At 60.0% G+C, this 51,191-nt stretch carries 52 protein-coding genes and 1 pseudogene; 15 read left to right on the top strand and 38 right to left on the bottom strand.

Annotated elements, in window-relative coordinates; genetic code table 11:
* The first annotated feature begins 144 nt into the window (after window positions 1–144).
* Entirely contained in the window at window positions 145–573 is a 429-nt protein-coding gene (locus ACP7AP_RS18510; RefSeq protein ID WP_426036482.1) for a VOC family protein, read from the top strand.
* A 78-nt stretch (window positions 574–651) separates the two neighbouring features.
* On the opposite strand, the gene ribD is transcribed toward ACP7AP_RS18510, so the two are convergent.
* The 3 genes from ribD to ACP7AP_RS18495 all read right to left on the bottom strand — a co-directional run bounded on the left by ribD (window position 652) and on the right by ACP7AP_RS18495 (window position 2,795).
* Window positions 652–1,719, bottom strand: coding sequence for a bifunctional diaminohydroxyphosphoribosylaminopyrimidine deaminase/5-amino-6-(5-phosphoribosylamino)uracil reductase RibD (gene ribD / locus ACP7AP_RS18505; protein ID WP_426036488.1), 1,068 nt, complete (start codon window positions 1,717–1,719; stop codon window positions 652–654).
* Between the two features lie 14 nt (window positions 1,720–1,733).
* A complete protein-coding gene (gene nrdR / locus ACP7AP_RS18500) occupies window positions 1,734–2,201 on the bottom strand; it encodes a transcriptional regulator NrdR (RefSeq protein ID WP_054008026.1) in 468 nt (155 codons plus the stop codon).
* Window positions 2,202–2,348: 147 nt separating this feature from the next.
* A complete protein-coding gene (locus ACP7AP_RS18495) occupies window positions 2,349–2,795 on the bottom strand; it encodes a thiol-disulfide oxidoreductase DCC family protein (protein ID WP_426036480.1) in 447 nt (148 codons plus the stop codon).
* 225 nt (window positions 2,796–3,020) lie between these two features.
* Here ACP7AP_RS18495 and yghX point away from each other — a divergent pair, with 225 nt between their 5' ends.
* Entirely contained in the window at window positions 3,021–3,908 is an 888-nt protein-coding gene (gene yghX, locus ACP7AP_RS18490; protein ID WP_426036478.1) for a YghX family hydrolase, read from the top strand.
* 11 nt (window positions 3,909–3,919) lie between these two features.
* Here the strand turns inward: yghX and ACP7AP_RS18485 are convergent, their stop codons facing one another.
* Window positions 3,920–5,305 carry an NAD(P)/FAD-dependent oxidoreductase gene (locus ACP7AP_RS18485; RefSeq protein WP_426036476.1) on the bottom strand — a complete coding sequence of 462 codons (1,386 nt, stop codon included), beginning with the start codon at window positions 5,303–5,305 and terminating at the stop codon, window positions 3,920–3,922.
* 132 nt (window positions 5,306–5,437) lie between these two features.
* On the bottom strand, window positions 5,438–6,322 hold the full coding sequence (locus tag ACP7AP_RS18480; RefSeq protein WP_426036474.1) for a LysR substrate-binding domain-containing protein: 885 nt from the start codon (window positions 6,320–6,322) through the stop codon (window positions 5,438–5,440).
* A 91-nt stretch (window positions 6,323–6,413) separates the two neighbouring features.
* Between ACP7AP_RS18480 and ACP7AP_RS18475 the strand changes: the two genes are divergently transcribed.
* A complete protein-coding gene (locus tag ACP7AP_RS18475; RefSeq protein ID WP_426036472.1) occupies window positions 6,414–7,634 on the top strand; it encodes an acyl-CoA dehydrogenase in 1,221 nt (406 codons plus the stop codon).
* Window positions 7,635–7,850: 216 nt separating this feature from the next.
* On the opposite strand, the gene ACP7AP_RS18470 is transcribed toward ACP7AP_RS18475, so the two are convergent.
* From ACP7AP_RS18470 to ACP7AP_RS18455, 4 genes are all read right to left on the bottom strand, one after another.
* Window positions 7,851–8,723 carry an ABC transporter permease gene (locus ACP7AP_RS18470; protein ID WP_426036470.1) on the bottom strand — a complete coding sequence of 291 codons (873 nt, stop codon included), beginning with the start codon at window positions 8,721–8,723 and terminating at the stop codon, window positions 7,851–7,853.
* A gap of 12 nt (window positions 8,724–8,735) precedes the next feature.
* Window positions 8,736–9,659: an ABC transporter permease gene (locus ACP7AP_RS18465; protein ID WP_426036468.1), complete on the bottom strand. Its 924-nt coding sequence runs from the start codon at window positions 9,657–9,659 to the stop codon at window positions 8,736–8,738.
* On the bottom strand, window positions 9,660–10,742 hold the full coding sequence (locus ACP7AP_RS18460; RefSeq protein WP_426036466.1) for an ABC transporter ATP-binding protein: 1,083 nt from the start codon (window positions 10,740–10,742) through the stop codon (window positions 9,660–9,662).
* 114 nt (window positions 10,743–10,856) lie between these two features.
* Window positions 10,857–11,981, bottom strand: a complete 1,125-nt coding sequence (locus tag ACP7AP_RS18455) for an extracellular solute-binding protein (RefSeq protein WP_426036464.1) — start codon at window positions 11,979–11,981, stop codon at window positions 10,857–10,859.
* Window positions 11,982–12,441: 460 nt separating this feature from the next.
* Between ACP7AP_RS18455 and ACP7AP_RS18450 the strand changes: the two genes are divergently transcribed.
* Window positions 12,442–13,698, top strand: coding sequence for a D-amino acid dehydrogenase (locus tag ACP7AP_RS18450; RefSeq protein ID WP_426036462.1), 1,257 nt, complete (start codon window positions 12,442–12,444; stop codon window positions 13,696–13,698).
* A 74-nt stretch (window positions 13,699–13,772) separates the two neighbouring features.
* On the opposite strand, the gene ACP7AP_RS18445 is transcribed toward ACP7AP_RS18450, so the two are convergent.
* The 7 genes from ACP7AP_RS18445 to ACP7AP_RS18415 are packed head-to-tail and all read right to left on the bottom strand — an operon-like array spanning window position 13,773 to window position 21,041.
* Entirely contained in the window at window positions 13,773–14,498 is a 726-nt protein-coding gene (locus ACP7AP_RS18445; RefSeq protein WP_426036460.1) for a FadR/GntR family transcriptional regulator, read from the bottom strand.
* 29 nt (window positions 14,499–14,527) lie between these two features.
* On the bottom strand, window positions 14,528–15,718 hold the full coding sequence (locus ACP7AP_RS18440; RefSeq protein ID WP_426036458.1) for an aminotransferase class V-fold PLP-dependent enzyme: 1,191 nt from the start codon (window positions 15,716–15,718) through the stop codon (window positions 14,528–14,530).
* 1 nt (window position 15,719) lies between these two features.
* Entirely contained in the window at window positions 15,720–16,583 is an 864-nt protein-coding gene (locus ACP7AP_RS18435; protein ID WP_426036456.1) for an ABC transporter permease, read from the bottom strand.
* Window positions 16,580–17,509 (bottom strand): ABC transporter permease, encoded by a 930-nt coding sequence (locus ACP7AP_RS18430; RefSeq protein WP_426036454.1) that lies wholly within the window; start codon window positions 17,507–17,509, stop codon window positions 16,580–16,582. The genes ACP7AP_RS18435 and ACP7AP_RS18430 overlap by 4 nt, the downstream gene beginning before the upstream one ends.
* Window positions 17,506–18,429 carry an ATP-binding cassette domain-containing protein gene (locus ACP7AP_RS18425; protein ID WP_426036452.1) on the bottom strand — a complete coding sequence of 308 codons (924 nt, stop codon included), beginning with the start codon at window positions 18,427–18,429 and terminating at the stop codon, window positions 17,506–17,508. Before ACP7AP_RS18425 ends, ACP7AP_RS18430 begins: the two co-directional genes overlap by 4 nt.
* Window positions 18,426–19,388, bottom strand: coding sequence for an ABC transporter ATP-binding protein (locus ACP7AP_RS18420; RefSeq protein WP_426036450.1), 963 nt, complete (start codon window positions 19,386–19,388; stop codon window positions 18,426–18,428). The genes ACP7AP_RS18425 and ACP7AP_RS18420 overlap by 4 nt, the downstream gene beginning before the upstream one ends.
* Window positions 19,389–19,436: 48 nt before the next feature.
* Entirely contained in the window at window positions 19,437–21,041 is a 1,605-nt protein-coding gene (locus tag ACP7AP_RS18415; protein ID WP_426036448.1) for a peptide ABC transporter substrate-binding protein, read from the bottom strand.
* 235 nt (window positions 21,042–21,276) lie between these two features.
* Between ACP7AP_RS18415 and ACP7AP_RS18410 the strand changes: the two genes are divergently transcribed.
* Entirely contained in the window at window positions 21,277–22,512 is a 1,236-nt protein-coding gene (locus ACP7AP_RS18410) for an aminopeptidase (RefSeq protein WP_426036446.1), read from the top strand.
* A gap of 194 nt (window positions 22,513–22,706) precedes the next feature.
* Window positions 22,707–22,925, top strand: coding sequence for a hypothetical protein (locus tag ACP7AP_RS18405; RefSeq protein ID WP_426036444.1), 219 nt, complete (start codon window positions 22,707–22,709; stop codon window positions 22,923–22,925).
* On the opposite strand, the gene ACP7AP_RS18400 is transcribed toward ACP7AP_RS18405, so the two are convergent.
* The 12 genes from ACP7AP_RS18400 to ACP7AP_RS18345 form a co-directional block, all read right to left on the bottom strand.
* Window positions 22,903–23,304, bottom strand: coding sequence for a c-type cytochrome (locus ACP7AP_RS18400; protein WP_426036442.1), 402 nt, complete (start codon window positions 23,302–23,304; stop codon window positions 22,903–22,905). The two genes, ACP7AP_RS18405 and ACP7AP_RS18400, sit on opposite strands and share 23 nt — an antisense overlap.
* Before the next feature lie 62 nt (window positions 23,305–23,366).
* Window positions 23,367–24,050 carry an ABC transporter ATP-binding protein gene (locus ACP7AP_RS18395; RefSeq protein ID WP_426036440.1) on the bottom strand — a complete coding sequence of 228 codons (684 nt, stop codon included), beginning with the start codon at window positions 24,048–24,050 and terminating at the stop codon, window positions 23,367–23,369.
* Complete coding sequence (locus tag ACP7AP_RS18390) at window positions 24,043–25,290, bottom strand: lipoprotein-releasing ABC transporter permease subunit (protein ID WP_426036486.1); 1,248 nt, start codon at window positions 25,288–25,290, stop codon at window positions 24,043–24,045. The genes ACP7AP_RS18395 and ACP7AP_RS18390 overlap by 8 nt, the downstream gene beginning before the upstream one ends.
* Before the next feature lie 191 nt (window positions 25,291–25,481).
* Window positions 25,482–25,817: an AAA+ family ATPase gene (locus ACP7AP_RS18385; RefSeq protein ID WP_426036438.1), complete on the bottom strand. Its 336-nt coding sequence runs from the start codon at window positions 25,815–25,817 to the stop codon at window positions 25,482–25,484.
* 35 nt (window positions 25,818–25,852) lie between these two features.
* Window positions 25,853–26,890 carry an endonuclease/exonuclease/phosphatase family protein gene (locus tag ACP7AP_RS18380; protein ID WP_426036436.1) on the bottom strand — a complete coding sequence of 346 codons (1,038 nt, stop codon included), beginning with the start codon at window positions 26,888–26,890 and terminating at the stop codon, window positions 25,853–25,855.
* A complete protein-coding gene (locus tag ACP7AP_RS18375; RefSeq protein ID WP_426036434.1) occupies window positions 26,887–27,600 on the bottom strand; it encodes a TerB family tellurite resistance protein in 714 nt (237 codons plus the stop codon). The genes ACP7AP_RS18380 and ACP7AP_RS18375 overlap by 4 nt, the downstream gene beginning before the upstream one ends.
* 31 nt (window positions 27,601–27,631) lie before the next feature.
* Window positions 27,632–28,105 carry a GNAT family N-acetyltransferase gene (locus ACP7AP_RS18370; RefSeq protein ID WP_426036432.1) on the bottom strand — a complete coding sequence of 158 codons (474 nt, stop codon included), beginning with the start codon at window positions 28,103–28,105 and terminating at the stop codon, window positions 27,632–27,634.
* Complete coding sequence (locus tag ACP7AP_RS18365) at window positions 28,102–28,716, bottom strand: VOC family protein (protein ID WP_426036484.1); 615 nt, start codon at window positions 28,714–28,716, stop codon at window positions 28,102–28,104. The genes ACP7AP_RS18370 and ACP7AP_RS18365 overlap by 4 nt, the downstream gene beginning before the upstream one ends.
* Window positions 28,716–30,251 (bottom strand): Ppx/GppA family phosphatase, encoded by a 1,536-nt coding sequence (locus ACP7AP_RS18360; RefSeq protein ID WP_426036430.1) that lies wholly within the window; start codon window positions 30,249–30,251, stop codon window positions 28,716–28,718. Before ACP7AP_RS18360 ends, ACP7AP_RS18365 begins: the two co-directional genes overlap by 1 nt.
* Before the next feature lie 51 nt (window positions 30,252–30,302).
* Complete coding sequence (locus ACP7AP_RS18355; protein WP_426036428.1) at window positions 30,303–32,465, bottom strand: RNA degradosome polyphosphate kinase; 2,163 nt, start codon at window positions 32,463–32,465, stop codon at window positions 30,303–30,305.
* A 44-nt stretch (window positions 32,466–32,509) separates the two neighbouring features.
* A complete protein-coding gene (locus tag ACP7AP_RS18350) occupies window positions 32,510–33,181 on the bottom strand; it encodes a chromosomal replication initiator DnaA (protein ID WP_426036426.1) in 672 nt (223 codons plus the stop codon).
* Window positions 33,178–34,272 carry an AI-2E family transporter gene (locus tag ACP7AP_RS18345; RefSeq protein WP_426036424.1) on the bottom strand — a complete coding sequence of 365 codons (1,095 nt, stop codon included), beginning with the start codon at window positions 34,270–34,272 and terminating at the stop codon, window positions 33,178–33,180. The genes ACP7AP_RS18350 and ACP7AP_RS18345 overlap by 4 nt, the downstream gene beginning before the upstream one ends.
* A 301-nt stretch (window positions 34,273–34,573) precedes the next feature.
* Between ACP7AP_RS18345 and ACP7AP_RS18340 the strand changes: the two genes are divergently transcribed.
* The 7 genes from ACP7AP_RS18340 to ACP7AP_RS18310 all read left to right on the top strand — a co-directional run bounded on the left by ACP7AP_RS18340 (window position 34,574) and on the right by ACP7AP_RS18310 (window position 39,675).
* On the top strand, window positions 34,574–34,840 hold the full coding sequence (locus ACP7AP_RS18340; protein WP_426036422.1) for a PepSY domain-containing protein: 267 nt from the start codon (window positions 34,574–34,576) through the stop codon (window positions 34,838–34,840).
* Window positions 34,840–35,511 (top strand): cytochrome b/b6 domain-containing protein, encoded by a 672-nt coding sequence (locus ACP7AP_RS18335; protein ID WP_426036420.1) that lies wholly within the window; start codon window positions 34,840–34,842, stop codon window positions 35,509–35,511. The genes ACP7AP_RS18340 and ACP7AP_RS18335 overlap by 1 nt, the downstream gene beginning before the upstream one ends.
* An 18-nt stretch (window positions 35,512–35,529) precedes the next feature.
* Entirely contained in the window at window positions 35,530–36,054 is a 525-nt protein-coding gene (locus ACP7AP_RS18330) for a helix-turn-helix transcriptional regulator (RefSeq protein ID WP_426036418.1), read from the top strand.
* Between the two features lie 227 nt (window positions 36,055–36,281).
* Window positions 36,282–37,619: a proline--tRNA ligase gene (gene proS / locus ACP7AP_RS18325; protein WP_426036416.1), complete on the top strand. Its 1,338-nt coding sequence runs from the start codon at window positions 36,282–36,284 to the stop codon at window positions 37,617–37,619.
* Between the two features lie 76 nt (window positions 37,620–37,695).
* The gene (locus tag ACP7AP_RS18320) at window positions 37,696–38,685 is read left to right on the top strand and encodes a potassium channel beta subunit family protein (protein WP_426036414.1); all 990 of its coding nucleotides are present in this window, start codon (window positions 37,696–37,698) and stop codon (window positions 38,683–38,685) included.
* A gap of 111 nt (window positions 38,686–38,796) precedes the next feature.
* Window positions 38,797–39,456, top strand: coding sequence for a ThuA domain-containing protein (locus ACP7AP_RS18315; RefSeq protein ID WP_426036412.1), 660 nt, complete (start codon window positions 38,797–38,799; stop codon window positions 39,454–39,456).
* Window positions 39,457–39,675 carry a DUF4287 domain-containing protein gene (locus ACP7AP_RS18310; RefSeq protein WP_426036410.1) on the top strand — a complete coding sequence of 73 codons (219 nt, stop codon included), beginning with the start codon at window positions 39,457–39,459 and terminating at the stop codon, window positions 39,673–39,675.
* A gap of 316 nt (window positions 39,676–39,991) precedes the next feature.
* On the opposite strand, the gene scpA is transcribed toward ACP7AP_RS18310, so the two are convergent.
* The 10 genes from scpA to ACP7AP_RS18260 form a co-directional block, all read right to left on the bottom strand.
* Entirely contained in the window at window positions 39,992–42,118 is a 2,127-nt protein-coding gene (scpA, locus tag ACP7AP_RS18305) for a methylmalonyl-CoA mutase (RefSeq protein WP_426036408.1), read from the bottom strand.
* A 45-nt stretch (window positions 42,119–42,163) separates the two neighbouring features.
* The gene (locus tag ACP7AP_RS18300) at window positions 42,164–43,399 is read right to left on the bottom strand and encodes a Y-family DNA polymerase (protein WP_426036406.1); all 1,236 of its coding nucleotides are present in this window, start codon (window positions 43,397–43,399) and stop codon (window positions 42,164–42,166) included.
* A gap of 97 nt (window positions 43,400–43,496) precedes the next feature.
* The gene (locus ACP7AP_RS18295; protein WP_426036404.1) at window positions 43,497–45,500 is read right to left on the bottom strand and encodes an acetyl-CoA carboxylase biotin carboxylase subunit; all 2,004 of its coding nucleotides are present in this window, start codon (window positions 45,498–45,500) and stop codon (window positions 43,497–43,499) included.
* A gap of 110 nt (window positions 45,501–45,610) precedes the next feature.
* A complete protein-coding gene (locus ACP7AP_RS18290; protein WP_426036402.1) occupies window positions 45,611–45,820 on the bottom strand; it encodes a hypothetical protein in 210 nt (69 codons plus the stop codon).
* Window positions 45,821–46,163: 343 nt separating this feature from the next.
* Complete coding sequence (locus ACP7AP_RS18285; protein ID WP_426036400.1) at window positions 46,164–46,565, bottom strand: hypothetical protein; 402 nt, start codon at window positions 46,563–46,565, stop codon at window positions 46,164–46,166.
* A gap of 72 nt (window positions 46,566–46,637) precedes the next feature.
* Window positions 46,638–46,769 carry a hypothetical protein gene (locus tag ACP7AP_RS18280; RefSeq protein ID WP_426036398.1) on the bottom strand — a complete coding sequence of 44 codons (132 nt, stop codon included), beginning with the start codon at window positions 46,767–46,769 and terminating at the stop codon, window positions 46,638–46,640.
* A 174-nt stretch (window positions 46,770–46,943) separates the two neighbouring features.
* Window positions 46,944–47,084 (bottom strand): hypothetical protein, encoded by a 141-nt coding sequence (locus ACP7AP_RS18275; RefSeq protein ID WP_156317624.1) that lies wholly within the window; start codon window positions 47,082–47,084, stop codon window positions 46,944–46,946.
* A gap of 202 nt (window positions 47,085–47,286) precedes the next feature.
* A complete protein-coding gene (locus ACP7AP_RS18270; RefSeq protein ID WP_426036395.1) occupies window positions 47,287–47,661 on the bottom strand; it encodes a DUF6497 family protein in 375 nt (124 codons plus the stop codon).
* A 48-nt stretch (window positions 47,662–47,709) separates the two neighbouring features.
* A complete protein-coding gene (locus ACP7AP_RS18265; protein ID WP_426036393.1) occupies window positions 47,710–49,236 on the bottom strand; it encodes an acyl-CoA carboxylase subunit beta in 1,527 nt (508 codons plus the stop codon).
* A gap of 123 nt (window positions 49,237–49,359) precedes the next feature.
* On the bottom strand, window positions 49,360–49,851 hold the full coding sequence (locus ACP7AP_RS18260) for a cell wall hydrolase (RefSeq protein ID WP_426036391.1): 492 nt from the start codon (window positions 49,849–49,851) through the stop codon (window positions 49,360–49,362).
* A 339-nt stretch (window positions 49,852–50,190) separates the two neighbouring features.
* On the opposite strand from ACP7AP_RS18260, the gene ACP7AP_RS18255 reads away from it, so the two are divergent.
* Window positions 50,191–50,544, top strand: a complete 354-nt coding sequence (locus ACP7AP_RS18255; RefSeq protein ID WP_426036389.1) for a DMT family protein — start codon at window positions 50,191–50,193, stop codon at window positions 50,542–50,544.
* 95 nt (window positions 50,545–50,639) lie between these two features.
* Window positions 50,640–51,140, top strand: a pseudogene (locus ACP7AP_RS18250) (MFS transporter); the annotation flags it as partial.
* Window positions 51,141–51,191: the final 51 nt, after the last annotated feature.

The raw sequence follows: 51,191 nt of genomic DNA, 5'->3' as shown, positions 1-51,191 counted from the left end.
ACGTACCAAGCCCTCTGGACCGCCGTCGGTGCAGTCTGCGATCTATTCCATAGCCAGGAATGCAGAAACTACTTCAAAGCCGCAGGATATGGTCCCGATTGAAGGTGACTTGCTCTAAGTTGCACGCAAACAAAGGAGACAGACATGACAATCCGATATCTGCACACCATGGTCCGGGTGCTGGACCTTGACGCCTCGATGGCGTTTTACCGCCTGCTGGGGCTGGAGGAGACCAAGCGCTATACCAATGACAAGGGCCGCTTTACGCTGGTGTTCATGGCACCGCCCGGTCAGCCGGACTGTCCGGTGGAGTTGACCTATAACTGGGATGGCGACAGTGGCCTGCCTTCGGATTCGCGGCATTTCGGGCATTTGGCCTATGAAGTTGACGATATTTACGCAGTTTGCGCGCATATGGCAGCCAATGGTGTGCTGATAAACCGCCCGCCGCGCGATGGCCATATGGCGTTTGTGCGCTCGCCGGATAATGTCTCGATCGAGATTTTGCAGAAGGGCGAGGCGTTGGCTGCGGCGGAGCCTTGGGCTTCGATGGGCAATACCGGGAGTTGGTGATTTCGGCGGGGCGCGGGTTGAAGCCTGCGCCTCCGGCGGGAGTATTTTTGCCAAGATGAATGGTTAAAAAGCGAGTGGCTAGAAGGACCAGAGGCTGTAAGCGTCTGGTCCTATGCTTTTGGTTTCGCGCAGGGTCAGACGGGGAGCGTCTTTCAGGGCGGTGAGGTTGAGGGCGGCGAGGCTGGCTTGGCCGTCGCCGCCGATCAATGCGCCTGCGGTGAACAGCGCGAGATCGTCTACCAGATCGGCGCGGATCAGCGCGGCCGCGAGGCTGCCGCCGCCTTCGCAGAAGATCCGGGTCAGGCCTTGGGTGGCAAGGGTTTGCAGTGCGGCGCGGGGATTTATGGTGCCATTTTCGCTGGGGATTTCCAGCAGCATCGCGCCCTGCCCTGCCCAAGCATCGCGGTTTTGCTGTGGGGCATTGGGGCCGTGCAGCAGCCAGACCGGGGAGGTTTTTGCGGTTTGGCCAAGGCGGCTGTCTGGGCTGTGGCTCAGGCGGCTGTCCATCACGATGCGGATCGGTTGATGTGTTGCGCCAAGCTCACGCACGGTCAGATCGGGGTCGTCGGCGCGGGCTGTGCCAGAGCCTATCAGCACCGCGTCATGGTTTAGCCGCAGGGTGTGGACGGCGCGGCGGGACGCTGGCCCGGTGATCCAGCGCGATTCGCCCGTGGCGGTGGCGATGCGGCCATCCAAAGTGGTGGCGAGTTTCAATGTCACGAAGGGCAGACCTTGCGTGACGCGCTTCAGGAAGCCCGCGTTGGCACGGGTGGCCTCGGCTTGCAGAACGTTTTCACTGACTTCGATGCCAGTGGCGCGGAGCATGGCATGGCCTTTGCCCGATACGCGCGGGTCGGGGTCTTGCAGAGCGCTGACGACACGCGCCACACCTGCGGTGATCAAAGCATCGGCACAGGGCCCGGTTTTACCGTGATGGGCGCAAGGTTCCAGCGTGACATACGCCGTGGCACCTCGCGCGGCGGACCCGGCTTGGCGCAGCGCCATCACCTCGGCATGTGGGCGGCCACCGGGTTGCGTCCAGCCTCGGCCGAGGATCACGCCCGCCTTGAGGATCACGCAGCCGACAGCTGGGTTCGGCCAAGTGCGACCCAAGCCCCGCTCAGCAATGCGCAGGGCATGGGCCATATGGTCTGCGTCGCTCACTCGTCCGCAGCGGTGCCGGGGCGGAGTTCGGACACGAAGCGGTCGAAATCATCGGCGGCTTGGAAGTTCTTGTAAACGCTGGCAAACCGGACATAGGCCACGGTGTCGATGCGCGCTAAAGATTCCATCACGATCTCACCGATCACTTTTGATGAGATGTCGGTATCGCCCAAAGATTCCAAGCGGCGCACGATGCCGGAAATCATCTGATCAATCCGTTCGGGATCAATCGGGCGCTTTTGCATCGCGATGCGGATCGAGCGTTCCAACTTGGTGCGGTCGAAATCCTCGCGCTTGCCAGAGGTTTTGACAACGACCAGATCGCGCAACTGCACGCGTTCATAGGTGGTGAAGCGTCCACCGCAGGCGGGGCAAAACCGACGCCGGCGGATCGAAACATGATCCTCCGCAGGGCGGCTATCCTTGACTTGCGTATCGACGTTACCGCAGAATGGGCAGCGCATAGGCACCCTCCTTGCTTGTTATTTGTGACTGCCTCGGCCCCGGCTATCCTGCCGAGTTATCCACAGACCCTAGCGCCATTGCCTAGCCTTCGCCTAGGGGGCTTATCACGGATACTGCATATAGCTGTGGACTGTGGCGGGCAGGACTCATGTCAGGTCTAAAAACCGGGCTTTCAGGGCGGCGTCGGGGATCAGGCAGGCGTCATAGCGGCCAAAGATGCGGTAGCGGTTGCGGGCGATCAGTTTGTAGATCGCGTCTTTCAGGGCTTTGGGCAGGTGGCGGGTGAGGCTGGCGCAGTGCCATGGGCTTGGCAGTTCCGCCATCGCGGCGGCGAAGGCGTCGAGGCGCTGGTGAATCTCGCCGTGGGTGATCACGAGATTGGTCTCAAAATCGACCAGAGGCAGGTTCAAGGCGGTGTAAAGTGCTTGGCCGAGCGGGCTTTGCGCGGTGGCATAGTGGAATATCTGCGCGCGGTCGTGGCGAAGCATGAAGCGGAAGAAGGCCGAGCAAAACACACATGCGCCGTCGAACACGATCAGGTTTTTGCCTGCGAGTTGGCGGTTGAGCGGGCTTGGCAGGTTGGTAATTTGCATGGTGCAACTGTGGCGCAGGTTTTGCGGCGGGGCGAGAGGGTTTGATGTCGCAGAGGGGCCAGCCCCTCGCCATGCGGGCTCTCTCTGAGATATTTGCGCGCAGAGCATGGCAATTTCAGACAAATTGGCGCGATACCGCCAAAGCCCATGCGGATAACGCAAGCGTGAATGGGCGGGCGTGCGGTGTGGCCTAAGTTTTTCAATACAACAACCATGGAGCGCGCGATGACCCGAATGACCGCAAAGGATTTCAGCCCGGAGTTGCTGGAGCTTTATGATTTCTACGCGCATGGCCGGATCTCGAAGCGCGAATTTCTGGATTTGGCGGCGAAGTTTACCGTGGGCGGCCTGACTGCCGCGGCGCTTTTGGGGATCATGTCACCGAATTATGCTTTGGCTGAACAGGTCAGCTTTAATGACCCTGATATTCTGGCGGATTACGTCACCTATCCCTCGCCGAATGGCAATGGTGAGGTGCGCGGCTATCTGGTGAAACCCTCGGCGGCGGTGGGGAAATTGCCCAGCGTGGTGGTGGTGCATGAAAATCGCGGGCTGAATCCTTACATCGAGGATGTGGCACGGCGGCTGGCAAAGGCCGGTTTTCTGGCGCTGGCCCCGGATGGGCTGAGCAGCGTCGGCGGCTATCCGGGCAATGACGAGGACGGTAAAGCGCTGCAATCCAAGGTCGATCCGACCAAACTGATGAATGATTTCTTCGCGGCCATTGAGTGGATGATGGCGCATGAAGGCTCCACCGGTCGGGTTGGCATCACCGGGTTTTGCTATGGCGGTGGCGTGGCGAACGCGGCGGCGGTGGCTTATCCGGAACTTGGCGGGGCGGTGCCGTTTTATGGCATGCAGCCTGCGGCGGGCGATGTGGCGCAGATCAAGTGCGCGTTATTGCTGCATTATGCCGGGTTGGATACGCGGGTAAATGCAGGTTGGCCTGCCTATGAGGCGGCGTTAAAGGCCGCTGGCACGCAGTATGAAGCCTTCATTTATGACGGCGTCAACCACGGCTTCCATAACGATTCCACCCCACGCTATGACAAGGCAGCGGCGGATTTGGCTTGGGATCGAACCTTGGGGTTTTTCCGCGCCAATCTGGCCTAATACCGATCCTGTTAGTGGCGGCCCGTTAGCCAGTTTCCAAAGGCTGCGAATTTTGACGGTGGGATGCCGAGTTTGGCTTCGCGCCGATCGGCGATGCGCAAGAGTTTGTACATCAGATGCACGCCGAACCAGCGGAAGGGTTCCGGCTCCCATTGCCGCACGCGGCGGTTGACCCACGGGAATTTGGCAATCGCGGTATCGCGGTTTAAGGCGAGATCGGCGAGGGTGCGGCCCGCTAGGTTGGCGGTGGACACGCCGGTGCCGACATAGCCACCGGCCCAGCCGAGGCCGGTTTTCGGGTCTAAGCCCACGGTTGCGCACCAATCGCGCGGCACCGCAATGACGCCACACCAAGCGTGGTCGATGGGATAATTGGCGGCCTCGGGGAAATGTTGGTGCAGGGTTTCGGTGAGGCGGCGGATGGTTTCAGCATCCGGTTCGCCGTTATTATCCATCTGTGAGGCATATTTATACGGCACACCCCGCGCGCCGACGGTGATGCGGCCCTCACGGGTGCGCTGGCAGTAGCAGTAGGCGTTGTTCATGTCACCGATCAACTCATGGCCGTGCCAGCCGATTTTCTCCCAAACCTCGGGCGGCAAGGGCACGGTGGCGATCTGAGCTGAGTTCAGCGGCAGCCATTCGCGTTTATGGCCGGGCAAAGTGGCGGTGAAACCTTCGGTGCAGCGCAGGATGATCGGGGCTTTGATGATGGCTTGCGGGGTGATCACTTCGCCTTGGTCGTAGCTGAGAACCTCGGTGGCTTCGGCGATGCGCACGCCCATCCGCTCGCAAGCCTCGGCCAGACCGCGCACCAGTTTGGCGGGCTGAATCCGCGCCATGCCGGAGACAACCATCGCGCCCAGCACGTTCGGCGCGGTGATGCGCTGCTTGACCTCGGCGGGCGAGAGTTCGCGAACGCGGTGAGCGTTGCCCCAGAGCTTGTGCTGCGCAATCGCCTCGTGCATCCGCGTCAGCTGTGCGGGGTTGGTGGCCAGCATCAATTCTTCGGACGGGATGATATCGGCGTCGATGCCTTCCTCGGCGCAGATCCGGGTGATTTCGGGGACTGTGGTTTCGAGTTCCTTGACCATCTCAAGCACCGCCTCGCGCGAGGTGGCCTTTGCATAGGCCTCATGGTTCCACGCGAAGGTGCCCATGCACCAACCACCGTTGCGACCCGAAGCCCCGAAACCTGCGAATTCTTTCTCGATCACCAGCACATTCAGCGCCGGATTTGCTTTTTTCAGATAATAGGCAGTCCAAAGGCCGGTAAAGCCCGCGCCGATGATGGCGACATCTGCGGTGGTGTTCTTGGTCAGGCAAGGGCGGCGGGTTTGCGGCAGGCCGATGTCGGCATACCAGAAAGACACGTCGCCGATGTGGTTGGGTTGCATGTTTGGCCTCTTTGTTTGGCGCAGAGTGCCGAGGGATTTGATCAAAAGCAAGGGGGGCTTCCGCCCCCCTCGGCCTGCGGCCTCACCCCCTTGGGATATTTCGGCGCAAGGGATGACAATAAGAGCTAAATTTCAGGCGTCACGCTCGGCGGCGATCCAGTTGCGGAACGAGGCGAGCGGCGCGCGCGGCGGCGCGTCTTTCGGCCAGACAAGGTAGTAGCTGCCAAGCGAGGGGATGGCAGGGCCAAAGGCAGGGGTCAGGCGGTTCTCAGCGAGTTCGCGCTTAATCAGAAACAGCGGCAGCAGGGCGAGGCCAAGACCGTGGATCGCGCCTTGGGTCATGGTGGCGAATTGGTCGAACAGCATGGCGGGCGGGCGTTGATTGGGGTGGCCATGATGCGCCAGCCAGCGGCCCCAATCGCCGGTGCGGCTTTCCAGTTGCAACAACGGGTATGAGAGAATGTCATTGGCGGCGCTGAGCGGCGTTTTCAGCAGGCCGGGGGAGGCTACCGCCAGCAGGTCTTCCTGCATCAGTGGCAGGTAATCGACGCCGGGCCAATCCTGCCGACCATAGTGGATGGCGGCGTCGAAATGGCTGATGGCAAAGTCGAAGGGTTGCAGGCGGGTGGAGAGGTTGACGGTAACTTCAGGATGTTGGGCGGCGAAACGGGCGAGGCGGGGGGCCAGCCAATGCATGCCAAAGGCGGGCAGAATTGCGAGGTTTAGCGTGCCGCCGTTCGGGTTGGCGCGCAGCGTCAGGCTGGCTTGTGACAGCGCTTGCAGGGCACGGCGGATCTCGCGGCAATAGTCTTGTGCGGCGGGGGTCAGCCGCAGGCGATGCTTGTCGCGGATGATCAGGCCAAGGCCCAACTGGCCCTCAAGCACTTGCAACTGCCGTGAAATCGCACTTTGCGTCAGGTTGAGTTCCTCGGCTGCGGCAGAGGCGGACCCCAAGCGCTCGACGGCTTCCAGCGCCAGCAGTGACGGCATTGAGGGCAGATAGCGGCGCGAGAGCATATGAGGTTTCCTCATGTTTTGTTGCCAGAACCTCGTTAGGCGTTTTGGCTGGGCTGTGCAATATAATCGGCAAAACCAGAGGAGTTCTGCGATGACCGATAGACCCAAGCTGAAAGCCAAAGACGCGCCCGATCTGGGGCGGTTTGATTGGCAAGACCCGTTCCGCATGGAGGATCAGCTGACCGAGGAGGAGCGGATGCTGCGCGACGGCGCGCGGGCCTATGCGCAGGAAAAGCTGCAACCTCGGGTGATTGCGGCGTATCGCGAGGAATCCACCGATCCGGCGATCTTCCGCGAGATGGGCGAGATGGGGCTGTTGGGCGTGACTGTGCCGGAACAATACGGCGGCTTGGGCGCGTCATATGTCGCCTACGGTTTGATCGCGCGGGAAGTGGAGCGGGTCGATTCGGGCTATCGCTCTATGATGTCGGTGCAATCGTCTTTGGTGATGTATCCGATCTACGCCTACGGCACCGAGGCGCAGCGGATGAAATATCTGCCGAAATTGTCATCGGGGGAATGGATTGGTTGCTTTGGTTTGACAGAGCCGGATGCGGGATCAGACCCTGCCGGGATGAACACCGTGGCGAAGAAAACCGCCAATGGCTACGTGCTGAACGGCGCGAAGATGTGGATTTCCAACGCGCCGATTGCCGATGTGTTCGTGGTTTGGGCAAAATCCGAAGCGCATGGCGGCAAGATCAAGGGATTTGTGCTGGAAAAGGGCATGAAGGGGCTGTCGGCTCCGAAGATTGGCGGCAAGCTGTCGCTGCGGGCCTCGATCACCGGCGAGATTGTGATGAAGGATGTGGAAGTCGGCGAGGATGCTTTGCTGCCGCATGTTGAGGGGCTGAAAGGGCCGTTTGGCTGTCTGAACCGCGCGCGCTATGGGATTTCCTGGGGCGTGTTGGGCGCTGCCGAGTTCTGCATGGGGGCGGCGCGGCAGTATGGGCTGGACCGCAAGCAGTTCGGCAAGCCTTTGGCGCAGACGCAGCTGTATCAGTTAAAGCTGGCGAATATGCTGACCGAGATTTCGCTGGGGATGCAGGCGTCTTTGCGGGTTGGGCGGCTGTTGGATGAGGCCAATGCGGCACCTGAGATGATCTCTATCATCAAGCGCAACAACTGCGGCAAGGCCCTCGACGCGGCGCGTTGGGCGCGGGATATGCATGGCGGCAACGGTATTCAGGAAGATTACCAGATCATGCGGCATATGGTGAACCTTGAAACGGTCAACACTTATGAGGGCACGCATGACGTACATGCGCTGATCTTGGGGCGGGCTGTGACCGGGTTGCAGGCGTTTTTCTAAGCCAGTGGCTGGGGTGATGCGAGGTTAGAAACCGATCCTCGCGCCACGCTTAAAATCCTTCCCCGCTGGGAGTGACTTGTGTTTGCCGCTTTGGTCTGCGCTAGACATGGTGTAAAAACCGCATAGATCAATGTTTTGCATTGATATTTGGCGGCAGAGTCGAGACTTAGTCAGCTGTTAGACAATAAAAGGCCCGGATCGCTCCGGGCCTTTTGGTTAGATAATCGCTTCTTCCAAGGCTGCGGCGCGGCGGGCTTCGGCCTCACGCGCGGCTTCGACGTTCGCGTTGCGGCGGCGTTTCAGCTCATACAGCACCGCCATCGCCAAAGTGACCACGATCAGCAAGAATGCCAGTGCGTTGATAGTGGGGCTAATGCCAGAGCGCACTTTCGAGAACACATAGATCGTCAGCGTATCGGCACCGCCCCGGGTAAACTGGGTGACGTTGAAGTTCTCAATCGATTGGAAGAACGACACCGCCGCCCCTGCCCCGATCGCGGGATAAAGATGCGGCAGCAGGATGCGGCGCATCACTTGGGCATGTGTGGCACCCAGATCTAGTGCGGCCTCCTCTAGCCCCTGATCGAAGCTTTGCAACCGGGCCAACACCAGCAGCATCACGATGGCGGCGATATAGCTGACCTGCCCCAGCACCGACAGATGCAGACCGGGATTGAACAGGATGAAATCGCTGCCCAAACCGTTGCCGATCTTGGTCCACATGATCATGGTGGAAATCCCGATCACCGCACCGGGGATCAGGATGGTTGAGATCATCGTGCCATAAAGCGCCGCGCGCAGATTGCCTGACACCGAATTGATCAGGATCGCCGCCGCCGTGCCGACAATCACCGAAATCAGCGCCACCGCGATGGCGACGAAAATGGTGTTCTGGAAGGCGTGCCACATCCGGTCATCGGCCCAGAGGGCTGCGAACCATTTCGTCGTAGCCCCCTTCCACGGCACGATGGCCGGGATTTTGTCGGTGTTGTTGAAGGCCGCCGCCGACATGATCACCAAGGGCAGCAGCATGTAGAAGATGAAGGCCCCGGCATAAACGCGGGCGAGGGTTTGGCGAATTTTGTGCATATTATCCCTCCGTTAATTCGCGATGTCGGACAGTTTGACGCGGAAAATCTTCATCACCAGACTGACGAAAAGCGTACACATCAGCAGCAAGAGGAAGGCGTAGGCGGCGGCAGTGTTCCAATCCAACGCATCCAGCATCCATTGCTGGATGGTCTGGGTGAACCATTGCGAGGTGGTCGAGCCTAGGATCGACGGCACCAGAAGTGAGCCTGCCGACAGCATGAACACCATCACCGCTCCGCTGGCGATGCCGGGTTTGGCGTGCGGCAAAACGATACGCCAATGGATGCGCCACCACGGCGCGCCGAGGTCTTCGGCGGCCTCGATCTGGTTGGAATCCAACGAAGAAATCGCGTTATAGACCGGGAAGATCATGAACAATACATAGGTGTAGACCAGACCGATCATCACGCCGTTGTAGCCGACAATCCAGCGCACCTCGTGGTCGATCAGGTGCAGCTGCAACAACACCCAAGACAGCGGGCCTTTCAGCGCCAGGATCATCCACCACGCAAACGCTCGCAGCACTTCGGACACCCACAAGGGCACGAACAGCAGCAGGAACATGGTGGGAAGTGAGCGCGCGTTGAGGATTTTCGCCATGAAATAGGCCAAAGGATAGGCCAAGGCGAAGCAGATCAGCGTGACCACCACCGAGTAGAACAGCGTCAGCGAGAAGGTCAGCACATGCACCGGGATTTGAAACGTGAAGCCGAAGGGCGAGACCTCTATCGCGCCGTTAAAGACCTTCATGTAATTGGCGGCGGTGTAGATGTCTTTCGGGCCGCCGATTTCGGTGACGGGCAGGTAGGGGCGGAACGAGCTTTCCAGCAACGTGATGTTGGGCACGATCACCAGCATCAACAGCCAGAATGCGGTGAGAAGGCAGATCAGCAAGGTCAGACTTGCGCCGTAGCGGCGGATCATATTGCTCATTTACGCCACCACGGTCGTATCTGGCAGGATTGAGGCATGGCTTGCGTTGAAATGCGCAAAACGGGCGGCTCCGATTTCCGGCACCGTGGCCGAGCCGTCGTTGCGCACTTCGGCGACAATGGTTTGACCGGTTGCGGTTTGGCTATGTACCGCGATGAACGCACCCTCAAACGAGACTTCCGACACCGTCACCTGCACCGAGTTTTCCGCAGCTTGGGTTTCCGACAGAACGGTATGTTCGGGGCGGACGTAAAGCTTGATATTGTTGCCCTTGGCGAGTTCTCCCAACCGCGCCCGGAACGGGCCAAGTGCGGTGTCAAACCCGGCCATACCGCCGGATGGGTTAGTGACAGAACCTGCGAAGATGTTGTTTTCACCGACAAAAGACGCCACAAAGCCGTTGACCGGGTTGTTGTAAATCTCACGCGGGTCGGCGACTTGCTGGATGCGGCCCTGGCTCATCACCCCGACACGGTCTGACATCGCCAAGGCTTCGCCTTGGTCGTGGGTGATGTAGATGAAGGTGACGCCAGTGCGTTTTTGGATGGCGCGCAACTCGGCCCGCATGTGTTGGCGGAGTTTGAGGTCGAGCGCCGACAGCGGTTCATCCAGCAGCATCACTTTCGGCTCCACCGCCAAAGCCCGTGCGATGGCGACGCGTTGTTTTTGGCCACCGGACAACTGGCTGATCATTTTATCCGCAGCACCCGGCAGATCGACCATCTCCAAAAGGGCCTGCGCCTTGGCGCGACGAGTGGCTTTGTCGACGCCGCGCACTTCAAGGCCGAATGAGATATTCTCCCAGATCGGCATCAGCGGGAACAAAGCGAGGTTCTGGAAGATCAGCGCGGTGGGGCGCTGGTTTGGGCGTTGGCCCTTCATATCTTTGCCGCCGATTTTAATTGTGCCCGCGGTGGGTTCGATAAAGCCGGAAATCATCCGCAAAATCGTGGTCTTGCCGCAGCCGGACGGCCCCAGAAACGAAAAGAACTCTCCGGGTCTGATCGCCACATTGGCGTTATCAACCGCGCGGAAGCTGCCGAAATCGCAGCTGACATTTTGAAGATCAATCCCTGCACTCATGGAACCGTCTTTCCCCCTGATAAGTTTTTGTTATGAGGCCTTAAGGCCATTGGGCGCTTAGAAAATATCAACGCCGGGCCCCTGCGGACCCGGCGTTTTCATCAGGTAAAAGGCTTACGCGGCCTTGAACTTATCAGCATATTCCGCCCGCTTGGTCAGGAATTCTGCCGACTGGTTCGGCCACCACCACAGTTTTGCCAGCGCTTCGTCGTTGAAGGTGCCTTTGTAGTAAGCGGAAACATCGGGGTCCATCATATCGGATGCGCCCTTGCCAACCGGGTTCGACGAGAAGGCGGTTGCCCACATCGACGCACCTTCCGGGGTGGAAACCCATTTGGCGAATTCATGCGCCTGATCGACGTTGACGGCGTTTTTCAGCAGCACGAAACCTTGGTGCCAGGCAAACGCGCCCTCAACCGGAGCCATATAGCCGTAGCCATCATTGCGCAGGTTATAGCCGGTCGAATCCCAGCACAGACCGACGGTCGCGCCATTGGCGGTGAAGCCGGCGTTGGCCTCGTTCTCGCCCGACCACCACTGCACGATGTTGCCTTTGGTCTTGATGGCTTCGGCCAAAGCGATGTCCCACAGCTGGGTCATCTTGGCCATATCGCTGTAGCCCTCAATCCACGGGAACGGCAATTTGCCTTGTGCATCCAGCCAGCGGCCCATTGCCGCCAGCGAGGAATGTGGACGCAGCACAACCTGGTTGGCCGGATCGAACAAAGCGCCCAAGGTCGGCGGCTCGCCCAGTTTCGCGGTTTCCTTGTTGTAAACCAGCGATTCGGTGCCCCAGTTTGACGGCACATACATCAGGTTGCCGTCGATATGCGAACGCTCGCCCGCCGAGCCATCGGCCAGACCGGGCAGATAATTGTCCATCGCCAGCTTCGCCGGGTCCCAAGCGCCCAAGAGGCCATTGGAGTTCCATGCACCGACACGCTCGATGGTCGGTTCGGTCATGTCCATGCCGCCGGCTTCCAGCGCGACCTTGGCTTCGCCAAACATCGTGTCTTGGTCGGGCAGTTCTTTGAAGTTGACCTTGATGCCGGTGGCGGCGGTGAACGCCGGGATCACTTCGGCGGACAGTTTGTCATAGCCAGCCCAACCGGTGAAGTTCAACTCGCCCGATGAGGCGAGGGCCTTGGAGGAAATGATCGCGGGGGCCGCCAATGCGCCCACGCCAACGGCCGACGACTTTAGAAAGCTGCGGCGGTTCAATGCGATGTGTTTGTTCACGAAAGTCTCCCTAGTGTTGATCCGCGTTTTGGCGGATGGCAGCAGATGCTTTGCGCATCTTGTTTTAGAAACTCTTACCGCATGACAGTTTGATGACAACCGGTAAAAGCCATGCGCAAATCCTACTCCCGAGCGGGGGGATTGTGTCAACAACAGTTGTTGATTGGCGGATCAAGAAACCGCGTGGTTTGGGTTTTGTCCGGGCGGATGCTTGCAAATCGGGCAGGCTTGCGGCGATTTCGCGCTGCGCTGCGGTGGTTGGCACCGCGAAAAACAGGGGCGCTTGCGGTGTGTTGTGCGCGATATTGGTTTATACTTCGCCTAATGTTTCATCATATTGCTGAAAGTTAGAATAATCTTCGGATAATTCCGCAAAAATTCGGCGGCTTTCCAAACTCTTCTCAAAGGTTTGCGTTATGATGCGACGTAACAGCAGGGTCGATACAATCAGGGATTGCAGATGAAGATTATCATTCTTGGCGCGGGCGTCATTGGCGTCACCTCGGCGTGGTATCTGGCGAAAGCCGGGCATGAAGTGACAGTGATCGACCGCCAGCCCGGCCCGGCCTTGGAGACATCTTTCGCCAATGCAGGCGAGATCAGCCCCGGCTATGCCAGCCCTTGGGCAGCACCCGGTATTCCCGCCAAAGCGATGAAATGGCTGTTCATGCGCCACGCGCCGCTGATCATTCAGCCTGCGCCCGATCTGGCCAAGATGTCTTGGGTGATGCGGATGCTGCTGAACTGCACCTCTGCGGCCTATGCGGTGAACAAAAGCCGCATGGTGCGGCTGGCCGAGTACAGCCGCGATTGCCTGATGGATTTGCGCCGCGACACCGGGATTTCCTATGACGCGCGGATGCAGGGCACGTTGCAGCTGTTTCGCACCCAGAAGCAGGTCGATGGGGCCTATAAAGATATCAAAGTGTTAAAGGCCGACGGGGTGCCGTTTGAGGTTTTGGATGCTGATGGCTGCATCAAGGCCGAGCCGGGTTTGGCTGCGCGTCGCGATGCGATTGCGGGCGGTTTGTTGTTGCCGGGGGACGAGACCGGCGATTGCTTCAAGTTCACCAACGCGCTGCAAGATATGGCCATCGCGGCTGGCGTAAGCTTCCGCTACGGCGTGCGGATTGATCGGCTGGAGGCTGCGGGCGGCAAGATTGCGGCGGTGCATACCTCGGAAGGACGCATGACCGCAGATGCGTTCGCGCTGGCTTTGGGGTCGTATTCGCCGCTGCTGGCGCGGCCTTTGGGGATCAAGCTGCCGGTCTATCCGGTGAAGGGCTATTCGATCACCGTGCCGATTGTGGACGCGTCTCGCGCGCCCGAATCGACGGTGATGGATGAAACCTATAAGATCGCCATCACCCGCTTGGGGGATCGGATTCGTGTTGGCGGGATGGCAGAAATCGCAGGGTTCGATATGACCCTGCACGCCAAGCGCCGCGAGACTTTGGTACATTCGGTGGAGGATCTGTTCGGCGGCGCGGGCGATCAATCGTGCGCGACATTCTGGTGCGGTCTGCGGCCAATGACGCCGGATGGCACGCCGATTCTGGGACGCTCGCCAATTGCCAACCTGTTTCTGAACACCGGGCATGGCACTTTGGGCTGGACGATGGCGGCAGGCTCGGGCCGGGTGTTGGCGGATCTGATCTCGGGCCGCGCGGCGGAAATTGAGACGGGCGATCTGGGCTATGCGCGGTATCGGGCCTAGCGCTTATCGCGCCCTATCGGTTGCTCTGCGCTGGCTGTTTGCGCAGCGCAGACTGACCGCAGGGAAGGATAAGCTTACCTGGCGGACCCCGGCGAAATGATCTGCCTGATCTCGGATTCGACGGAATCGAGAATTGTGTTGATCGCCACCTCAGCGGCATCCGGGTCGCAGGCGACAATCGCATTGGCCAGATCACGGTGCGGCGGGAAACTGGCCAGACCAAAGCCCGGTACTGAAAATGGCGATTCAGCGGAGCGCTCTAGTGCGTCATCCATCCGGGCCAGCACTTGCCCGAACATCGGGTTGCCAGTGGCGTCGCAAATTGCACTGTGGAAGGCCATATCGGCAGCGCGGTAGGGCGCGCCGGTATCGACAATCTGCAACAACACATCGCACAAGCGGCTGATCTGCTGGCGCTGCGCGAGGGTCGCATTCAGTGCCGCGCGCCGCACGGTGCCGGATTCGATCACCCGGCGCATGTCCAACAGACGCAGAATCGCCTCACCCTCCAGCTGGATCATCGTCGGCAGCGGGCCTTGCGAGGTTTGCACTTTCGCGGTGAGGTACGTGCCATCACCGCGTCGCCGCCGGATGATCCCCAAGCCTTCCCAGCGGTTTAGCGCCTCGCGGATGGTCGAGCGGCCTACGCCCAAGGCGCTGGCAATCGAGACTTCCGGCGGCAGGCGGTCACCGACTTGCAGGCCTGCCCGCGCGATCATCTCGGCCAAAGCATCCAGCACTGCGACGCCACGCGCGGCTGTCTCAATCGGCTCTAGGTAGCGAATGGCGGCGCGCGACATGATCTCTCCGGTGCGCGAGGCGCGCGTTCTTACGTCTTGCTAGATAACTGTGGCAGCAATTCTGTCAAGGCTGTTACCAGATGGTCCATCTGGGAATAGGTGTTATAGCCCTGCACTGAAATCCGCGCGATGGTGTGGTTTTGCCAATCAAAGCAGGGGATTTCGATCTGGTAGTCGTCGTAAAGCCGGGTTTTCAGCAAGCTTGGATCGCAGCGTGGAACGGGCATCGACACCATTTGCGGGGCGCAGAATTCCGGGGTGCTGAGGGCGGGAAGATGCGTGATCGCACGCACCCGTGCGGCGGTGTCTTGCGCAAGGGCCTGGCAGGCTTTGGCAACCCTGTCCCAATCGTGATCTTTGCGGAATTGCAGGGCGGCGGGCACGGTCAGCCAAGCCGAAGGATCGCGGGTGCCCTGCATTTCCAGCCCGTCGATAAAGGACGAATTGCCGAACACCCCCTTGGTGCCGGGCAGTTTGGCGTCTTCCGTCCAGCCGTGGCTGATCACCAAAGGGTTCAGCATCGCCTGCAATTCGGGGCGGACATGCAGGAAGGCGCTGCCCTTCGGGGCCATGATCCATTTGTGGCAGTTGCCGGCGTAGAAATCGGCACCGAGGGCATCGAGGTTTAGCGGGATATGGCCGGGGGTGTGGGCGCCGTCGATCACGGTGTAGATGCCGCGCTTGCGGGCCTCAGTCACGGCGCGTTCAATCGGGAACAACAAGGCGGTGGCCGAGGTGATGTGACTTAGAAACAGCACACGGGTTTTGTCGGTCATGCCTGCAAGGATGGCGTCGGTGAACTGCGACTCCTCGGTCAGCGGCAGCGGGATTTGCACGGTTTTGATCACCGCCCCGGTATTGCGGCAGACATAGGCCCAGGTTTTCTCCAGTGCTGCATATTCGTGGTCGGTGGTGAGGATTTCGTCACCGGGTTTCAGGGCGAGCGATTGGGCGACGATGTTCAACGCATAGGTGGCATTGGTTAATCCGACGATACTATCGGGCGAAGTTCCTAAGGTTGCGGCCATAGCGGTGCGGGCATCGCGCATCCAGCCAGAAAGCCCGCGCGCGGGGTCAAGGAAGGCCACCGGCTGGCTTTCCAGTTGCAACTGCCAGCGCTGGTATTCCTCAAAAACCGGGCGTGGGCAGGCGCCGAAAGAGCCGTGGTTCAGGAAGGTCACGTCGGGGCGCAACAGGAAGAAGGCATCAAGGTTTTGCAATTCAGCGCCCTTTCAGGGTCGGATCAAGAGCGTCTCGCAAGCCATCGCCAAAGAGGGTGGTCGCAAGCACGGTGATGGCAAGGGCGGCAGTGGGGAACACCGCCAAGTGCCAGTAAAAATACATGAAATTCATCCCGACATTGATCATCTGGCCCCAGCTTGGGATCGGCGGTGGCACGCCGATGCCTAGGAAGCTGAGACTAGCCTCCAGCATCATCGCGAGTGGAATCGCCAGCACAAAGCCGACGATAATCGGTGAGATCGCATTCGGGATCAGATGGCGGCGGATGATATAGCCGGGGGTGGCCCCCAGAGCTTGGGCGGCGCGGACGAACTCTTTCTGCGCGATGGCTTTGACTTGCGCGCGCACCAGCAGACAGACCTGCACCCAGCCAAACAGCGCTGCGATCAGCACGATGGTGGCAAAGCCGCCATTGGTTAATGCCCCCAGTAGCATCGCGGCCAATAGCGGTGGGACGACAGAGAATAACTCGATCAGCCGCATCACGCACCAATCGGCGCGGCCGCCGTAATAGCCCGCGATGGCCCCCAACGGGATGCCGATGATCAGCGAAAAAGCCGCTGCGGTGAAGCCGATGGTCAGCGAAACCCGCGCGCCATAGACAATGCGGGTGAAGAAATCGCGGCCCAGATCATCGACGCCGAACCAGAATTCGGCTTGGGGGAAGGCATAGGCTTGGGTGAGGAATTTCTGATCCGCGTAGCCGGTTTTGCTGATCAGTGGCGCGAAAACCGCCATCAGGATGATCAGCAGCAGGATGGCTCCGGCGACCAGTGCGGCCTTGTTATCGGCAAAGCGCCGCCATGCGAAATAGAGCGGGCTGCGGGGTTTTGGGGGAATCATTTGCGATCTCCGAACCGGATGCGGGGGTTCAAAAGCGCGTAGATGATGTCGGAAATCAGATATGCCACGCAGAACATCATGGTGATCATCAGGATCAGCGCCATCTCCAGCGGGTAGTCGCGCAGGTTGATCGAACTGACGAAATAAGCGCCTAGGCCGGGGACGCGGAACATCGCCTCGACGAAGATCGAGCCGGTTGCGGTGCCAATGAACATCGGCAGGAACACCGTCACCATCGGCAAGGCGGCGTTGCGCAGCACATGCTGGAAGATGATGCGGCGCTCGCTTAGGCCCTTGGCGCGCAGGACCGTGACGAAGGGTTTGGTTAACACATCCAGCATCGCGCTTCGGGTGTAGCGCGCGTAGGTCGCCATCGGGATCGCCGCATAGGCGATGATCGGCAATATCCATGCGCGCGGTTTGCCCCAACCAGAGGCGGGCAGCCAGTTCAGCCAGACCGCGAACACCATGATCAGCGCCATCGAGATCACGAACACCGGAATTGTCAGCCCCAAAGTGGCGAAAGCCGAGGCCAGATAGTCGATCCAGGTGTTGCGGCGCAGGGCTGCGGCCATGCCCAAGAGGATGCCCAAAGGCGCGCCGATCAGCACGCCTGCACCGCCCAAGATCAGGCTGGGCGGCCAAGCGCGGCCCAGAAGTTGCAGCACGGTTTCGCCGGGGGATTGGAAGGGGATGCCAAAATCGAAATGCAGCACCCCCCACATGTATTTGAAATATTGCACATAAAGCGGTTGATCGAGGCCGAGGGAGGCGTTCAGCTTCGCCTTCACTGCATCATTGACCGGCATGTCATTGCCATCAAACGGGCCACCGGGGACGGCGTGCATCATCAGGAAGACGATGATCGAGACGACTGTGAAGGTGAGGGCGATGGAGGCCAGACGGCCAAGGATGTAGCGGATCATCGGATCGCCTCCAATCGGTGGCCGGGGGCGATTTCTTGAAGTTCCGGGGGGCCGTTCTGGTCGGAAAGCCGGGGCGTTGCGGCCTCGATCTGCGCGCGGCTCAGGAAGGTTCTGGTGCGGCGGTCGCGCGGGTTCAGCACCGGAATCGCATCCAGCAGGCTGCGGGTATAGGGGTGGCGGGCGTCGGTGAAGATGGTTTCCGTCGCGGCTTCTTCGACAATCCGGCCCTGAAACATCACCGCCACCTTGTCGGTAAGGGATCTCACCACCGACAGATCATGGCTGATGAACAGGATCGACAGCCCCATTTCTGCCTGCAAATCGAGCAGCAGATTGATGATTTGCGCCTTGACCGAGACATCAAGCGCCGAGGTCGGCTCGTCCGCCACCAGTACCGTGGGGCGCAGGATCAGCGCACGGGCGATGGCGACGCGCTGGCGCTGGCCGCCGGAAAGTTCATGCGGATAACGGTTGCCATAGCTGCGATCCAGACCGGTTTTTGCCAGCATATCAAGCGCTTGTTCGGTTTGATCGGACAGGCTGCCAAGGCCATGAATATGCAACGGCTCCGCCACGATCTGCGCTAGGGTCATCATCGGATCGAGTGCCGAATAGCTGTCTTGGAACACCACCTGCATCTTGCGCCGGAACGGTTTCAGAGCGGCATGGCCCAAAGTGGTGATATCGGTGCCATCGACAAATATCTGGCCCGAAGTTGGTTCCACCAACCGCATCGCCATCATGCCGGTGGTGGTTTTGCCGGAACCTGACTCGCCCACCAGCCCCAAGATCTGATTGCGCGGCAGGATCAGCGAGACATTGTTCACCGCAAGATGATCGGTGGTGCGGGCGAAGAAGCCGCCCGTTTGCCGCAGTTGATAGGTTTTCGAGAGGTTTTTCAGCTCTAATGCCGGGATCATGGCAGCCTCCAACAAGCCGCAGCACGGGTGTCGGAAAGCGCTTTGAAAACAGGGGCCTCAGTCGCGCAATGCGCATCGGCCACGGCACAGCGCGGATGGAATGGGCAACCTGTGGGCGGGTTGGCGGGGTTGGGCGAGGCACCGGCGATCTCAACCAACCGCTGCTTGCCCGGGGTGCGACCGGGCATCGAGGCCATCAGCGCTTGGGTATAGGGATGCAGGGCTGCGTCGAAAATATCCTGCACCGGGGCGGTTTCCATCACCCTTCCACCATACATCACCACCACCCGGTCCACGGTTTCCGCGACCACGCCCAGATCATGCGTCACCATGATCAGCGCCATGCCCAATTCGGCCTGCAACTGCTTGATCAGGTGCAGAATTTGCGCCTGAATGGTGACATCCAGCGCGGTGGTCGGCTCATCGGCAATCAGGATTTGCGGGCGACAGGACAGGGCCATTGCGATCATCGCGCGCTGCAACATGCCCCCCGAAAGCTGGTGCGGATAGCTGTTCAGAATTGCCTCGGGGTGCTTGATTTCCACGCGGGCCAGCAAGGTGGCGGCCTCGGTGCGGGCCGCCAATTTCGACACATCGCGATGCGCGCGGATGGTTTCCACGATCTGATGGCCAATGGTGAACACCGGATCAAACGCCGTCATCGGGTCTTGAAACACCATCGCCGCAATCCGGCCCCGCACCGCTGCCAGCGCGCCGCGCCCTGCCCTCAGCATATCGACGCCGCCGAGGTCCAGCTTATCGGCAGCAATCCGCGACGGTGGTTCGCGCAACAGGCGCAGCGCCGCCATGCAGGTCACCGACTTGCCAGAACCAGATTCGCCAACAATACCAACGCTTTCGCCCGCAGCCACATGCAAGGAAACCCCGCGCACTGCCTGCACCACGCCATCGTGTTGCGGGAAACTGACGCTCAGATTTTCGATATCCAGCAGGGTCATAAGTGCTCCGAAAATAGCCCCCCGGCGAAAACCGGGGGGCGTAGGGGGTTATTTCGACACATGCGTGTAGAAATACAGCGCCAACTGCCGCAGTGGCGCGAAGCCCAGCTTGTTCGGCTTGGTGCCATCGCCTTTCAGGTCCGCCGACACCACCGCATTGGTGATCGGATGCACCAGCGGCACGAAGGATGCGTTGTCGATCAGCACCTGTTCGGCCTGCTCATACAGCTTCTCGCGATCCTCCCATTTCGGAGCGCTGTCCGCCTTCGCGACCAGATCGTCATAGGCCTGCAGATGGTGGTTGTGGCGACCGCCATTGAAGAAGATGCCGTAGAAATTCGACGGGTCGAGATAGTCGTATTCATAGGGTGCCAAGAACAGATTGTTCTTTTTCTCCATCATGCCCGCCATCCAGTCTTTGGTCGGCATAACTTTGATATTCATGGTTATTCCCAGAATATCCTTAAACTGCGCTTGCAGATATTGCAGCATCGGGCCCGAAATCGCACCGTTATAGCCGCCCTGATCGCGATACCAAATCTCGACCTCGGGGAAGCCTGCGCCACCCGGATAGCCCGCATCGGCCATGAATTTCTTGGCCTTTTCCGGGTCAAAAACCGCTTGTGAGGTGATTACATCATTGTACCCCGGATAGCCCGGCGGCAGCAAAGATTTGCCGGGGATCGCAAGGTCTTTCAGCACGGTTGAGGTCATCTCATCGCGGTTGATCGCGGCCTGAAACGCGCGGCGCACGTTGATATTGTCGAAGGGAGGCATATCAAGCCCGAACGAGATATAGGTGGTCGCGAACACTGCGTTCTTGGCGATCTGGCCAGGAAAGCGTTGTTCTACAAAGGGAATCTGGCCTGCATTCAGATAGGAAAAATCCGCCTCGCCTGCCATGAACGCGGGCAGACCGACCTCTGGTGCGCCCAAGGACGGGTCAATTTCCAACCGATCAACCTGCGGAGCCCAAGGCCCGGTGTATTTCGGGTTTTTCACCAGAACCATCTTGTTGTTGGATTTCTCCCACGATTCAACAATGAACGGGCCGGAGGACACGACGGTGTCAACATTGGCGGCGTAATCGTCGCCCAGCTTATCCCAGACGTGTTTCGGCACCGGATACCACAGCGAAACCACGCTTGGCAGATAGGGTTTTGGGGCTGCTGTTTTGACTTCAATCGTCAGATCATCGACGGCTTTGATGCCCAAAGTGGCGACATCTTTTTCGCCCTTGGTCACCGCATCCCAATTCTCAATGCCGCCCGCATAGCCCCAATACCAGGCGAAATCGTAACCGGTGGTGGCGGCGCGTTGCAGCGCGAAGATGTAATCGCTGGCGCGCAAAGGCTCGCCATCCGACCACACCAGACCGGGGCGCAGCTTGAAGGTCCAGGTTAGGCCATCTTCGGATTGCATCCACGACTCGGCCGCCATCGGGTTCAGCACATAGTCATTGTCAAAGCTGGTCAGCGGCAGCTGGATGATCTCGGGGTTGCCCGCGCGGGCATAGACGGTTTTCATGTAATCCATATAGGTGCCAGAGGTGCTATCCCCCGCACTATATACAGTGGTTTGCGCCTTGATCGGCGTCGTCGCAAGCAGCGTGGCTGCCAGCAGCGCGCCTGCGAGTTTCAGGAACTGTCGCATCTATTCCTCCGTGTTGACGCCCGAAGCTGGGCTTTTCATTGGCAGGATGCCCGGGTCTGCCCGGTGCATTTTGACCGCTGGCGTCAAGGCGACGGCGGGTCAATTTCAAATGTCTGACAAATTCTGAACCACTCCGCAAGACGCCCGTTACGATGGGCCGCAGATTCTTCTCAAACGGTTGACCCTGCCCTGGCTGCGGTTATGGTCCGTTGCAAACAGGCAAAGGATGGCTGCTATGACCCCCTCGATTGATCCGGTGAAACTGTCGAAACTGGCAGAGGTGGCGGTGAATGTCGGTGTGGCGCTGCAACCGGGACAAGATCTGATTCTGACCGCGCCAATGGCCGCGCTGCCCATGGTGCGCCTGATCGCAGCCGCCGCTTACCGGGCCGGTGCAGGCGTGGTGACGCCGCTTTTTGCCGATGAGGCGATCGCCTTGGCGCGCTATCAGCATGGCGTTGAAGCCAGTTTCGACGCAGCACCTAACTGGCTGTACAACGGCATGGCCGAAGCTTTCGGCAACGGTGCCGCCCGGATGGCGATTGTCGGCGACAACCCGATGCTGCTGGCGCAGGAAGATCCCGCCAAGGTGGCGCGGGCGGGCAAGGCGAATTCTTTGGCTTACCGGCCGGCTTTGGCGAAGATTGCGGGCTTCGATATCAACTGGTCGATTTGTTCTTATCCCGGCGAGGCTTGGGCGCGGCAGATCTTCCCGGATTTGGCACCCGATGCGGCGGTGCATCGGCTGGCCGAGGCGATTTTCGCGGCGTCTCGCGTGGATCAGGTCGATCCGGTGGCGGCTTGGGGGGCGCATAACGCAGGCCTGCGTACCCGGACGCACTGGCTGAACGGCAAGCGCTTTGCCGCCCTGCACTTCACCGGGCCGGGCACCGATCTGACCGTGGGTCTGGCGGATGGCCATGAATGGCAAGGCGGGGCATCCACCGCGAAAAACGGCGTGACCTGCAATGCCAATATCCCGACCGAGGAGGTGTTCACCACGCCGCATGCTTTGCGGGTGGAGGGATTTGTCAGTGCCACCAAGCCCTTGGCGCATCAGGGCACGTTGATTGAGAACATCCAAGTGCGCTTTGAAGCGGGCCGGATTGTGGAAGCCAAGGCTACCAAAGGTGAGGCTGTGCTGCAAAAGCTGATCGAATCAGATGAGGGCGCGCGCCGCTTGGGTGAGGTCGCTTTGGTGCCGCATGGCTCGCCGATCTCACAATCCGGGCTGTTGTTTTACAACACGTTGTTCGATGAAAACGCGGCCTGTCACATCGCTTTGGGGCAGTGTTATGCCAAGTGTTTTCTCAATGGCGCGACTTTGACGCCGGACGCGATTGCGGCGCAGGGTGGCAATGCCAGCATGATCCATGTCGATTGGATGATCGGCTCGGGGTTGGTGGATATTGACGGGATTGGGGCGGATGGTAGTGTTGAGGCGGTGTTTCGGCGCGGGGAGTGGGCGTGACGCCGCGCGCATGAGGCTGGCCGCTGGGGGTTTCACACCCCCCGCTACGAAGTTTCTTCGCTACTTCGTAGCAAACTTCTGCGCACCCAGTGGGATATTTAAGAACCGATGAAATCCCTCTTGCCGCCGAGCCGAAAGGATTTGTTAACCAATTTCTACCAAGTATGACCTGGATGCACATGGAAAGGGATCGCATGTCTTACATCTTTTCAACGCCTTCCGCGCTGATGGTATTTTACGCCTTGGGGATGGAGGCGGTGGTGGGTGGCATCCTTGCGGCCTCGAACGGCTTGTCAGAGGTGCATAAGGATATGCTGGTCAGCTTTGCCATAGGCTTCCCGTTGTTGATCCTGCTGGCCCTTCTTGTACTGCACAAACCCGGTGCTGCGGCTATTTCACCTGAAGAGTCTTAAGGTATTCCGCCAGTTCCACCAGCCGGATTGGTGTCGGCGTCGCAATTCCGTCGCCGCCGTCATAGGGCACGGTGTCGCCCTGCAGCAAAGGCGCGAAATCGGGCATTACCCCTTGGCCCTTTTTGCCGGCATAGCCCCAGATCTGCGCCATCACGCGGGTGGTCGGAAACGCGCCCTTGTTGCGGGCGGCCAAAGTGCTGAGATTGGCGGGTTTTTTGCCGAGCCCCGCCGCCGTCTCGCCATCGCCCTTGCCGGTTGGCCCATGACAGGCCGCGCAATAATCGTTGTAATCCTGCGCTCCGGTGGTTTTCTCGGGCGGCTTGCCGGTTTCCACACAGGCAGACAGCACCAAGGCGGCGCCAAGCAGCAAGTTTCGCATGATGTTCTCCTGTTCGCAGGCGCTATCTTGCACCGAAGCGCCGCACCTGACCTTGATCTGTATCAGGAGGTGACAACGCGGCCTTTGTCCAGCCGCACCACGCGGTCCATTCTTGCTGCCAGTTCCATATTATGGGTGGCGATCAGTGCGGCAAGGCCGGTTTCACGCACCAAAGCCATCAGCGCGCCAAACACCTGATCCGAGGTGCCGGGGTCAAGGTTGCCTGTGGGTTCATCGGCCAGCAGCAGTTTGGGTTTGTTCGCCAGCGCGCGGCAGAACGCAACGCGCTGTTGTTCGCCGCCCGAAAGCGCAGCTGGGCGGTGGTTGGCGCGGGGAAGAACGCCGACATGGGCGAGCAGATCGCGAGCGCGGGCTTCGGCCTCGGATTTCGGCACACCATTGGCAAGCTGCGGGATCACCACGTTTTCCAGCGCGGTAAACTCTGGCAAAAGATGGTGGAATTGGTATATGAAGCCGACATCATTGCGCCGCGCCTCGGTCCGGGCCTTATCCGCCAGCCCGACCATATTGCGCCCGCCCAAAGCCACCGAACCTTCATCCGGCGTATCCAGCAGCCCCGCGATATGCAGCAGGGTTGATTTTCCCGCGCCGGAGGGGGCGACCAAAGCCACCACCTCGCCGCGCTTCACCTCTAGGGTCGCGCCATGCAGGACGTAGACTTCCGAAGGCTTGCCACGGTTATAGCATTTCTCAATGCCCGCCAGTTCCAGCGCAAAATCACTCATAGCGCAGCGCCTCTACCGGGTTCATCCGGGCGGCACGGCGCGCGGGGAAGATCGTGACGATGAAGGACAGCCCCAAAGACAAAGCCATCGCCGAGGCCACATCGCCCAGCTTCAATTCAGCAGGCAGCGCGTAGATGCCACGGATCGACGGGTCCCAAACATCGCCGCCCGTCACCAGATTTATCAGTGCCACCACGTCATCAATGTAGGTCGCAAACAGGCAGCCGATCACCACCCCCATCAGCGTGCCGACCACCCCGGTAAACGCGCCGCAGATGAAGAATATCCGCAGAATCGAGCCCTCGGTCAGCCCCATCGTGCGCAAAATCCCGATATCGCGGCCCTTGTTTTTAACCAGCATGATCAGGCCCGAGATGATGTTCAGCGTCGAGATCAGCACGAGGATCGACATGATCAGGAACATCACATTGTCTTCGATTTTCAAGGCGTTGAGGTAACTTCCGGCGCTGTCCATCCATGTCCACAGCATCGCATCTTGCCCGCCCGCCGCCATCACTTTGTCGCGATAGGCGTCGATTTGTTCGGGGTCTTTCACCATCACCTCAAACTCATCGGCGAGGTTGTCACGGTTGAAGAACGACTGCGCCTCGGCGAATGGCATATACATCCGGCTTTGGTCGATCAGGTAATTGCCCGAGGTGAAGATATAAACCACCGGATAGGCGTTCACCCTTGGGCTGGACCCGAACGGCGATTTCACCCCCGAAGGCGAGATCACCCGCAGCTTATCGCCCACCGTGACGCCCAAAGTCCGCGCCAAACCCGAGCCAATCGCGATACCTTGGTCGAAATCATCCAGATTGCCGTACGCATCCGCGCCATCGCCAATACGCGGAATCCGCCGCAGATCGGCCAGCCGCAGCCCAAATACTTCCGCGCCACTTGACCCCTCGCCAGCGGTCAGCATCACCTGACCCTTGATCTGTGGGGCGGCTTCGGTCACACCGGGCAGTGCCGCCAGCTTTGCCGCAATCGCGTCGTAATCGGCAAAGCCCTTCACCATCTGGCCCTCGGCGTCCATATGGCCCGCCGAATACACCGTCACATGCGCGTTTGAGCCCAGAAAGGTCGACACCAGTTCAGTGCGAAACCCCGACCGCACCGCCAGCGTCACGATCAGCGCGAACACCGCCAAAGTGATACCGATCAGGCTGATCCAGGTCATCACTGACACACCGCCTTCGGCGCGTTTTGCGCGCAAATAGCGCCATGCAATCATGAATTCAAAGCGCGAGAACGGGGAAGTGGAGGCCAAGATGCTGCTCTTTCTTTTTCGCGCCAAAGTGCAACGTCTGGAAGGCAGGGTCAAGGAACGCTTGTGTGACGGCCGCTTGTCAAGCGTAACCGCTTTCCGCGCTGGCAGCGCTGACTGCACCTGCGCAGAAAGCCGCAAGGCTTGATAAGCCTTGGTTAAAGCTCTGTCTTCGGCCCCGGCAAAGCCTCCAGCTTCAACTCATCCGGGGTTTTCCGCCGCAGGATAATATCGCCATTCGGCAGCTTTTCGGGCGCGTGATAGTTCTTCAGATCATCCATCATGGCCAGAATTTCCATCAGTTTCGGCTGCGCTTGCTTCAGCGCCTGCGCCATATCTTGCAGGCTCGGCTCCACCTGCCCCATCATATGGTTGAACAGCAGTTCCGCCCCCTGCTGCATCAGGCTCAGCCCCTTGTCCGCATCCGACGGCGGCGTGGTCTGCGCAAAAGCCGACACGGGCAACAGCATCAGGATAAGGATAAGATGTTTCATCCGTCGATTATGCCCGCCTTGGGTCACAATTCAAATCACAATGCCAAATCCAGCGTCACCGGAAAGTGGTCAGAGGCGGAAAGCAGCGCATCCGCAAGTTCCGGCACCGCCAGCACGCCGGGATCGTTGAACGGATGCCAAATCCGCCATACCGGCTTGGTCTGGGCCAGATCGGGCGAGACCATGATAAAATCCAGCAGCGCCTCGAAAAAACGCTTCTGCGGCTGTAGCCAAAACCGCGCCGAACTGGGGGCCAGCGCATTGGTCTCGGTCAGCGCCATTTCAGCATGGGGGTCGTGCAGACGCATCTGCCCGCCCTGCCCCAACACAATCTCAATCCCCGAGCGGCCAAACAGCTTTTCGTATTCATCCAAGCCCGGACCATCGTTGAAATCGCCCATCACGATCAGGCCATCGCCCGCCTCTAACTGCCGATCAATCCGGGCGCGCAGCCACAGACATTCCGCCAACTGCTTGCGACGGTTCTCAATCGAAATCCGCTTGTAAGCGGCATCATCCGCGGCGCCATGCGGGGCTTTCGATTTGGCATGCACCCCGATCAGCCGCAGTTTCCCCCCCGCTGTGGTGGTCACCGCCAGTTCCAACGGTGGCTTGGAAAACCGCACCAGATCCTCCACCCCATCCCCGTTGATATCCAGCCGCAACTGGCTGTCAAACCGCGGAGCCCCCGGCGCGCCGTGGCTGGGGGCAGGATCGCCCTTCGGATCATGCCGCGCGGAGAGCTTGTCAGGATCATACAGAAACGCAATTTCCTGTTCAGTTTCAGAAACATAACCGATGATCGCCTTGCGCGTCCGCAAGCCATACTGCGCCGCAAAATTCTCCAGCGCCGTCACGGTCGAGCGGCGGCTGTTGGTGTCGGGCGCTTCGATGATCATCACGCCGTCAGCATCCAAGGCGGTGAACACCACGCCTAAAGCCGCCAGTTGTTCGGCCCGTGTGACCTTGTAGCGCGCCGAATACTCAGCGTCCTTCAGCAGATGCCCGCGATCATCGAACAAAGCATTGAACCATTCGACATTATAGCTGGCCAGCCTCAGCCGATCGCTCATGCCGCGACCTTGGCCTGAATCTCGTCCCAAGCCGCGTTTATCGCGATCAGCCGTCGCGTCGCCAGTTGCACCGCCTCGGCAGGCACCCCGCGCGCGATCATCACATCGGGATGGCTGTCTTTCACCGCCGCCCGCCACGCCGCGCGGGCATCGTCAAGGCTCGCCTGATGTGGAATCCCCAGAACATCGTAAGGATCGCGCGGCGCACCATCGACAAACCGGCCCCGCAGCACCCGGAAACAACGATCATCCAGCCCGAAAATCTGCGCCACTTCGCGCAGAAACTGATCTTCTGCGGGATGATATTCGCCATCCGCCATCGCGATCTGAAACAGCCCTTCCAGAATGTCGATCAGCACATTGCGGTCATCAGCGCACAGCGGCAATCCCGGTTTGTTGAACAAAAGCGCGATCTTACGGGCGTAAGAGTCAAACCCTGCCACATCCTGTCGCGCCAAGTTGTACACATGTGCGGCATTGGCTTCTTCGGCTTTCGAGATCGAAAAAATCCGCCGGAACGTCGCCACTTCGTCGCGGGTGACCTCGCCATCGGCCTTGGCCATCTTCGCGCCCAAAGCGATCACCGCGATGGTGAAGCCAACCGAGCGCTCTGGCACAGCCCCGCCGCGCAAACGGTCGAACACAGCCGCCAACCCCTCGCCCGATGCAAGGGCGGCGATGGCTTCGGTGATGCGGGTCCAGATCGACATGAGGTCAGCTTATCGGTTTCAGATGCGGCTGTCAGGACAGGAATTTCTGCATCAGCACAAGATCCATAAATCGACCGAATTTGAAGCCCGCATCGCGAATGATCGCGATCTCGTGATAGCCTAGGGCCGCATGAAAGCGCTGGCCTTGCGGGTTTTCGCCCGACACCCCGGCGATCATCTGATGCGCGCCAGACGCCTTTGCATGGCCCTCAACCGCCGTCATCAACGCCCGCCCCGCGCCCATCCCGCGCGCAGTGGGCGACAGGATCACTGAGTGCTCCATACAGGTGGCATAGCCGGAGCCGCCACGAAATTGACTATAACTCGCAAAGCCTTGCACGCCGTTGTTGATGTAAACGACAAAGCAATCCCGCGCTGCGATCATCGCCAGCAGATCGGCCTCAGACTTCTCCGCCGAGTTAAACGTCACCGCAGTATCCCTGATCCACGGGTTCCACAAAGCCGCCAGCGCAGCCGCATCTTCCGGCACAGCCGCCCGAATCATTCCAACACACGCAGCCCGTGCGGCGTGGTAAACGTCGCCCGCATCGCCTTCGCCACCCCCGGCACGATCACCACGCGGCTGTCGGTGAAAAGGCTTGCAAGTGCGGCATTCAGCGCCCCAGCCTGCGGATGCGCAATCTCCAACCGCTGCAATCGCACACCACTATCTGGCAAAGCCCGCGCCGGATGCAAAGTGCCCGCCCATTCGATCAAAGCCGGGAAGCAACCGTCGAACGGCAACTTGCCATCGGCGGGCACTGCCATCTGCCAACGGTAATCGCCACGCTGCAGAGCCACCGGAATCCCGACGCCTTCCGGGCTGGCCGCCACTGCAGCGCTTATACTATCACAACATCCAACCCAATTCGTTAGCCTTGGAGGACCCTCAAAATTGTCTAAATCGAACCATCGCGGCCAAACCGGCGGCACCTGTGCCGGGTCCGCCGCGATCACCTCCAGATACAGATCCCCCAAGCCGAACAGCCGGTTATGCGTTGCCATATGCGGATGTTGCCCGCCGCCCGCCAGCGCCACGCCCAAAGCCGCCTCGACCGCAGCCACCCCTTCGACCAAATCCAGCGCCGATACCGCGAGGTGATCAAACCGCAGCATCACGCTTTGACCCCCAAAGTGGTTTGCGCCTTCAACGCCTGCGCCAGTGACATGAACCGCGCCTCGGCCACCTCGCCAAACAGCCCGCGACCTTCCTCGGTCAGCTGCAGTTCCAGCAGCCGCGTCGCAGGCTGCCAGACCAGCCGCCCCGCCCGCCCCGGATCGCCGACCGAAAACATCGCGCCAAACCGCATCGCCTTGCCCAACACCTCGGCATCCAGCAACTCATCCTCGCGCAGCAGCTTGAATAAAGGCTCCATCCGCGAGCCGTTGCGGCTATTTTTATAGCGGTGCAGCAGCGCCAGCCCCAGAAACACCCGGCCCGGATGATCCAAGCCACCCAAATTTGTCCGCGTTGCATTGTCAAAACACGCCTCGGCCCGGTAATCCGGGTGCGCCCGCCATGTCGTGTCATGCAGCAAACAGGCCGCCTTGATCAGCCGCAGCCGCTCCGCGTTCACCTCGGGGAACAACGGCAGCAGAAATTCATACAGCTTTTTACCAAACCCTGGTATCCGCGACGAAAGCTTCTCTGCCATCCGCGCCGCCTCAATCAGCGGGTCGCGCGCACGCAATTTTTCCGGCATCTGCTCAAACAACAGCCCCTCGCGGATGCCGTAGGCCGAGACGTCGATCTCCGACGGTTTCAGCACCTTGATCAGCTCGCGCATCACCTCGCAAGCCAGCGGCACCAACTCCATCCTCTCCGCCCCAGTGCCGGTTTTGCTGCGCAACTGGCTTAGATCGCTGGCGGCAATCCAATCGAGCGTTTCCAGCAAGTCATTGGGCAGCATACGATATTCGTGCAAAACCGTCAGCGGATAGCCGCGCCGTTCCATATCCAGTCTCGCGATAACCCGCCAAGAGCCGCCGACCAGAAAAATCCGCTCGCCATCCGAATTCAACCGCGCCTGACAGTCTTTCAGGATGCTATCAATATGGGCGGCGCGCTTTTTCGGCGTATCGCCCACCTGCTGCAACCGGAACGGGCCAAGCGGCGTAGACACCCGTTGCCCCACCGTGCCGCCGCCGATTTTTGCCAGTTCCATCGAGTTACCGCCAATATCGCAGACAATCCCCTTCGCATCCGGCCAGCCCAAAAGCACGCCCTGCGCCGACAGCCGAGCTTCTTCGTCGCCGTCCACCACCCAGATTTTCAACCCGGTTTGCGCCAGCACTTCGGCCTGAAACGCCGGGCCATCCGCCGCCTCGCGCGCCGCAGCTGTGCCCACCACTGTCAGGGTTTCTATCCCCATCCCCTTGGCCAGCAACGAGAATCTTTTCAACGCCACCAGCGCCCGCCGCCGTCCTTCCGGGTTCAACCGCCCGGTTTCCGCCAGCCCTTTACCCAGACCGCACATCAGCTTTTCGTTGTAAAAATACGCCGGTGAGCGCGCCGCGCCATCAAACACCACCATCCGCACCGAGTTTGATCCGACATCAACCACCCCCACACGGCTTAGCGCCCGCACTGAAGGGTCGTCAAACAAAGGCCGGCCAAACGGGCCGTGATCGTCGTCATGGTCTTCGGTCATAGGTATTTCCGTTCAGGTCATTCCGCCGCAAAACTTTGTGTCGCAGCGGCTTCAGGCAAGGTTTCGCACATCCTTCGCGCCCGCCGTACCGCGACCGGACAGCGAGGGATTCTCCATAAAGAAACGGTGACAGTTGAAAGCGCTGCCGTCCACAGGCACCTGCCCGCGCTTGTAGGCACCGCCGGGTTGCAACACCCAGGATTGTGTCTCATCGGCGAGATTGGCGGCCATAATCTGCCCGACAATCTGCGCCTGCACGGTAGGATTGTGGATTTCCACCAAAGTTTCCACCCGCCGCGTCAGATTGCGCCCCATCCAATCGGCTGAGGAGATGAACACCCGCGCCTGCTTTGACGGCAGGCCATTACCGTTGCCAAAGCAGATGATCCGGCTGTGCTCCAGGAAGCGCCCGACGATGGATTTCACCCGAATATTCTCGGACAAGCCCTTGATTCCGGGACGAACTCCGCAAATTCCGCGCACCACAAGGCTGATCTTCACCCCGGCTTTCGAGGCTGCATAAAACGCGTCAATCACATCCGGGTCGATCAGTGAATTGACCTTGCCCCAGATTTCCGCAGGACGTCCGGCGCGGGCATGCGTAGCTTCTGCCGCAATCATTTCCAGCAGTCGCGATTTCAGCGTGAAAGGTGAAATTGCAAGGTTTTCAAGCCCTTGCGGCTCTACATAGCCCGACAGATAGTTGAACACCCGCGTCGCATCGCGCCCCAAAGCGGCGTCACAGGTGAAGAAACTGAGGTCGGTATAGACTTTCGCGGTGATCGGATGGTAATTCCCGGTGCCATAATGGGTGTAAGTGACCAGATTTTCACCCTCACGCCGCACCACGGTGCTGATTTTGGCGTGAGTTTTGTAGTTCATAAAGCCGTAAACCACATGCGCCCCGGCGCGCTCTAACCGCCGCGATTGCCGGATATTGGCAGCCTCGTCAAACCGCGCTTTCAACTCAACCAGTGCTGTCACCGACTTGCCCGCCTCGGCCGCTTCGCACAAAGCGGCGACGATCGGGCTGTCCCAAGAGGTGCGATACAATGTCTGTTTGATCGCCAGCACATTCGGGTCGCGCGCCGCCTGTTCCAGATAATTGATCACCAAATCAAAGGTTTCGTAGGGGTGATGCAGCAGAATATCCTTCTGCTTGATCGCCGCAAACAGATCGCCATCGTGGTCCTGCACCCGTTCCGGCACCCTTGGGGTAAACCGTGGCCAAAGCAGATCAGGCCGAGACGACAGCACCAACTCCTTCAGATCGGCGACGCCCAAAAGCCCGCGCACCTCGACCATTTCATCGGGCGTCACACTCAGTTCTTCCATGATCAGCGCGCGCAATTCGGGCGGCGCACCCGACGACAGCTTCAGCCGGATCACCTCTCCCCGCCTGCGGCGCTTCAGCGCGGTTTCAAACTCGCGCACCAGATCTTCGGCCTCGTCCTCGACCTCAAGATCACTATCGCGCAGCACGCGGAACAGGCAATGGCCGCGGTCGGTATAGCCCGGAAACAGCATATCCAGATGGATCAGCAGCAGTTCTTCCAACGGCAAAAACCGATATTCGCCGTCTTTATCGGGCAGCCGGACAAACCGCGCGATCTGCTGCGGGATCGGCAACAGCGCTTGCAAGCTGCGATGATCGGTCTCACGCTCCAACTGCAAGGCCAGTGAAAAGCCGGTGTTTGGGATGAACGGAAACGGATGCGCCGGGTCAATCGCGAGGGGCGACAAAACCGGGAACACCTTGTTCAGGAAATGATCTTCCAGAAATTTCAGATCGCGCCCCGTCAGCTTGGAGCGCGTCAGCAAAGTAATCCCCTGCACATCCATCAGCTTTTTCAGCTTGTTGAACACCGCCTGCTGGGTGTGCATCAACCGCCGCGCATTGGCGTGGATCAGCGTCAACTGTTCGGCCGCCGAGCGGCCATCCTCGGAAGGCGTGAGATTCCGCGCCCGCACTTTGGCGCGCAGACCCGCCACCCGCACGGTGTAAAATTCATCCAGGTTCGTCGCCGAAATCGACAAAAACCGCAGCCGCTCCAGCAACGGCACGGCGGGGTTCGACGCCTCATCCAGCACCCGCCAGTTGAACGCCAACCAGCTGAGTTCACGGTTGAAAAACCGACGCGGGCCGGTGATTTCGGCCTCGGGCACCTCGACAGCGGCGGGGAAGTCGTTCTTCAGAAAATCGGATTGGGTCATCGGGCCTTCATGCTGCTTAAAGGTAACGCATGGGTGACATAGTCTCACCCCGCCTGCGCCAAGTCCAGCACCTCGGCGGCCAAAGCCCGCGTCACCGGGCGGCCCTGCGCCAGCGCGCGGGCGTCGAGAAACTTCACCCATTCGCGCGCGGCGGCGATGGATCGGTCCATCCGCGACACAAGGTAAGAGATCAGGTTCGGCGGCACCACGATTTGACGGTCGGCGAACAGCTTGATCAGCACCGCCGACAGCAACATATCATCCGGTGGGTCCAACTGCGCCACGGGTGCCGCCTGCATCCGGCTGAGCAGATCCGGCAGCCCCAGCCGCCAATCGCGCGGCGGGCTGGCCGCCGTCACCAACAGCCCGCGCCCATCAAGCAGGTTGTGCAAATGGAACAAAGCCACCTCGGCCTGCGCGTCGCCCGCGATCTGGTCGGCATCCTCCACAGCCACCGGACCCTGCGCCAGATCGTGCAGATCACTTTCGACCAGCTTTGCGGCTGAGATCACCTCGGCCCCCGAAAGCGCGGCCCAGATATGCGCCAGATGTGTTTTGCCCGCGCCTTCCGGCCCGACCAGCACCAGCTTGCCGCCCGGCCAATCCTGCCAAGCCTCTACCGCCGCCAGTGCCTGCGCATTGGCAGGCGAGGCATAGAAATCCGCCCGCCGAAATGCCTCAGCACTCGGCAGATCAAAGGCCAGCTGACGGCTCACGCGTCGTCCTCATCGCCCGTCTGCCCAATGGCTTCCAGACCGGTAACCCCTTGATACAAATGGCTCGCCTGATACTGCGCAATCGCAAATCGGATCAGCACGCCCATCGCCGCCGCCACCGGAACCGCCACCAGCATGCCGACAAAGCCGAACAAAGAGCCGAACACCGACAGCGCAAACATCAGCCAGACCGGGTGCAGCCCCACCGATTTGCCCACCAGTTTCGGCGTCAGCACATTGCCCTCAAGAAACTGCCCAATCGCGAACACCCCGGCGACCAGCCCGATGGAAACCCAATCGCCCCAGAACTGGAACAGCGCCAACCCAATCGCCAGGGCCCCGCCGACCAGCGCGCCGATATAGGGAATAAAGGTGATCGCGCCCGCAATCGCCCCCACCACAAGCCCAAACTGCAAGCCCACCAGCATCAGCGCGGTGGCATAATACGCGCCCAAGGTCAGGCACACCGTCAACTGGCCGCGCACAAACGCCGACAGCGCATCATTGATCTCTTGGCCCAAGCGCCGCACCACCGGGGCATGATCGCGCGGCAGCATCGCATCAATCCGCGCCACCATATGATCCCAGTCGAGCAGCATGTAAAACGTCACCACCGGCACCACGACGATGAACACCACCGCCGACAACAGGCTGAGCGCCGAGGTCAACACGCCCTGCGCCAAAGCCGCGCCCTTGGCCTGAATGGCAGCGCCGATTTCCGCCAAAGTGGTGCGCATGGTCGAGGTGCTGTCGGTCAGTTCAGGAAATTTCTCAATCATAAATCCTTGCAAACGCTTGGTAATTTCGGGTGCCGCATTGATCAGCGCGCTGGTCTGCTGGATCAGCGTCGGGATCACCGACAGCACCACCAGCACCATCGCGAGCAACCCCACCAGCGTGATCACCGTGGTCGCCGCCACGCGGGAAAGCCCCCAGCGCTGCAAGCGATCCGCCACCGGATCAAGGAAATACGCCATAGCCCCGCCGACCAGAAACGGCAGCATCACCGAGCCCAGCAAAAACAGCAGCACAAACAGCAAAGCCAAGGCGATGCACCAGTATTTGACCTGTGCGCTGACCGGAAGTGCCATGTGATCGCCCCTTTTCAGTTGGCAGACATATCGCCTTTGGGGGGCTTGGTTGCAAGAGGCTGGCAAAGCCGTCAGGCGCTGCTGCCCTCACTTTGCAGCCACAAACCGCGCCTACCCCGGCAAAATCCGGCAAAATCACCTATAAGCGCGCGCTTATACCCGCAAAACTAAGCCTCTGGCCGATAGAATCCTGCGCCAGAGCCTGACATCTCAAGGCCATGCCCCAGCCGCAACACCGCGACGAAGGGCAGCCGATCTCCGGCACCCAAGGCTCACCCGAGCCGATCAAAAGGACGATCCGATGACCCGCACTCTGCTTCTGACGCTTGCTTTGCTTGCCACGCCGTTCGCCGCCACTGCGATGCCCGCCGTGGGCGATATCGTCGGCACCAATGCTGATGCCGCCAAAGCTGCGCTGGGAAAAGCCGGCTGCCCGGTGAACGCCTTTGAGGCCGAAGATGGCAAGATCGAAGCCATCTGCACCGATGCAGCCACTTCCAAGAAAATGGACATTACCATCGACCCCGCCACCGGCGCGGTTCTGACCATCAAAGCCAGCAACGATTGATGGCACACGCAGCACTGGGGGGCACCCGCCCCCCGGCCCCGCGCCCACCGATCCTGTGGGATCGCATTGTGCGCATCAGCCATTGGGGCATCGTGATCGTCATACTGGCCAATGAGGGCTTCGCCAAAGGCGGCAGCCCCCTACATGTCTGGTTTGGCTGGGGCGGGATGGCTTTGCTGCTGATCCGCATGGCTTGGGGCGTGATCGGCAACCCAGAGGCACGGTTTTCTGCGTTTCCGCCCAAGCCTTTAGCCGCCATCGGACATATAAAACAGCTTTTCGCGGGCAAGCCGCGCAGCTATGCCTCGCACAACCCGGCGGCGGCGATGATGGCCTATGCTTTGTGGGCCTGCATCGCGGTGATGGTGGCGACGGGCCTGACCATGTCCGGCCCCAACCCGTTCGCGGTGGCTGAACGCCAAGCCATTATTGACACGGGCGATTGGTCACAGCTTGTGAAAACCGCCGATGCAGGTGAGGGTGATGAGGCGGAAGGCTCTGGTTGGGTGAAAGACGCGCATGAGATCACCGCCAACCTGATCCTGCTTTTGGTGGCGCTGCATATTGGCGGTGTGATTGTGGAAAGCGTTATAATGCGGCACAATCTGCTTCCGGCAATGCTGGTAGGACGCCGCCAAGCCAAAGCCGCTGCCAAGACTAAAGCGCAGTGATTGGGAAGAAAGCAACCGATGACCTTTCTCAGCGGATTGAAAGACAGCAAGGGCGGCCGCCCCGCCGTGCTTGCACTGGTGGTGCTGTTGCAAACCTCGGCGGCGGTGTTTTTTGTGGCAAATGCTTTGGCGGAATGGGGGGAAGATGGCTTAGGCCCGCAACTTTGGATGCAGAGCTTGGTGACTTTGGCGCTGATCTTGGGGGTGGCCTTGGGCGCATCAGAATTGCGCCGCGCGCTGAACCATCAGCAAGACCAAGACGCCACCATCGCCAAGGCCAGCGGCGAAATGCATCAGGTGGTGCAGCGCCAGTTCGACACATGGCACCTGAGCCGCGCCGAACGCGATGTGGCCTACCTCGCGCTGAAGGGCCTTGATGTGGCTGAAATCGCCGCTGCCCGCCACGCCGCCCCCGGAACCGTGCGCGCCCAGCTTTCCGCAATTTACGGCAAGGCTGGGATCAGCGGCCGCGCGCAATTCGCAGCCCATTTCGTCGAGGATTTGCTGGCTGAGGGCTTGCCGGGTGATCCCCCCTCTCTCTGAATGGGCTTCCGCTCCAACAGCACCTGCTTTGACGTGGCAGGTTGGCAGCCTGCGCAAACCTTACCAAATCCTTAACATCGACCCGCAACGTATTGAAATTAAATACATTCCAAAAGGTCCCAACTCGGGACCACCCATTTGCCCCACCAGTCCGCACCCAAACCCGCCGCTTGCCTGCCCTCCCTCAACCCGCTAGGAAAGCCCAAACCCTATCTCATGAGGCCGCGATGCGCGTTTCCCGTTACTTTATGCCTGTCCTGAAGGAAAACCCCGCCGAGGCGCAGATCGTCTCGCACCGCTACATGCTGCGGGCGGGCATGATCAAACAGCAAGCCGCCGGGATCTATTCATGGCTGCCCTTGGGCCTGCGGGTGCTGAACCGCATCCAGCAGATTGTGAACGAGGAACAGGCGCGCGCGGGCCATATTCCCCTGCTGATGCCCACCTTGCAACCCGCCGATCTGTGGCGCGAATCCGGTCGTTACGACGACTACGGTCAGGAAATGCTGCGCATCAAGGATCGGCAGGATCGCGAGATGCTGTATGGCCCGACGAACGAGGAAATGATTACCGACATCTTCCGCGCCCATGTCAACAGCTACAAAGACCTGCCGCTGACGCTGTATCACATCCAGTGGAAGTTCCGCGACGAGATGCGGCCGCGTTTCGGCGTGATGCGGGGGCGCGAGTTCCTGATGAAAGATGGCTATAACTTTGACGTTGATAAGGCTGCCGCCCTGCACGCCTACAACCGCCACATGGTCAGCTACCTGCGCACCTATGAACGCATGGGCCTGACCGCGATCCCGATGCGGGCGGATTCTGGCCCGATTGGTGGCGAGGATACCCATGAATTCCTCGTGCTGGCAGCAACAGGCGAATCCGAGGTGTTTTTCGATAGCGCCGTCACCGAGTTGCGGCTTGGCACGCGTGAGGTCGATTACGACAACCGCGAGGAAGTCGCCTCGGTCTGCAAAGAATTTACCACGCTTTATGCCCGCACCGACGAGACCCACGATGCGGCCCTGTTCGACGCAATCCCGGAAGATCGCCGCAAAGTCGCGCGGGGCATCGAAGTCGGCCAGATCTTCTACTTCGGCACCAAATATTCCGAGGCAATGGGCGCCACCGTCGTCACCGCTGATGGCAGCAAAGTCCCGGTCGAGATGGGCAGCCACGGCATCGGCGTCTCCCGCCTTCTGGGTGCGATCATCGAGGCCAGCCATGACGACAAAGGCATCATCTGGCCCGAGGGCGTCACGCCCTTCCCGGTCGGTATTGTCAACCTGAAACAAGGCGACGCCGCCGCCGATGCCGCCTGCGAAGGCCTGTACAAAGCCCTCGCCGCCAAGGGTCTGGAAGCGCTTTACGATGACCGCGAAGAACGCGCCGGCGCGAAATTCGCCACGATGGATCTGATCGGCCTGCCGTGGCGCATCACCGTCGGGCCGCGCGGTCTGGCGAATGGCGTGGTCGAGTTGACCTCGCGTCGCACCGGGGTTTCGGAAGAACTGACGCCAGAAGCCGCCGTGGCGCGGATTGCCGAGATTTACGCAGGCGTCTAAGCCTAACAATCCAGCGAAAATATCTTATGTCCTGTGCAGACCGCCTGCACAGGACATTTTTATTTGGAGCATCCGCATGGACTATCGTCGCTTGGGCAAATCCGGCCTGAAGGTATCGGAGTTTTCTTTCGGCTCTTGGGTCACCTTCGGCAAACAGGTTGATGGCAATGACGCCAAATCCTTGATGACCATCGCCTATGACGCGGGCATCAACTTTTTTGATAATGCCGAGGGTTATGAGGCGGGCAACTCTGAGCTTGTGATGGGTCAGGCCCTGCAAAGCCTTGGCTGGACCCGCGACAGCTATATCGTCTCATCGAAAGTGTTCTGGGGCGGCGAGAAACCCTCCCAGCGCGGGCTTTCTGCCAAGCATGTGACCGAGGCTTGCCATGCCGCGCTGCGCCGTCTGCAAGTCGATTACCTTGATCTCTATTTCTGCCACCGCCCTGACATTGACACCCCGATTGAGGAAACCGTGCGGGCGATGCACAATCTGATCACTCAAGGCAAAGTGCTGTATTGGGGCACCTCGGAATGGTCCGCCCAGCAGATCACCGAAGCCCACGCGGTGGCCCGCGCCGCAGGCCTGACGCCGCCCACGATGGAGCAACCGCAATATAACCTGTTCGAGCGCCAGAAGGTCGAGGCCGATTATGCGCCAATCTATGACACCTACGGCCTTGGCACCACGATCTGGTCGCCGCTGGCCTCGGGCATCCTGACCGGCAAATACAACGCCGCGATCCCGGATGACAGCCGAATGACCCTGCCCGGCTACGAATGGCTGCGCGATATGCTGGCCTCGGACGTGGGGCAGGACAAACTGGCGAAATCCCGCAGCTTGGCCGATCTGGCCAAGCGCGCAGGCCTGCCCTTGGCACATCTGGCGCTACTGTGGTGCCTGAACAATCCGCGGGTCTCAACTGTGATCCTGGGGGCATCGCGCGCCAGCCAACTCAGCGATAACCTTGCCGCGCTGAAGTCTAAGGCAAAGCTGACGCCGGAAGTTTTGGCCGAGATTGAGACAATCATGGGCAATAAACCAGCGGCAGCGCAACGGTTCTAGGTTGACGATCCTGCCAACAGCGGAAACTCTGCGGTGAAGTCGGGGGGCTGGCGGCCCCCCACGGATTTGTAGGCAAATCCCCCCCACGATACTTGAGCACAGAGGATGACCATGACCAAAGCGCTGATCACATGGGGCGGCTGGGACGGCCACCAGCCGGATAAAGTCGCCGCCTTCTTTGCCGAGGAACTGCGCGGCGCGGGGATGCAGGTGGAGGTGACGGAAAGCCTTGGCTGTTTCGATGATCTGGGGGCTTTAACTGACCTGAGCCTGATCGTTCCGGTCTGGACCATGAGCAGCATTGAGCCGCACCAGTCTGAAAACGTCGCCGCAGCTGTGGCCTCGGGCGTGGGTCTAGCAGGCTGCCATGGCGGGATGTGCGACGCCTTCCGCTCGGATGTGCTCTGGCAGTTTATGACCGGGGCACAATGGGTGGCGCATCCGGGCAATGATGGGGTGAATTACCGGGTGCGAATGGTATCCGATGATCCTCTGGTGGCCGGGATCGCTGATTTTGATGTGGCGACCGAGCAGTATTACCTGCACATCGACCCTGCCGTGCGCGTCCATGCCGTCTGCGATTTCCCGGTGGTCGATGGCCCGCACTCACCCAACGGCCCGGTGGCGTTGCCGGTGGTGTTTTCCAAACTCTGGGGCCAAGGCCGGGTCTATTACAACGCCTTGGGCCATCAGGCCGATGTGATCAACCACGGCCCCGCCCGCGAACTGATGCGGCGCGGGCTGTTGTGGGCAGCCCAACAGGAGATGTGAATGTCGTTCCAAGCCTATCTGGACAATATCCAAGCCAAAACCGGTAAATCTCCGGCGGATTTCAAAGCCCTCGCACAAGCCAAAGGCTTTGCCACCACCGATGGCATCGCTGCTGGCGTCAAAGCTACCCAGATCAACGACTGGCTGAAAACCGAGTTTGATCTGGGCCACGGCCACGCGATGGCAATCTTCGCGCTGTTGAAGGGCAAGACCAACTGACGAACCTTCAATGGGGTTTTCTAAGCGGTTTTGCCGCCGTGGTTTTTAACGCCTAAACAATTTTGGGCACCGCTCGGTATCGCATCGCGATGCGTGTTTGGGCCGTGGTCAGGGCATCGGGCTTCGTGGGGTTCTTAGCGGGCCCGCCGGTAGATCAATTCGCTGGCGCAATAGTGATGATCGCGCTGATCCTGGGCGGCGCAAATCCCTGGCTCAGCCACTAAGGCGATTTGCGCAATGCAAGGGCAAGACGGAGTAAGCACCCTGCCTTACCATTCACATTGATCCAAATATCCCCGTGCGGCGCGCATCCGCCTTAGCTGCGCGCCGACCGGATCAGGTTCAGAATATCCTTCGCCGCCTCGGGAATATTCGTCCCCGGCCCGAAGATCGCTTTCACGCCTGCATCGTAGAGAAACTGATAATCCTGCTGCGGAATAACCCCGCCGCAGATCACCAGAATCTCGCCCGCGCCCGCATCGCGCAAAGCCTGCACCAGCTTCGGCGCGAGGGTTTTATGCCCAGCGGCCTGCGACGAGATTCCGACCACATGCACATCGTTGTCGATGGCATCTTGGGCGGCCTCGGCAGGGGTCTGGAACAACGGCCCGACATCAACGTCAAAACCGATATCGGCGAAGGCGGTGGCGATCACCTTGGCACCGCGATCATGGCCATCTTGGCCCATCTTCACCACCAACATCCGGGGACGGCGGCCTTCTTCTTCGGCAAACGCCTCGACATCGGCCTGAATAGCGGCAAAGCCCGCGTCACCCGCATAGGCTGCACCATAAACCCCGGCGAGGGTTTTGACCTCGGCGCGGTGCCGCCCGAACACCTTCTCCATCGCCATGCTGATTTCCCCCACCGTTGCCCGCGCCCGAGCTGCCTCAACCGCTGCCGCCAGCAGATTGCCGTCATGGCCCGCGATCCGGGTCAATTCGTCCAGCGCCGCCTGTGCGCGTGCCTCATCCCGCGCCGCCCGCGTCGCACGTAGGCGTTCGATCTGGCTTAGCCGCACCGCGACGTTATCAATATCGAGAATGTCGATCGCATCCTGCTGGGCGAGCCGGTATTTGTTCACCCCGACCACAACCTCATCGCCACGATCAATCGCCGCTTGTCGTTTCGCCGCCGATTCCTCAATCCGCAGCTTCGGCATGCCCGAGGCCACCGCCTTGGTCATTCCCCCCATCGCCTCAACTTCCTCGATCAGCTTCCACGCCTCCTCAGCCAAGGAATGTGTCAGGCTTTCGACGTAATACGACCCCGCCAGCGGATCGACGACATGGCAAATCCCAGTTTCCTCCTGCAAGATCAACTGGGTGTTGCGCGCGATGCGGGCTGAAAACTCCGTAGGCAGTGCGATGGCTTCATCCAAAGCATTGGTGTGCAGCGATTGCGTGCCGCCCAAAACCGCCGACATAGCCTCATAGGCGGTGCGGATCACGTTGTTATAGGGATCGGCCTCTTGCAGGGACACGCCAGAAGTCTGGCAATGCGTCCGCAGCATCGACGAGCCCAGCTTTTTAGGCTGAAACTCCGCCATGATCCGGTGCCACAACAACCGTGCCGCGCGCAGCTTCGCGGCCTCCATGAAGAAATTCATCCCGATGGCGAAGAAGAAGCTCAGACGCCCGGCGAAATCATCGACATTCATGCCGCGCGCCAGTGCCGCCCGGACATATTCGCGGCCATCGGCCAGAGTATAGGCCAATTCCTGCACCAAATTCGCCCCGGCTTCCTGCATGTGATAGCCGGAGATTGAGATCGAATTGAACTTCGGCATATGGGCGCAGGTGTATTCAATAATATCCGCAATGATCCGCATCGAGGGTTCCGGCGGATAGACGTAGGTGTTGCGCACCATGAATTCCTTCAGAATATCGTTTTGAATGGTGCCCGACAGCAGCGAACGATCCACGCCCTGCTCCTCGCCCGCCACAATGAAACTCGCCAAAATCGGGATCACAGCACCATTCATCGTCATCGACACGCTGACTTTATCGAGCGGGATGCCGTCGAACAGGATTTTCATATCCTCTACGCTATCAATTGCCACCCCGGCCTTGCCGACATCGCCCTCAACGCGCGGATGATCGGAATCGTAGCCGCGATGCGTCGCCAGATCGAAGGCCACCGAGACCCCCTGCTGCCCCGCCGCCAAATTTTTCCGGTAAAACGCGTTGCTGGCTTCAGCCGTCGAGAACCCAGCATATTGCCGGATGGTCCAGGGCCGCCCGGCATACATCGTCGCCTTGACGCCACGTGTAAACGGCGCAAAGCCGGGCATTTCGCCGATTTGCGGCAGGCCTTCGACATCGGCGGCGGTATACAAAGGCTTCACCGCGATGCCTTCCAGCGTATCCCACACGAGGCTTTCCGGGTCGCCGCCCTTCATTTCCGTCGCGGCCAAAGCCGTCCATGCGTTCAGATCAGTCATGCTCTGCTCCCTTGCAGCCAACGCGGGCCAGCGCGGGCAATGCGGTTATTCGAGAAAATCCTCGGCCACCGGAATGCGGCCAAAGGCGATTTTCGCGCCGGTATAGGCGACATACTGCGGCGGCAATTCGCCAAAGCACACGGTGTTTTGGCCATAGCGCAGATTCAAGCGGTCGATGGCCCGGCACAGCCCCACGGGGATTTCTTCCTGAGACGCGGGCAGATCGAACAAATCGCCCGTCTCTTGCCCCGACGGCAGCAGTCCGCCGAGCATCACATTCACCGACCTGATCCGCCCGCGCGGCAGCTTTGCCCAATAGCGATCCAAGGTTTCCAGCAGGAAAAACGTATCCTGCGTAGCGCGGATTTGCCCATCGGTGCTGGGGCTCCCGCCATCGCGCAGTCTTAGAGACAGATGCAGACTGCGCGCCAAAAAACCCTCGCGCCGCAGACGCGCCGCCGCTTTCACCAGCAACCGCCGCGCCACCAGCCGCGCCCCCTCGGGCGTGGCATTGCCGCCGGACAATACCTGACCATGCCCGATCATGCCGCGCTGAGTTTCCGGCCAGACCACCACCTCGCCACGGAGTTCGCGTAAGAACCGCTCGCCGGTGACCGAACCCCAAATAGCCCGCGCCCGTTTTGGGTCCAGCGCATACAATGCCCGCACGTCCGGCACGCCCGCCGCAATCAGCCGATCCCGCATCCGCGAGGAAATCCCCGGCAGATCGTCCAACGCCATGTCCGCGATGCGGTCCGGCAGAATTTCCGGCAACAGCCAATGCAAGCCGCCGGGTTTCTCCAGCCCTGCCGCCAGTTTTGCCAGCAGCCGTGTGGGTGCCAACCCCACCGAGCAGCGCAACGCCGGGCTCACCTGCGCCAGCACCGCGGCCTGTAAAGCCCGCCCCAATTCCATTGCGCGCGGTAATTCCTGCTGCGATCCGGTCAGCAGACAGGAACATTCGTCGATTGAGAACACCCGATGCACTGGCACAACCGTGTCCACTGCGCGCAGGATTGCATGATGATAGCGCACGCAGATGTCGTGCTTCACCGGGCGAAACACGATGCCGGGACAAAGCTGGCGCGCCTCGTCCTGCCGCGTCCCCATGCCCACGCCGCAGCGTTTCGCCTCGATACTGGCAGCAATACAAGCGGTGTTCGGACCCTCGCCCGTCAACACCCCCACCGGCCTGCCCATCAAGGCAGGCTCCTCGGCTTGGGCGACTGAGGCGTAAAAGCTGTTCATGTCGAAGAACAGGGTGGAGACGCGCTGGCTCATAGTGACTCGAGTCGGAGCTGGAGGAACAAGTGGTCACACTAGAACAAATTGGGAACATTTGTCGAGTCTCGCCCTGCCCTGATCCGACCCTGCCCACCTATTCAAACTCCATGATGACTTCATCGACCTTCAGGCTGCTGCCCGCCACTGCCTTCACCGCTTTGACCACGCCCTTTCGCTCGGCTTTCAGGATATTTTCCATCTTCATCGCCTCAACCGTCGCCAAAGCCTGCCCCTCTTGCACCTCATCACCAGCCGCGACCATGATCTTGGCGATCAAGCCTGGCATCGGGCAGAGCAGGAATTTAGAGGTATCGGGTGGCAGCTTTTCGATCATCAGTTTCGCCAGTTCCGCCTGCCGTGGCGTGCGGACATGCGCCTTTAGATCAGCGCCGCGTAAGCGCAGCCGGAAGCCGCCGCTGATCTTGCCGACCTTCATCACCAAAGCCGCGCCATCGACCATGATGCTGGCCAAAGCCTGCCCCGGCACCCAATCCGAACTTACCCGCAGGCTGCGGCCATCTTGCAGCGTCACCGTCGATCCCGCCGGGTCCGCCGCGATTTTCACCACATGTTCAACGCCTTGAAGCGTCACCACCCAGTCATCGCCGACCCTGCGCTCGTGGTTGTCCATCGTGCCGGAAATCCGCGTGCGCCGAATCTCCGCCACCCGGTTCATCGCAGCGGCAGAGGCGGCAACCCGTGCGAGGGTATCCGCATCCAAGGTCGCACCTTGGAAGCCTTCCGGGTATTCCTCGGCAATGAACGCCGTGGTGATATTGCCGGATTGAAAGCGCGGATGCGCCATCACAGCCCCGACGAAGGGCAGGTTGTGGCCGATGCCCTCGACCTCAAACGTATCTAGGGCCTGCTGCATTTCCTCAATCGCCGCCGCACGGCTCGGCCCCCAGGTGCACAGCTTGGCGATCATCGGGTCGTAGAACATCGAAATCTCGCCGCCCTCAAACACCCCGGTATCGTTGCGCACGATGCCACCCGCCGCCGTCGGGCCTTCCACTGGCGGGCGATAACGGGTCAGACGACCGATTGAAGGCAGGAAGTTGCGATAAGGGTCTTCGGCATAAAGCCGGCTTTCCATCGCCCAGCCGTTGATCTTCAGATCTTCCTGCTTGAAGGGCAGCTTTTCGCCATAAGCCACCCGGATCATCTGTTCGACCAGATCGACCCCAGTGATCAACTCGGTCACCGGATGTTCCACCTGCAACCTTGTGTTCATCTCCAGGAAGTAGAAGTTCCGCGCGCCATCGACGATGAATTCCACCGTGCCTGCGCTGGTATAGCCCACCGCGCGGGCCAAGGCGCAGGCCTGCTCGCCCATCGCCTTGCGCGTCGCCTCATCCAAGAATGGCGAGGGCGCTTCCTCGATCACCTTCTGATTGCGGCGCTGGATCGAACATTCGCGCTCATGCAGATAAACGATATTGCCGTGCTTATCGCCCAACACTTGAATTTCGATATGGCGCGGCTGGGTGACGAATTTCTCAATGAAAATCCGGTCATCGCCAAAACTCGCCGCCGCTTCGTTCTTCGATGATTGAAAGCCCTCGCGCGCCTCGGCATCGTCCCAAGCGATCCGCATGCCCTTGCCGCCACCGCCCGCCGAGGCCTTGATCATCACCGGATAACCAATCTGCCCCGCAATTTTCACCGCATGTTCGGCATCATCAATCAGCCCCATATGCCCCGGCACGGTGGAAACTCCCGCCGCCATCGCGAGCTTCTTCGAGGTGATCTTATCGCCCATCGCCTCAATCGCAGGGCTCGGCGGCCCAATGAACACCACCCCCGCCGCCTCCAACGCCGCCGCGAAGTTCATGTTTTCACTGAGGAACCCATAGCCCGGATGCACCGCTTCAGCGCCAGACGCCTTCACCGCCGCCATGATCTTTTCAATGACGATGTAAGACTGCGCCGCAGGCGAGGCGCCGATATGGATCGCCTCATCCGCCATCTTCACATGCAACGCGCCCCGGTCGGCATCGGAATACACCGCCACCGTCTTGATCCCCATCTTGCGGGCGGTCTTGATCACCCGACAGGCGATCTCGCCCCGATTGGCGATCAGGATTTTCTTAAACATAGCTCTCTCCCCAAGTATTAGTCTGTCCGGGCCGGGACAAAACAAAACGGCCAGCCGGGGGAACACCCCGACTGGCCGTCATAGCATTAGCCGCGTAAGCGGCGATCAGATCAGTAGCAGGGCGGCAGGCCGATGTTGACGCCGCAAGTCGCAGCTCCTGCAAGCCCGCCGATGACGGCGCCAGTAACAGCGTTGTTGCCGGTAAGGTCAGCGATAGCCGCACCCCCCGCAGCGCCAGCCAGACCGCGCGACGCAGGGTCCTGCAAGCAGCCGGCCAGCGGCATGGTGAGAATGACGATAAGAAGGAGAGATTTCCGCATTTTGAACTGCCTCTTTTGTTTGTTGTTCTGCGCATAGATTCTACTGTTTCCAGCAGCGATGCAAACTGAAAAAAGCTTGCCCGCACGCAACTGGCAACAAGCCGCCAAAGCGGTGCCGCGCCAGCAACAAAACCTGTAACAAAAAAAGGCCTGACCCCGTCGGAGTCAGGCCAGAGGGTAGGGAAAGGGTAACAGTCTTGCCCAAGGCATTGCGGTGCAAGCAACGCCCCAGGCACACAGCGATCATCGCGCAAGCCAGCACTTGGCGCAAAGCCTGTTTCGCCCTGCCAGAAGGCTTGCGCGAATTGCTGCCAAGATGCCAAAGGCTTGCGCGGATTCATGCCTAATCCTGATCCTCGTCGTCGTCCCAATCGCCAAAGTCCATCGGCTCGGCATCGGCGGCGAAAATCTCGGGGAACGAGACTTGGGCGACTTTCAGGTTGATCTTGAGCAGCGCATCGTAAGACGCAGGATCAAACGGATCTTCGGCGGCCACCACCTCGCGGCCAAACAGCCACGACAAGCGGCCCGCATCGAGATTGCCGCGCTCGAAAACGTCTTCGCCGAACTGTGCCCACAGGGCCGCCATAAAGCCCTTGTCGGCCATCCGGTCAGCGTTTTTGCGATCTGCGAAACGTTCGCGTTTGATGATCTTGGCAGCGCCCGCCTTCATATTGGCGCGGCGGATCACAAACTGAAAATCAGTGCCGGTCAGGCGGCCGGGAAAACCGCGATGCTTCAGCATGATGCCACCCCTTGTGCTGACTTGCAGACAAAAGTGGCGGCGAGAGCGGGGCCGAAGCCCCGCCCCGAGAGATTACTTGTATTTGCCGGTCTCGGTCGGCTCGACAGTGATTTCGGCTGGCATCGGCTCGATAGGTGGCTCTTTCTTGGCGCAGGCGGCGAAAGCGGCAAGCGCGATGAAAGCGAGGATGGTTGCAGAACGCATGATATACTCCAGATTGCATCATTGACGACGCTGGCACCATAGGTGCTGGTCTGATCAAGTGCAAAGCGGTTCAGAAGCGTTAGGACAGTTGTTGCCGATGGGCTGTAAGTCTTTGCAGCAGATAGAAAAAGGGCGGGCTTGGACCTAAGGCCCACAAGCGCCCGCCCCTTAGTCTTACTTGTATTTGCCGGTGTAGGTCGGCTCGGTGGTGACAGCCGGTTGGTCCACGTAAACCACGTCTTCGGCTTTCTTGGCGCAACCTGCCACGAAAGCGACCAGGCACAGTGCCAGTACGGTAAACTTAGTGCTCGACATCCTCGACTCCATTTTTGTACGGGAGGCGTGCTTTGTGCCGCCTCCTTCTGCGAAGGAAAGACCGCTTGGGTTCGGTCTACATGAACACTAGCCGATAAACTGCGGAATTGACACGCAAATTGGTCAAATGCCATCAGCTGTGGCAAGGCTACATCAGCCATCGGTTGCAAAGCAGCCGTGGCCGCTAGATTTTGTGCTTTCATCAAAAAGCCTCCCATATACAGGCGTCGCCGTTGATGCGATACGCCTCAAAGAATTGAGTGGCCTCAGGCGCAGCTTCGCCAAACGGCACGTCGCGGTCGGCAAGCGAGATCACGATCTGGCTGGGTTTCGGCCCGGTTGACGCGATGCGTGGCAACGCAAAACTCTTGCACAGATGTTCCATATCCGCCGCCGCAACTTCGAAATCCACCGATCCGGTTTGTTTCGCAATCGCGGGTGCTACAAAGCGAAACCGCGCGGTCAAGCCATCCGGCCCCGGCGCGTTCATCACCACATCGACGAAGCGCACCCATTGCCCAGAGGGCACCGGCACCACAACCGCCTCTGCACTGTCCGTTGTATTCGGATCGGTCATAACCGCCCCGCTTTTCCGCTGCCCGCACGCATTGCTGTTCTCCTTAGGTCACAGCGGAATGTTATCGTGCTTTTTCCACGGGTTCGCCAGCTTCTTACCGCGCAAGCTTGCAAATGCCCGCGCGATGCGGCGGCGGGTCGAATGTGGCATGATGACTTCGTCGATAAAACCCTTTTCCGCCGCCACAAACGGGTTGGCGAAACGGTCTTCATATTCTTTCGTCAGCCGCGCAATCTCCTCCGGTGATTTGCCGCGATGGATGATCTCGGTCGCCCCCTTCGCGCCCATCACTGCAATCTCGGCGGTCGGCCAAGCATAGTTGAAATCACCGCGCAAATGCTTTGACGACATCACGTCATAAGCCCCGCCGTACGCCTTGCGGGTGATCACCGTCACTTTCGGAACCGTGGCTTCGCCGTAAGCAAACAACAGTTTGGCACCATGCTTGATCACGCCGCCCAACTCTTGCGCCACCCCCGGCAAGAACCCCGGCACATCGACCAGAGTCAGGATCGGAATCTCAAACGCATCGCAGAACCGCACGAACCGCGCCGCCTTGCGCGAGCTGTCAATATCCAGACACCCCGCCAAAACCATCGGCTGATTGGCGACGACGCCCACCGATTGCCCCTCAATCCGCACAAAGCCGGTGATGATATTGGCAGCAAAATCGCGTTGGATTTCAAAGAAATCGCCCTCATCGGCCAGCTTCTCGATCAGTTCTTTCATATCATAGGGCTGGTTCGGATTTTCCGGGATCAGCGTATCAAGGCTCGCCTCCAGTCGCGCCGGATCATCGAAAAACGGCCTGACCGGAGCTTTCTGCCGGTTGTTCAGCGGCAGAAAATCCACCAAGCGGCGCACTTCGGCCAAAGCCTCGACATCATTCTCAAACGCGCCATCGGCGACGGATGATTTCTTGGTATGGGTTGACGCCCCGCCGAGTTCCTCTGCCGTGACCACCTCATTGGTCACGGTTTTCACCACATCCGGCCCGGTGACGAACATGTAGGACGAATCCCGCACCATGAAGATAAAGTCGGTCATCGCGGGCGAATACACCGCCCCGCCCGCACAAGGCCCCATGATCACCGAGATTTGCGGCACCACTCCGCTCGCCATCACATTGCGCTGAAACACCTCAGCATAGCCCGCGAGCGAGGCCACGCCCTCCTGGATCCGCGCCCCGCCAGAATCGTTCAGCCCAATCACCGGCGCGCCATTCTGCATCGCCATATCCATGATCTTGCAAATCTTCTGCGCATGGGTTTCCGACAAAGACCCGCCAAACACCGTAAAGTCCTGCGAAAACACATAGACCATCCGCCCGTTCACCGTGCCCCAGCCGGTAACGACGCCATCCCCCGCCGGACGGTCCGCCTCCATGCCAAAGTCAGTGCAACGATGTGCCACGAACATATCAAATTCTTCAAACGAGCCTTCGTCCAGCAACAGCTCGATCCGCTCGCGCGCGGTCAATTTGCCCTTGGCGTGCTGTGCGTCGATCCGGCGTTGCCCGCCGCCCAAACGCGCCACGCGGCGGCGGTCTTCCAACTGTTGCAGGATATCTTTCATGGCCGGGCTCCCCCTCAAATCGCCACCAGCATAGCGCCCTAGAATACGCCGGCAAAGCGCAATATCGTAAATATGCAAACTCTGCGGATGATTAAAAATGCAAATTGCAAACCTGCAAATTCATCACTTTCCGGTAATGCCCTCAATCGGCGGCAATGGCAGTGGCTGGGTGACCAAAGCCGGGTCGACCCGTTCGTAAAACGCATTGCCCCCGGTGGTCAGCACATACTGCATGTTGTTGTAGCCAGCGTGATAGGTTGCCGTATGGAAAAACTGCGCGCGGCCGACCAGCGGATGCCGCTCGCCCTGCAACACCGACTGCGCCGCGTCGCGCAACTGCGGGGCCGTGCGAGTGTTCATCCGCTTGCTCATCACCCCCGGCGCGAATTGCTTGCGCTGCGCCACCACGCCACAGACATTGCGCGGATACTGCCCCGACTCGACGCGGTTCATAACAACGCTGCCCACCGCCACCATGCCATCCCGGCTAGAGCGGTTGGATTCGAAATACATCGCCCGCTCCATACATTCGAGTTCGCTGTGCCCGCAGCTTGCCAGCACCGCCAGCACGAAACCGGCACCGCAAAGGTGCCGCGCAGTTCGGATGAGGGTCATTGTGCCAGTCCTGCTCGTTTTTGTTTTTTGCAATACTAGCGCAAAACGCGTCGGAATGCAGCGATTTCCTTGCATCCTCCCCCAGCCCAGCGGCAGTTTGCGCAAGTGCAGGCACTTTTTCGCCGCCGGATTACTTTCTCAAAGCCTCTCTGTCTTGGCTCCGAACACCCGCACACCAGTGGTAGGGTCAAAGCGGATCGGTTCAGGCATCCAGTCCGCACCCGGCACCTTCAGAAACGGCTGCGGCAACCCGCTGCTTCAAATGCCGTCACTGATGGCAAACGTGGTTTTTGTTCTATATACGTCCCCGATTACCAGAATTTGCATCCGAGAACCGCCATGCCCACGCTGCCTGTCCCGCTCGTCACCATCGGCCTGTTGTCGCTGTCGAACGTCTTCATGACCTTCGCTTGGTATGGTCCCCTCAAACACAAATCTACCGCCCTGATCACGGTGATCTTCATCTCTTGGGGCATCGCGTTTTTCGAGTATTGCCTGATGGTCCCCGCCAACCGCATCGGCTCCAGCATCTACAACGGAGCCCAGCTCAAGACGATCCAAGAGGTCATCACACTCGCCGTTTTCGCGGTATTTTCGGTGTTCTACCTGAAAGAGCCGCTGACTTGGAGCCACGCCCTCGGCTTCGCCTTCATCGCCCTCGGCGCCTTCTTCATCTTCCATAAATGGACCTGACCGCCCCCAAAGCCGCCGCTTAGCCCATCCTATCTGCTCAAATATCCCCGCCGGAGGCTTCGCCGATAAAGCCGCCGCCGCATCAAGGCCCACACATGCCCCACCCCAAGGCAATCTTCCTCAACCGCCACACCCCGCCGAAAATCCTCACCCTGACCCTGCTCGCGGGCCTCTCGGCGCTGACGATGAACATCTTCCTGCCGTCCTTGCCCGGCATGGCCGCCTATTTCGACGCCCCCTACGCGCTGATGCAACTCTCCGTCGCACTCTATCTCGCGCTCTCGGCGGTGCTGCAAATCCTGATCGGCCCGATCTCTGACCGCTACGGCCGCCGCAAAGTCATCCTCGCCGCCCTGATCCTGTTCCTGATCGCCACCATCGGCACCCTCACTGCGGCCAGTGCCACCAGCTTTCTGATCTTCCGCATGGCGCAAGCGGTGATCGCCGCGGGCATGGTGCTGTCCCGCGCCGTCGTGCGCGACATGGTCTCCGATTCTGAGGCGGCCTCGATGATCGGCTATGTCACCATGGACCTGTCCCGGTTTCGTTCCGGTCAGGTGCTCATGTTAGGCGGCCTTCTGTTCGAAAGCCACGGGGGATTTCCAGCCAATTGCTGAGTGTCTGCGTCGGGGATTATAGAAGCCGTT

It is taken from the genome of Cypionkella sp. TWP1-2-1b2, from assembly GCF_049896245.1.
In the GTDB taxonomy this organism is placed as follows: Bacteria; Pseudomonadota; Alphaproteobacteria; order Rhodobacterales; family Rhodobacteraceae; genus Cypionkella.
This window is presented reverse-complemented; position numbering and strand designations above follow the sequence as displayed.

Bases quoted from the DNA above. Each gene is read 5' to 3' on its own strand.
- ACP7AP_RS18510 (WP_426036482.1), top strand. From the start codon at position 145: ATGACAATCCGATATCTGCACACCATGGTCCGGGTGCTGGACCTTGAC.
- ribD (WP_426036488.1), bottom strand. From the start codon at position 1,719: ATGGCCCATGCCCTGCGCATTGCTGAGCGGGGCTTGGGTCGCACTTGG.
- nrdR (WP_054008026.1), bottom strand. From the start codon at position 2,201: ATGCGCTGCCCATTCTGCGGTAACGTCGATACGCAAGTCAAGGATAGC.
- ACP7AP_RS18495 (WP_426036480.1), bottom strand. From the start codon at position 2,795: ATGCAAATTACCAACCTGCCAAGCCCGCTCAACCGCCAACTCGCAGGC.
- yghX (WP_426036478.1), top strand. From the start codon at position 3,021: ATGACCCGAATGACCGCAAAGGATTTCAGCCCGGAGTTGCTGGAGCTT.
- ACP7AP_RS18485 (WP_426036476.1), bottom strand. From the start codon at position 5,305: ATGCAACCCAACCACATCGGCGACGTGTCTTTCTGGTATGCCGACATC.
- ACP7AP_RS18480 (WP_426036474.1), bottom strand. From the start codon at position 6,322: ATGCTCTCGCGCCGCTATCTGCCCTCAATGCCGTCACTGCTGGCGCTG.
- ACP7AP_RS18475 (WP_426036472.1), top strand. From the start codon at position 6,414: ATGACCGATAGACCCAAGCTGAAAGCCAAAGACGCGCCCGATCTGGGG.
- ACP7AP_RS18470 (WP_426036470.1), bottom strand. From the start codon at position 8,723: ATGCACAAAATTCGCCAAACCCTCGCCCGCGTTTATGCCGGGGCCTTC.
- ACP7AP_RS18465 (WP_426036468.1), bottom strand. From the start codon at position 9,659: ATGAGCAATATGATCCGCCGCTACGGCGCAAGTCTGACCTTGCTGATC.
- ACP7AP_RS18460 (WP_426036466.1), bottom strand. From the start codon at position 10,742: ATGAGTGCAGGGATTGATCTTCAAAATGTCAGCTGCGATTTCGGCAGC.
- ACP7AP_RS18450 (WP_426036462.1), top strand. From the start codon at position 12,442: ATGAAGATTATCATTCTTGGCGCGGGCGTCATTGGCGTCACCTCGGCG.
- ACP7AP_RS18445 (WP_426036460.1), bottom strand. From the start codon at position 14,498: ATGTCGCGCGCCGCCATTCGCTACCTAGAGCCGATTGAGACAGCCGCG.
- ACP7AP_RS18435 (WP_426036456.1), bottom strand. From the start codon at position 16,583: ATGATTCCCCCAAAACCCCGCAGCCCGCTCTATTTCGCATGGCGGCGC.
- ACP7AP_RS18430 (WP_426036454.1), bottom strand. From the start codon at position 17,509: ATGATCCGCTACATCCTTGGCCGTCTGGCCTCCATCGCCCTCACCTTC.
- ACP7AP_RS18425 (WP_426036452.1), bottom strand. From the start codon at position 18,429: ATGATCCCGGCATTAGAGCTGAAAAACCTCTCGAAAACCTATCAACTG.
- ACP7AP_RS18420 (WP_426036450.1), bottom strand. From the start codon at position 19,388: ATGACCCTGCTGGATATCGAAAATCTGAGCGTCAGTTTCCCGCAACAC.
- ACP7AP_RS18415 (WP_426036448.1), bottom strand. From the start codon at position 21,041: ATGCGACAGTTCCTGAAACTCGCAGGCGCGCTGCTGGCAGCCACGCTG.
- ACP7AP_RS18410 (WP_426036446.1), top strand. From the start codon at position 21,277: ATGACCCCCTCGATTGATCCGGTGAAACTGTCGAAACTGGCAGAGGTG.
- ACP7AP_RS18405 (WP_426036444.1), top strand. From the start codon at position 22,707: ATGTCTTACATCTTTTCAACGCCTTCCGCGCTGATGGTATTTTACGCC.
- ACP7AP_RS18400 (WP_426036442.1), bottom strand. From the start codon at position 23,304: ATGCGAAACTTGCTGCTTGGCGCCGCCTTGGTGCTGTCTGCCTGTGTG.
- ACP7AP_RS18395 (WP_426036440.1), bottom strand. From the start codon at position 24,050: ATGAGTGATTTTGCGCTGGAACTGGCGGGCATTGAGAAATGCTATAAC.
- ACP7AP_RS18390 (WP_426036486.1), bottom strand. From the start codon at position 25,290: ATGATTGCATGGCGCTATTTGCGCGCAAAACGCGCCGAAGGCGGTGTG.
- ACP7AP_RS18385 (WP_426036438.1), bottom strand. From the start codon at position 25,817: ATGAAACATCTTATCCTTATCCTGATGCTGTTGCCCGTGTCGGCTTTT.
- ACP7AP_RS18380 (WP_426036436.1), bottom strand. From the start codon at position 26,890: ATGAGCGATCGGCTGAGGCTGGCCAGCTATAATGTCGAATGGTTCAAT.
- ACP7AP_RS18375 (WP_426036434.1), bottom strand. From the start codon at position 27,600: ATGTCGATCTGGACCCGCATCACCGAAGCCATCGCCGCCCTTGCATCG.
- ACP7AP_RS18370 (WP_426036432.1), bottom strand. From the start codon at position 28,105: ATGATTCGGGCGGCTGTGCCGGAAGATGCGGCTGCGCTGGCGGCTTTG.
- ACP7AP_RS18365 (WP_426036484.1), bottom strand. From the start codon at position 28,716: ATGCTGCGGTTTGATCACCTCGCGGTATCGGCGCTGGATTTGGTCGAA.
- ACP7AP_RS18360 (WP_426036430.1), bottom strand. From the start codon at position 30,251: ATGACCGAAGACCATGACGACGATCACGGCCCGTTTGGCCGGCCTTTG.
- ACP7AP_RS18355 (WP_426036428.1), bottom strand. From the start codon at position 32,465: ATGACCCAATCCGATTTTCTGAAGAACGACTTCCCCGCCGCTGTCGAG.
- ACP7AP_RS18345 (WP_426036424.1), bottom strand. From the start codon at position 34,272: ATGGCACTTCCGGTCAGCGCACAGGTCAAATACTGGTGCATCGCCTTG.
- ACP7AP_RS18340 (WP_426036422.1), top strand. From the start codon at position 34,574: ATGACCCGCACTCTGCTTCTGACGCTTGCTTTGCTTGCCACGCCGTTC.
- ACP7AP_RS18335 (WP_426036420.1), top strand. From the start codon at position 34,840: ATGGCACACGCAGCACTGGGGGGCACCCGCCCCCCGGCCCCGCGCCCA.
- ACP7AP_RS18330 (WP_426036418.1), top strand. From the start codon at position 35,530: ATGACCTTTCTCAGCGGATTGAAAGACAGCAAGGGCGGCCGCCCCGCC.
- proS (WP_426036416.1), top strand. From the start codon at position 36,282: ATGCGCGTTTCCCGTTACTTTATGCCTGTCCTGAAGGAAAACCCCGCC.
- ACP7AP_RS18320 (WP_426036414.1), top strand. From the start codon at position 37,696: ATGGACTATCGTCGCTTGGGCAAATCCGGCCTGAAGGTATCGGAGTTT.
- ACP7AP_RS18315 (WP_426036412.1), top strand. From the start codon at position 38,797: ATGACCAAAGCGCTGATCACATGGGGCGGCTGGGACGGCCACCAGCCG.
- ACP7AP_RS18310 (WP_426036410.1), top strand. From the start codon at position 39,457: ATGTCGTTCCAAGCCTATCTGGACAATATCCAAGCCAAAACCGGTAAA.
- scpA (WP_426036408.1), bottom strand. From the start codon at position 42,118: ATGACTGATCTGAACGCATGGACGGCTTTGGCCGCGACGGAAATGAAG.
- ACP7AP_RS18300 (WP_426036406.1), bottom strand. From the start codon at position 43,399: ATGAGCCAGCGCGTCTCCACCCTGTTCTTCGACATGAACAGCTTTTAC.
- ACP7AP_RS18295 (WP_426036404.1), bottom strand. From the start codon at position 45,500: ATGTTTAAGAAAATCCTGATCGCCAATCGGGGCGAGATCGCCTGTCGG.
- ACP7AP_RS18290 (WP_426036402.1), bottom strand. From the start codon at position 45,820: ATGCGGAAATCTCTCCTTCTTATCGTCATTCTCACCATGCCGCTGGCC.
- ACP7AP_RS18285 (WP_426036400.1), bottom strand. From the start codon at position 46,565: ATGCTGAAGCATCGCGGTTTTCCCGGCCGCCTGACCGGCACTGATTTT.
- ACP7AP_RS18280 (WP_426036398.1), bottom strand. From the start codon at position 46,769: ATGCGTTCTGCAACCATCCTCGCTTTCATCGCGCTTGCCGCTTTCGCC.
- ACP7AP_RS18275 (WP_156317624.1), bottom strand. From the start codon at position 47,084: ATGTCGAGCACTAAGTTTACCGTACTGGCACTGTGCCTGGTCGCTTTC.
- ACP7AP_RS18270 (WP_426036395.1), bottom strand. From the start codon at position 47,661: ATGACCGATCCGAATACAACGGACAGTGCAGAGGCGGTTGTGGTGCCG.
- ACP7AP_RS18265 (WP_426036393.1), bottom strand. From the start codon at position 49,236: ATGAAAGATATCCTGCAACAGTTGGAAGACCGCCGCCGCGTGGCGCGT.
- ACP7AP_RS18260 (WP_426036391.1), bottom strand. From the start codon at position 49,851: ATGACCCTCATCCGAACTGCGCGGCACCTTTGCGGTGCCGGTTTCGTG.
- ACP7AP_RS18255 (WP_426036389.1), top strand. From the start codon at position 50,191: ATGCCCACGCTGCCTGTCCCGCTCGTCACCATCGGCCTGTTGTCGCTG.